The sequence below is a fragment of the Streptomyces spinosus genome (assembly GCF_020400655.1).
Taxonomy (GTDB): domain Bacteria; phylum Actinomycetota; class Actinomycetes; order Streptomycetales; family Streptomycetaceae; genus Streptomyces; species Streptomyces argyrophylli.
This window is the reverse complement of the sequence record NZ_JAINRC010000001.1, coordinates 514,468-571,649: the sequence shown is the minus strand read 5'-3', so window position 1 is coordinate 571,649 and position 57,182 is coordinate 514,468. Positions and strand designations below refer to the sequence as shown.

The window sequence follows — 57,182 nt, the reverse complement described above, 5'->3', positions numbered from 1 at the left end:
GGCTCGACGCGCCCAGCGAGGGCCGGATCAGCGGCCGGCCGCGCACGGCGTACGTGCCGGAGCGGTTCCCGTCGGCCCTGCCCTTCACGGCCGCCGGCTGTCTGACCCACCTCGGCACCGTCCACGGCCTCGGCCGGGAGGCCGCCGCACGCGCCGCGGACACCTGGCTGGAGCGCCTCGGGGCGGGCGCGTACGCCGGTACGCCGATGGCGCGGCTGTCCAAGGGCAGCAGCCAGAAGGTCACCGTCGCGCAGGCCCTGCTGGCCGACCCGGAGCTGCTGGTGCTGGACGAGGCCTGGACCGGCCTCGACGCGGCGGCGCGGACCGAACTGGAGCGGGCGGTGGCCGAGCGGACGGCCGCCGGGGGTGCGGTGGTCTTCGTGGACCACGACCCGTGCCGCCTCGCCGGTACGCCGGACGCGGTCTACACGGTGACCGACGGGGGCCTGCGACGCCGTACCGACCCGCCGGGTGCGCCGTCCGGACCGGTCACGGTCGTGACCGTACGGGCCGCGCCGGGCGGCCGGCTGCCGCCGGACGCGGTGCGGATCGCGGTGTCCGCCGAGGAGACCGCCCCCGGCCGGCGCCGGCTCGCCGTACCCGCCTCCCACTCCGACACCGTGCTGCGCGCCCTGCTCACGGCCCGTCCGCCCTGGCACGTGGTCAGCGTCGAGCCACCGTCCCACGACCCCCAGCACCCCGACCCCGGAAGCCGCCCATGACCGCGCCCCTTCGCTACCAGGCCGACCTGCTGCTGCGCTCCCAGCGCTGGCTGCCCCCGGTGATCCTGTACGCCGCGTTCCTGGGCGTCGGCGTGCAGAGCGGCCAGCCGGTGCTGGGCTCGCTCGGCTACACGGCCGCCGGTCTGCTGCCGGTGGCCGCCTGGCTGGTGCGGATCTGTGTCACCGCGGAGCCGCCCGCGGCCCGGGCCTGCGTCGCCGCCGCCCGCGGCCCCGCCCGGGCACACCTCGCCTGCCTGCTCACCGCGCTGCTCGTGGCCGTGCTGCTCGGGCTGGTGGCCACCGTGGTGGTGACGCTGATCAGCGACCCGATGAGCGACGGCCACCGGGTCCCGGTGCCCCGGCTCCGCGCCGCCGCCGCGGGACTGCCGGCCGCCCTCGTCTGCGCCCTGCTCGGCACGGCCGTCGGCGCGCTCACCAGCCGGCCGGTGCTGCGGTCCAGGGGGCGTGCGGTCCCGGCGCTGCTGCTCGGCGCGCTGCTGGCGGTGGTGTCGGCCGGTTCCCCGGCGCAGGCCGCGGTCAGCGCTCTGGTCACCGGATCGCGGACCGGCCGGGCACCGGTGCCGCTGCTGCCGCCGGCGGGGGCGGTCCTGCTCACGGCGGCCGCCTTCGCCGCGGCCGGCCGGCTCGTCGCGCGCCGCTCACCCTGAGCAGGCGGTGCGCTGCGCCTCCTGCCACTCGCAGACGGGGCACAGCGTGAGGCCCTTGTACGACTCCGGGTACTCCGTCGGCTCCCGGCACAGCACGCACTCCGCGTACGGCGGTCCGTCGGCCTTCGCCGGCTTCACCGTCTCGGCGATCGTGCAGTAGTCCTCGTCGCTCATGCCTTCAGCGTAGGACGTCAGCGGCCGTTGCCCGCCTGACCGATCAGCTCGGAGACCTTCACGAACCGGTAGCCGCGCTCGCGCAGCTCCGGCACGACCGTGCGGACGACCCGCTCGGTCGTCGGCGCCGCGCTGCGGGTGCAGTGCATGACGACCACGGAGCCCGGCTTCACCCCGTCGAGCACCTGCTTGACCACCGCGTCGGCGTCCGTGGCGAACGCGTCGCCGCTGACCACGTCCCACTGCACCGCGGTCACCCCGAGCCCGCTCAGCGCGCGCAGCGCCCGCTGGTCGTAGCAGCCGCCGGGGAAGCGGAAGTACGGCATCGCGTGGGGCACGCCGGCCGCGCGCAGGGATTCGTACGCGCGCTGCACGTCCGCCCGCATTCCGTCGGCGTCGACGGTCGGCAGTCCGTAGCAGTCGGCGGTGAAGGCGTAGTGGCTCCAGGAGTGGTTGGCCACCTCGAACTGCGGGTCGTGGCCCAGGGCGCTGGCCTCGGCCGGGTACTCGTCGGCCCAGCGGCCGGTCATGAAGACGGTCGCCGGCACCTTCAGCGTGCGCAGGGCGGCGATCAGGCCCGGGTTGTCGAAGTGTTCGCCGGAGGCCGCGCGGGGTCCCTCGTCGGCGGTCATGTCGGCGTCGAAGGTGAGCGCGACGGTCTTGCCCCGGGTGCGCGGGCCGTGTTCGAAGACCGGGGTCAGCCCGCCGGGGCCGGGCGCGAGCACGGGCGGACGGGCGGGGGAGGGGGGCGCGGAGACACGGGAGGCGGCCGGGGCGGGCCGCTCACCGCCCGCGGCGCCGCAGGCGGTGAGCGCCGCGCCCAGGAGGCAGACGGCGAGGAGATGACGTGCTCGTGGGATCACCGTACGAACGTAGGACTGATGGTGCGTTTGTATGGTGATATGTTCCGCGGCGCGGCGGAACCGTCACCCGCGCGGCGGTGACTGCTCGCCGCCACGCCCGGTCGGGGACCGGTCCAGCTCCCGTCGTTCCAGCGGTTCGACCGCCGGTCCCTGCAGTACCGTGCCGTCGACGGCGAAGCGCGAGCCGTGGCAGGGGCACTCCCAGGTGCGCTCGGCGCGGTTGAACGCGACCAGGCAGCCGAGGTGGGTGCAGCGCGCCGACACGGCGTGCAGGGCGCCCTCCTCGTCGCGGTGGACCGCCAGCCGTTCGGCGCCGGACCGGACCAGCGCGCCGTCCCCGGGCTCCAGGTCGTCCACCGCGACCGTCGGTTTGAGCCGGTCGCCGACGAAGTGCCGGGCCACCTCGGCCTGGGTCTTCAGCAGCGACGGGGCCTGACGCACCACCGACTTCAGCCGGCGCGGGTCGTACAGCTCCTGCCAGGCGCTGTCCCGGCCGGTGACCAGCGCGCTCAGCAGCAGCCCGGCCATGATGCCGCCGCTCAGGCCCCAGCCGCCGAAGCCGGTGGCGACGTAGGTGTGCCGGGCGCCGGGATGCAGGGGGCCGACCAGCGGGACGGTGTCGGTGGACTCGTTGTCCTGCGTGGCCCAGGCGTGGTCCAGCCTCACCCCGGGGAAGTGCACCTCGGCCCAGCCGGCGAGCCGTTCGAAGCCCGCCCGCGGATCACCGGTGCCGGGCGTGAAGTGCTCACCGGTGACGACCAGCAGCCGCTGCCCGTCCGGGCCGTACGGCGCCGTGCGCACCGAGCGGGTGTTCTCGTCCGGCGTGATGTACATGCCGTGGGGGTCCGGCCCGTCGCCCAGCGGCCCGGCGACGACCAGTTCCCGGCGCGGGGAGAGCCGGGTGAACAGCAGGGCGCGGTCGAACACCGGGTAGTGCGTGGCGACCACGACGTCCCGTGCCGTCACCGTGGCGCCCGCCTGAGTCGTCAGCCGGCACGGCTCGCCCTCCGTCAGCCCGGTGACCCGCGTTTGCTCGTACACCTCGCCACCGCGCGCGAGCAGATCGGCGGTGAGCGCCCGCAGGTACTTGACCGGGTGGAACTGCGCCTGCCCGGTCACCCGGACCGCGCCCGCCACCGGGAAGGGCAGCCCGGTCTCCGTGGTGAACACCGCCGGCAGACCCGCCTCCCGGGCGGCGTCCGCCTCCGCGCGCACCTCGGCCACCCGGGACCGGTCCCGGACGTAGGTGTAGGCGTCCCGGGTCTCCCACTCGCAGTCGATGCCCAGCTCCGCCGCCAGCGCCGCCGCGTGCTCGATCGCCTCCGACTGCGACCGGGCGTACAGCCGCGCCCCTTCCACCCCCCGGGTGCGCCGGAGCCGGTCGTAGACCAGGGTGTGCTGGGCGGTCAGCTTGGCGGTGGTGAAGCCGGTGACGCCGGCCGCGACCCGCCCGGCCTCCAGCACCGCCACCCGCCGCCCGGCCCGGACCAGCTCGTAGGCGGTGCTCAGCCCGGCGATGCCCGCGCCGACGACGGCCACGTCCACGTCGAGATCCCCGTCCAGGGCGGGGTGGGACGGCCCCGGGGCGGTCCGCAGCCAGTACGAATCGGTGACCTTCCGCTGCTCGTGCATGCCCGCCGGGTACCCCGCCCGCCCCGACACACGTCCGCGTCACCCGCCCGGGCGCCCCCGGCACCGGCCGTCGGCCCGGCTGACACCCGCCGGTACCGGCCCGCGTCGTGCCGGACGGCCGAGTCCGTCACCGACGGTCGTGGGCGAGCGGCCGGGGGTCCTGAGGCGGCCGCCACCGGCTGGGCAGCCCGTCACCGCTCACGTCGGCTTCCGCAGCCCGGCCCGGCCCGGCCCGGCCCGGCTCGCCCTGCCGTGCGCCCGCGCCGGTCTTGAACCCGGACGGCTTGGGCCGACGCCGGAACCAGGCCCGGCCGACCTGCCGGGGTCGGAACCTCACCCGGCGGACATCCACGTCCGCCTGGCGCCGCCGTGCGCCCACGCCGGAGTCGGTTCACGTCGACGCAGCCCGGCCCGGCCCGGCTCGCGCTGCCGTGCGCCCGCGCCGGTCTTGAACCCGGCCGACCTGGGCCCACGCCGCAGTCGGTTCATGTCGACGCCGCCCGGCTCGCCCTGCCGTGCGCCCGAGTCGGGCCCGGCTGACTTCGGCGCATGCCTGCACCGGGCCCGGCTGACATCGTCCAGGGCCGGAACCACGCCCCGGCTCACGTCCGCCTTCGCCTCCGCCGTCGCCCCCGCCTCGCGCCGCCGTGCGCCCTCCGCCCGGGCTCCGGCCCGGCTGACATCAGCCCCGCTTGAACCGGGCCTCGGTGCTCGTCCGCCCCCGCCGCCGCGACCGCCCAGGCGCCCCCGCCACCGCCAGGCGGCCCCACCGCCTGCGTAAAGATCCGGCCCGACTGACACCGGCCCACGCTGGAGCCCGCCCCGCCTGGTGGTCCGTCCACGCCGCAACCCTCCCCGGCCGGGCATCCGTTCGCGCCGTGATCTCGCCCCGCCGGGCATGCGTCCGCATCGCGGTCCCGCCCCGCCGGGCATCCGTTCGCGTCGGTACCGCCTTCGCTCACGTCTCCTTCAGCAGTCGTTCCCGGCAGTCCGCCACGTCGAAGTCCGCCTCCGGGTAGCGCGGGTCCAGCTCCCGCAGCCGTTCCAGCAGGAGCCGGCTGATGGCCCAGTTGCGGTACCACCTGCGGTCGGCCGGGACCAGGTACCACGGCGCGTACGGCGCCGCGCAGCGCTCCAGGGCCAGCTCGTACGCCTTCTGGTAGTCGGGCCACAGGGCGCGTTCGTCGATGTCGCCGGGGGTGAACTTCCACCGCTTGTCGGGGCGGTCCAGCCGGCGCAGCAGACGGCGCCGCTGCTCGTCGTAGGAGAGGTGCAGGAAGCACTTGACGAGGGTGACGCCGTCCTCGGCGAGGGAGCGCTCGAAGTCGTTGATCAGGCCGTAGCGGCTGCCGATCTCGGCCGGCCGGGCGAGGTGCCGGACCCGGGCGATGAGCACGTCCTCGTAGTGCGAGCGGTCGAAGATGCCGATCTCGCCCGGCTCCGGCAGCGCCCGCCGCACCCGCCACAGGAAGTCGTGCCCCCGCTCCTCCTCGCTCGGCGCCTTGAACGCCGTGATCCGGCACCCCGACGGGTTCAGCTGGCCGATCACGTGCTTGACCGTGCCGCCCTTGCCACTGGTGTCCATGCCCTGGAGGACCAGCAGCACCCGGCGGTGGTCGCCCGCGGTGGCCGCCGCCCACAGCCGCTCCTGGAGCCGGGCCAGCTGTCTGCCCATGCGGTCCGCTTCCGCCTCCGCCGCCCGCCTGCCGTCCGGGGCGCCGGGGGTGGCCCGGGCGTCGTACCGGGACAAATCCACTCGCTCGCCCGGTGGCAGCCGCAGCAGTTCCGGGAGCTTCCTGGCCGGCGTGTTCCGCACACGTGCTCCTTCCGTCCGGTTCGCGTGTCGCAGGCGCCCGTCAGCCGGGAGGCGGTCCGCCGTCGGTGTGCGCCGCGGGCTCCCGGTCCTGGCCCTCCTGCCCCGGCAGGGAGGACTGGGCACCCCGCTCCAGGAAGTGCAGCAGCTCCACCGGGATGGGCAGCACCAGCGTCGAGTTCTTCTCGGCCGACACCGCCATCACCGTCTGCAGCAGCCGCAGCTGGAGCGCGGCCGGTGTCCCCGCCATCTGCTGGGCGGCCTCGGCGAGCTTCCTGGAGGCCTGGAGTTCGGCGTCGGCGTTGATGATCCGGGCCCGGCGCTCGCGGTCCGCCTCGGCCTGGCGGGCCATCGACCGCTTCATCGTGTCCGGCAGGGACACGTCCTTGATCTCGACCCGGTCGACCTGGATGCCCCAGCCCACCGCCGGACTGTCGATCATCAGCTCCAGGCCCTGGTTGAGCTTCTCGCGGTTGGACAGCAGGTCGTCCAGGTCGCTCTTGCCGATGATCGACCGCAGGGACGTCTGCGCCATCTGCGACACCGCGAACTTGTAGTCCTCGACCTTGATCAGGGCGCTCGTCGCGTCGACCACCCGGAAGTAGACCACCGCGTCCACCCGGACGGTGACGTTGTCGCGTGTGATGCCCTCCTGGGCCGGGATCGGCAGGGTCACGATCTGCATGTTGACCTTCTGCAGCCGGTCCACGAAGGGGATGATCAGGGTCAGGCCCGGCGGCCGTACGTCCCCCGCCACCCGGCCGAGCCGGAACAGCACACCGCGCTCGTACTGCTTGACCACCCGCGCCGCGGTCGCCAGGTACACCACACCGGCGGAGCCCACCGCCGCCAGGGTCACCAGAAGGTCCTCGACCATGGTGACCTCCTCATCCAGAGGCCGGTTTGTCTGCTGTTGCCACGATAGGCCCGTGGGGCCGGGATGCCGAGTGGCCCCGGCTCCCCGGCCCCACGGGCGGGCCGTCAGGCGGCCGTGAGCAGCTGCACCGGCTCCGTGCCCGCCGCGCTGTGCCGCGCGGCCCAGTTCTCCAGGGCCGTACGGCAGGCGTGGTCCAGGTGGTGCAGCCCGGACAGGTCGAGCCGGACCGGGCGGTCCTGGGGGAGCGACTCCAGGCTGTCGAGGATCTTCGGCAGCCGCAGGAAGGTCGCGTTCCCGGACAGGTGCGCCTCGACCGGTCCCGCGCCCTTGTCCACGATCTCCAGCCTGACGTGCGAGGCCTCCCAGGCGGTCTTCACCACCGCCAGCGCCAGGCCGATGAGCACGCCCTCGAACATGCTGACCGCCACGATGGAGACGGCCGTGACGGCGAGGACCAGCGCCTCCCCGCGGTGCTCGCGCCACAGCACGGTCAGGGACCGCAGCGGGACCAGCTTGGCGCCCGCGTGGATCAGGATGCCCGCGAGGGCCGGGACCGGGATGTACGCCAGCACGCCGGGCAGCAGCGCCGCGAACAGCAGCAGCCAGACGCCGTGCATGACCCGGGAGGCCTTCGTGCGGGCACCGGCCTGCACGTTGGCCGCGCTGCGCACGATCACCGCGGTCATCGGCAGCGCGCCGAGCACCCCGCACACCATGTTGCCCGCGCCCTGGGCGACGAGCTCCTTGTTGTACTGGGTGCGCGGACCGGAGTGCAGCCGGTCCACGGCCGCCGCGCTGAACAGCGACTCGGCGGAGGCGATCAGGGTGAAGGCGACGACCGTGCCCAGCAGCCCGACGCCGGCCAGCTCGCCGAAGGCGCTCAGCGGCGGGGGCTGGACCGAGCCGAGCAGTCCCCGCACCTCCACGGTGGCCACCGGCAGGTCCAGCGCGAACGCGGCCAGTGTGGCGAGCCCGACCGCGGCGAGCGGGCCGGGCACCGCCCGCACCCTGGCCGGGGTGTGCTTCCACAGCAGCAGCACCGCGATCGTGCCCGCGGCCACCGCGAGAGAGGCCAGGGCGCCGGTGTCGCCGAGGGCGTCCAGGAACGCGCCGGGCACCCCGGCGATCTTGCCCAGGCCGGAGTCGGGGGCCTTCGCCGCCAGCGCCGGGTACAGCTGCCCGGCGATGATCACCAGGCCGATTCCGGCCAGCATCCCCTCGACGACGGAGACGGAGATGGCGCGGAAGTAGCGGCCCAGCCGCAGCAGGCCCATGGCCACCTGGAGGGCGCCGGCCACGAGCACGATCACGCCGAGCACCGGCAGCCCGAACTCCTTGACCGCCTCGAAGACGAGCACGGTCATGCCGGCCGCCGGTCCCGACACCTGGAGGCTGCTGCCGCGCATCAGCCCGGTGAGGATGCCGCCCACGATGCCGGTGACCAGGCCGAGTTCGGCCGGCACCCCGGAGGCGACGGCCACGCCCACGCACAGCGGCAGCGCGACCAGGAAGACCACCAGCGAGGCGGCGAAGTCCTGCCTGAGGTGGGGGAAGCGGGATATGAGGGTGCGGTTGTCGGTCATCGGCGCGCTCACAGGGCCTCGAAGGTGTCGGTCTGCGGGCGGTGCGTCCGTACGGCGCCGGTGTGCACCTCGTAGTACCAGGCGTGCAGGGCCAGCTGACCCTCCTTCAGCCTGCGCTCGACGCAGGGGTACGAGCGCAGTCGCAGGAGCTGCGTCAGGACGTGGCTCTGCACGCCCTCGGCGACCTCCGGGTCCTCGGCCGCGCCGGCCGGGCGCGGGGTGGCGGAGGCCAGCCAGTCGCGCACGGCCGGTACGGCGGTCAGGTCGTCACCGCGCACCAGCGCGCCGACGGCGCCGCAGTGCGAGTGGCCGCAGACCACGATGTCGCGGACGCCGAGCACCTCCACGGCGTACTCGATGGTGGCCGCCTCGCTGGTGGGGTGCTCGGAGGCGTGGGGCGGGACGATGTTGCCCGCGGTGCGCAGCTCGAACAGCTCGCCGGGGCGGGCGCCCGTGATCAGGGCCGGGACGACCCGGGAGTCGGAGCAGGTGATGAACAGCACCTGCGGGGACTGGCCTTCGGCGAGTTTGGCGAACTCCTCAGGGCGCTGTCCGAAGGTGCGGGCGTTGTCGATGAGGGGCTGCATGTGTGTGGGTTCCTCCTGGCGCGCCTGCCCGGCGCGTCGGATGTGCACGACGGTTGTGGGGGGGAGAGAGCTGCCCGTCCGTCAGCAGCGGAAGACCTGGAGCGCCGCCGGGGTGTGGGCTCTGGAGGCTCTCGGGGTGGGGTGGTGCGGTCCGCCGGAGGACTCCGACGGGCCCGTTTCGGCCAGTCGGCCGGATATGAGGGCGCGCTCCTGCGCGCAGCCGGAGGCCGGGCCGCGCTGCCGGTCGCGGACATGCGGGATGCCCACGGGGTCACCTGGGCAGCCGGGGGCGCGGACCTTGTCCGTGGCCCCTTCGCGCGCCGGCAGTGCGGAGGGGGTGGTTCCGGTCTCGGCCTTGGCCAGCGCCTGACCGAATGTGTGCGCGGGTGCGAAGGATCCCGCGGGAGTGAAGAGCTGGAAGGCGAGGAGCGTCACGCCGAGGAGGGTGAGCAGCGTCCGGACGGTCGTACCTCGGAACATGAGCCCCCCTCCGCCGCGTTCGCGTTTCGTGTCCAGACCAAGGGTTGGTCAATGGATGGTCAAGAAACACGGTAGCCCTGCGAAGTCCTTTGCAGGGTTAACTACGCGTTAAGCGCGCAAGAGAGCGTGAAAAGTGCGGGTCGGGTGGCGTGAACCCGCCCTTGACCCGCAGAGCTTGATCGACTATTGGACGACCGGAGCGGCCCTAGGCGCCGACCAGGCCCTTCGCGTCCCGTGCCAGCGCGGTGAGCCGGGATATCGCGCGGAAGTACTTCTTGCGGTAGCCGCCGTTCAGCATCTCCTCGCTGAACAGCCGGTCGAACGGCAGCCCCGAGGCCAGCACCGGGACCTCGCGGTCGTAGAGCCGGTCCGCGAGCACCACCAGGCGCAGCGCCGTCGACTGGTCCGGCACCGGCTTCACACCGGTCAGGCACACCGCCCGGAGCCCGTCGGTCAGGGCGCCGTACCGGCTCGGGTGCACCTTCGCCAGGTGCTCCAGCAGATGCCCGAAGTCGTCCAGGGAGGCACCCTCGGTGGCGAACGCCGTCTTCATGACCTCCTCGTCCGAGAAGGGAGCCGGGGCCTCGGGCAGGCCGCGGTGCCGGTAGTCCTCGCCGTCGATGCGCAGGGTACGGAAGTGTGCCGACAGGCCCTGGATCTCCCGCAGGAAGTCGGCGGCGGCGAACCGGCCCTCGCCCAGCTTGCCGGGCAGCGTGTTGGAGGTGGCGGCGAGCGCCACACCCGCCTCGACCAGCTTGCCGAGCAGCGTCGAGACCAGGACCGTGTCGCCGGGGTCGTCCAGCTCGAACTCGTCGATGCACAGCAGCCGGTGCTCGGAGAGCGTCCGCACCGTCTGCTGGAAGCCGAGCGCGCCGACCAGGTTGGTCAGCTCCACGAAGGTGCCGAACGCCTTGCGGGACGGCTCGGCCGGGGTGGCGTGCCACAGGGAGGCGAGCAGGTGGGTCTTGCCGACGCCGTATCCGCCGTCCAGGTACACCCCGCGCGGGCCGGCCGGGGCCTTGGGCGCCTTGGCCCGGCCGAAGCCGAAGAGGCCGCGCCGGCCGGCGCCGGAGGCGTGCGCCCCGCCGAGTCCGGCCGCGAAGTCCTCCAGGACCCGGACGGCCTCGCTCTGGCTGGGCTGGTTCGGGTCCGGGATGTACGTGGCGAAGCGGACCGAGTCGAAGCGCGGCGGCGGCACCATCTCGGCGACCAGCCGCTCCGCGGGCACGTGCGGCTCGCGGGCGCACAGGGACAGGGGGCCGGCTTCCGGCAGCGGGCTGGAACCGGGGGCGGCGGTGGAGGACGACACAGTTGTCCATGCTAAGCGCCGTGTCACACTGCACGGCATGCGACGCCTGTTCCCTGTGACCGAAGAAACAGCAGCCCAGGCCCCCGCAGGGGGTGCCCGCACCTCCGGGCGCGGTCCGGAGGGGGAGGTGAGCCCGGCGGGCCGGGACGGTTCGGCCGTGGACCGGGAGTGGAGCCTCGCCGAGCTGGCCGCCGCGTACGCCTACCCGGAGCCCTCGCCGGGTGCCCCGCGGCCGTGGCTGCGGGCCAACATGGTCTCCTCGCTCGACGGCGCCGCCCAGCACGAGGGCCGCTCGCAGCCCATCTCCAGCGCCACCGACATGCGGATCTTCGGCACGCTGCGGGCGCTCGCGGACGTCGTCGTGGTCGGTGCGGAGACGGTGCGGCAGGAGGGGTACCGGCCCACCCGTGTCCGGGACGAGTTCGCCGCGGCCCGCGCGGCCGCCGGGCAGACCCCGGTCCCGGCGATCGCGATCGTCACCGCGAGCGTGGAGCTGGACTTCACGCTGCCGCTGTTCACCTCGCCCCTGGTGCCCACGCTGGTCCTCACCGGCGCCGCGGCCGCCCCCGACCGGATCGCCGCCGCCGAGCGGGCCGGCGCCCAGGTGGTGATCGCCGGCGAGGGCATGGGGGTGGAGCCCGCCCGCGCGGTCCAGGTCCTGGCCGGCCTCGGCCACACCCGGCTGCTCACCGAGGGCGGACCCCGGCTGCTCGGCCAGCTGATCGCCGCGGACGTACTGGACGAGCTGTGCCTGACCGTCTCGCCGACGCTCACCGCGGGGAACGCGCAGCGGATCGCCGGGGGACCGTCGGTGGCCGTACCGCACCGGTTCGAACTCGCGTCCCTGCTGGAGCAGGACGGATTTCTGTTCGGTCGTTACTGTCGGACCTGACGTCACCGTTGGTGCTGACGTCACTGTCGGTCCCGATGCCGGCGGAATCGGCCGTCACGGTCCGCTTCCGGCGAGCAGCCTGGTCCGGCAGTACCCGTGCGATCACGGGGAAGGATGGTTTCCGCACGGGCCCTGCCGGGCCCTCCGAGGAGAGAGGCGCCTGGTGTTCACAAGCGTTCTGATGATCGAGAAGGCCCTGACGGCCGCCGACGTGGAGTTCGTCACCACCCTGCACGGGGACGAGCCCGTCTCGTTCCACGTGCTGCTCCAGCCGCGCGGTGAGCAGGCGGACCGGCTGCTGCGGGCCATCGACGACATCGCGCTCGGCGAACTCGACGAGGCGGTGCGGGAAGGCGAGACCCCGGAGGGGCAGGAGGCCCGGAGCGTGGGGCAGCAGGCCCTCGGCGTGTCGCTCCAGGCGCTGCGCGCCGCGGGGAGCCGGGCGGAGGGGCGGCTGGTCGAGGAGCACCCGTTGGACGCGCTGAAGTCGCTGGTCGCCGAGGTCGGCGCCGACGAGGTGATCGTGCTGACGGACCCGCACTACGTGGAGGAGTTCTTCCACCGGGACTGGGCCTCCCGGGCCCGGCACAAGGTGGGGGTGCCGGTGCTGAAGCTGTTCTCGCACAGCAAGGCCTAGGGTCTTGCGTTCGGATCAGCCCGGCAGGATCCGAACAAAAGACCTTGGGTGTGCCGTCCCCGGTCGCCGTCCGGGCCGCGGCGCGGCGGCGGGGCGGGTGCGTGCGAGGCGCCCGGTGCCCGAGCGCATAGGCTAGGCCCGCTCCAGCTCGTACCGTCTCAGGGGAGAAACGCATGGCACCCGGCCTTCCTGACGCCATGGACCGACCGCACTTCATCGGCATCGGCGGCGCCGGGATGTCGGGGATCGCCAAGATCCTCGCCCAGCGCGGGGCCGAGGTCGCCGGCAGCGACGCCAAGGAGTCGGCGACCGCCGAGGCGCTGCGGGCGCTGGGCGCGACCGTGCACATCGGGCACGCCGCCGAGCACCTGGCCGACGACGCCAGCTGCGTCGTCGTGTCGTCGGCGATCCGGCAGGACAACCCCGAGCTGGCCCGCGCCGCCGAGCTGGGCATTCCGGTGGTGCACCGCTCCGACGCGCTGGCCGCCCTGATGGAGGGGCTGCGGCCGATCGCCGTGGCCGGTACCCACGGCAAGACCACCACCACCTCCATGCTCGCGGTCTCGCTCACCGAGCTGGGCCTGGAGCCGTCGTACGCCATCGGCGGCGACCTGGACGCGCCGGGCTCCAACGCGCTGCACGGCGACGGCGACATCTTCGTCGCCGAGGCCGACGAGTCGGACCGCAGCTTCCACAAGTACGCGCCCGAGGTCGCCATCGTCCTCAACGTCGAGCTGGACCACCACGCCAACTACGCCTCGATCGACGAGATCCACGAGTCCTTCGAGGCGTTCGTGGACCGGATCACCGCGGGCGGCACCCTGGTCGTCTCCGCCGACCACGACGGCGCCCGCGAGCTGACCCGGCGCGTGCGGGACCGTGACGTGCGGATCGTGACCTACGGCGAGGCCGCCGACGCGGACGTACGCGTGCTGTCGATCGTCCCGCAGGGGCTGAAGAGCCAGGTCACCGTGGTGCTGGACGGGCAGGAGCTGACCTTCGGCGTGTCCGTGCCGGGCCGGCACTACGCCCTGAACGCGGTCGCCGCGCTCGCCGCCGGCGCCGCCCTCGGCATCCCGGCCGCCCGGCTCGCGCCCGCGCTCGCCGCCTACACCGGCGTCAAGCGGCGCCTCCAGCTCAAGGGCGAGGCGGCCGGCGTCCAGGTGATCGACTCCTACGCCCACCACCCGACCGAGATGACCGCCGACCTGGAGGCCATGCGCGCCGCCGCCGGTGACGCCCGCATCCTCGTCGTCTTCCAGCCGCACCTCTTCTCCCGCACCCAGGAGCTGGGCAAGGAGATGGGGCAGGCGCTGGCCCTCGCCGACGCCTCGCTGGTCCTCGACATCTACCCGGCCCGCGAGGACCCGATCCCCGGCGTCACCAGCGAGCTGATCATCGAGGCCGCCCGCGCGGCCGGCGCCGACGTCACCGCCGTGTCCGGCAAGGCGGAGATCCCCGAGGTGGTCGCGGGAATGGCGAAGCCCGGTGATCTCGTTCTCACCATGGGCGCGGGAGACGTGACAGACCTGGGCCCGCTGATCCTGGACCGCCTGTCGCAGTAAAGGGGCTGAGAACTGATGTCGTACGACGTCGAGAAGCCGGACGAGCAGTGGCGCGCGGAGCTGACTCCCGCCGAATACGCCGTACTGCGCCAGGCCGCCACCGAGCCGGCCTTCACCGGTGAGTACACGGACACCAAGACCAAGGGCGTCTACTCCTGTCGGGCCTGTGGCGCCGAGCTGTTCACCTCCGGCACCAAGTTCGAGTCGCACTGCGGCTGGCCGTCCTTCTACGACCCGAAGGACACCGACGCCGTGGAGCTGATCGAGGACCGCTCGCACGGCATGGTCCGCACCGAGGTGCGGTGTGCCCGCTGCGGCTCCCACCTCGGACACGTCTTCGAGGGCGAGGGGTACCCGACCCCCACCGACCAGCGGTACTGCATCAACTCCATCTCGCTGCGGCTGGAGCCCCAGGAGGGCTGAGGCCCCCGAGCGGGACCGCCGGGGCCGGCGCCCCGGCCGCCCCGGCGCGGTATCCCGTGCGGGTGCCGGGCGCGGCGCGGTGGATCCGTTCGCGATCCGTTCGCGTCACCGGGGCCACCGTCCCCGGTGGCCCCTGTGAACGCTCTCCCGCCAAAGTTCCGAAACACCGGCGGTCTAGACTCTCCCCGCATCAGCCCAGGACCGGTCGCCCGAAGGGTACGCGGCGTTTTGATACGGATAGATTCAGTCACGAAGCGGTATCCCGACGGCACGGTCGCAGTCGACCGGTTGTCGCTGGACATACCGGACCGCGCCATCACCGTCCTCGTCGGGCCCTCCGGCTGCGGCAAGACGACGACCCTGCGCATGATCAACCGGATGGTGGAGCCCAGCGAGGGCAGCATCCTCCTCGATGGCCGGGACATCCGGCAGCAGCCGGTCAACACCCTGCGCCGGTCGATGGGTTACGTCATCCAGAACGCCGGGCTCTTCCAGCACCGCACCATCCTCGACAACATCGCCACCGTGCCCCGGCTGCTCGGCTGGACCAAGCAGCGGGCCCGGGCCCGGGCCGCCGAGCTGATGGAGCGGGTGGGGCTCGACTCCGCGCTGGCCAAGCGGTACCCGTACCAGCTCTCCGGCGGCCAGCAGCAGCGCGTCGGCGTGGCCCGCGCCCTCGCCGCCGACCCGCCGGTGCTGCTGATGGACGAGCCGTTCTCCGCCGTCGACCCCGTCGTGCGCAAGGGGCTCCAGGACGAACTCCTGCGCATCCAGGACGAGCTGGGCAAGACCATCGTCTTCGTCACGCACGACATCGACGAGGCGATCAAACTGGGCACGAAGGTCGCCGTGCTGCGCACCGGTGGCCGGCTCGCCCAGTTCGCCCCGCCCGCCGAACTGCTCAGCGCGCCCGCCGACCCCTTCGTGGAGGACTTCCTCGGCGCCGACCGCGGCATCCGCCGGCTCTCCTTCTTCCCCTCCACCGGGCTGGAGTTGCAGACCGCGCCCGTCGTCCCCATCGACGCCGACGCCGGCAAGCTCGCCGCCCGGGCGGCCACGGCACCGTACCTCCTCGTCACCGACCTCGACGGCAGGCCGCTCGGCTGGAGCGAACCGGACCGGCTCACCGCCGGCGCCATCGACCGGGAGCGACTCCTCGACCACGGGCGGCCGTTCGTGCCCGGCACCGACTCGCTGCGCACCGCGCTCGACGGGGCCGTGCTCTCGCCGACCGGCTGGGCCGTCGCGGTGGACGGCGAGGGACGCGCGGTCGGTGTCGTCTCCCAGCAGGTCATCGGCGAGGCGATCCGCGCCGCCCACAGCCGGGTCGCGGAGCACGCCGACGCGAAGGCCGGGCGATGAGCGGCTTCTTCGACCTCCCGAGCGACCTCCAGCACAGCTACCTCGGCCTCATCGGGCTGCATCTGCGCGAGGCCCTCCTGCCGGTGCTCGCCGGACTGCTCGTCTCGCTGCCGATCGCCCAGCTGTGCGTGCGGTTCCGCTGGATCTACCCGCCCGTCCTCGGCATCACCACCGTCCTGTACGCCATCCCCTCGCTCGCCTTCTTCGTCGTCCTCATCGACTACTTCGGGCAGAGCGAGACGACGGTGATGATCCCGCTCGCGCTCTACAGCCTGGTGGTGCTCGTCCCGGCGATCGTGGACGGCGTCCGCTCGGTGCCGCCGGAGACACTGGCCGCCGCCCAGGCCATGGGCCTCGGCCCCGTACGCCGGTACTTCCAGGTCCAGTTGCCCATCGCCGTACCCGCGATCATCGCCGGGCTGCGGGTGGCCACCGTCTCCAGCATCTCCCTGGTCAGCGTCGGCATGCTCATCGGCAACCAGGGCGCCCTCGGCAACATGCTCTACGACGCCCAGACCTACCACCGGCCCGCACTGGCCGTGAACTCCGTCCTGACCATCGCGGTGCTGGGCATCCTCGCCGACGCCGTCCTGGTCCTCGTCCGCCTCCTGCTCACCCCCTGGATGCCGCGGAAGGGTGCCACCCGGTGAACATCCTGAACTTCGCGCACGCCTTCTTCGGCGACAGCGCCCACTGGCACGGCTACGACGGCATCCCCACCCGGTTCGCCGAGCACATCAAGTACTCCCTGGAAGCCCTGCTGATCGCCACCGCGATCGGGCTGCCCGTCGGCCTGCTCACCGGCCACACCGGGCGCGGCGGCAACGCCCTCGCGCTGATCGCCACCGCCGGCCGCGCGCTGCCCAGCTTCGGCCTGCTGGTGCTGATGTTCATCTGGATCGGCTTCGGGCTGCTGCCGGTGATGATCCCGCTGGTCGTGCTCGCCGTACCGCCCATCCTGGTGACCACCTACGAGGCGGTCCGCTCCGTCGACCCCTCCCCGGTGGACGCGGCCCGGGGCATGGGCATGCCCGAGGCCCGCGTGCTGTTCCAGGTGGAGGTGCCGGTCGCGCTGCCGCTGATCCTCAGCGGCCTGCGCACGGCGGCCATCCAGATCGTCTCCACCGCCACCATCGCCGCCTACGTCAGCCTCGGCGGCCTCGGCCGCTACATCATCGACGGCCTCTACCAGAAGAACTACGAGAAGGTCGTCGGCGGTGCCACGCTCGTCGCCGGCCTCGCCCTCGCGACCCTCGCCGTGTTCTGGGCGGCGTCCCGGCTCACGGTGTCGCCGGGGGTACGCCGCGGCGTCTGACGGTCACCGCTCGGTGCGGGCCAGCGCGAGTTCGAGTACGACGAGCAGCGCGTCCCGCACCGAGCCCCGCTCTCGGGCGTCGAACACCACGACCGGCACGCCCTGGGAGACGTCCAGCGCCCAGCGGACGTCCTCCAGCGCGTGCTCCACCCGGCCGTCGAAGGCGTTCACCGCGACGGCGAACGGGATGCCCTTGTGCTCGAAGTAGTCCACCGCCGCGTAGCAGTCGTCCAGCCGGCGGGTGTCGACGATGACGAGCCCGCCGACCGCGCCCTCCACGATGTCGTCCCACATGAACCCGAACCGCTCCTGCCCGGGCGTGCCGAACAGGTACAGCTTCAGCGTCGGGTCGATGGTGATGCAGCCGAAGTCCATCGCGACGGTCGTCGTGGTCTTGCGCGGGGTGTGCGTCAGGTCGTCCACGCCGGCCGCGACCTCGGTGATCGACGCCTCCGTGGTCAGCGGCTCGATCTCCGAGATCGCGCCGACGGCCGTGGTCTTGCCCACGCCGAAACCGCCCGCGATCACCATCTTCACCGGCAGCGGCGGCCGTACCGCGGCAGGCGCGGCCGGGCCCCGGGCCAGGAGCGGTTCAGTCGGTGTCACTCGGTACCCCTCGGGAGTCGGGGATGGCCCGCAGGCCATCGATAACCCTGCGCAGGACGGACGCGTCGTGGGTGGCCTCGGCGTCCGGCACGTACACCGCCAACTGGCCCGCCTCGCGCAGGTCCTCGGCCAGGACGCGCACCACGTTGAGGTGCAGCCGCAGCCGGGCCGCGAGTTCCGCGAGGGACTGCGGCAGCCGGCAGGCGGCGACGATGTCGTGCTGCTCGAAGGAGAGCCGGCCGAGCGCGTCGAGACCGTCGGCGGTGGACACCACCTGGGTCTCCACGGGCAGCGCCCGGCCGGAGGCGGCGTCCGCGACCCGGCCGGCGGTGACCAGGTACGGCCGTACGGCGGGGACGGGGCCGACCGGGTCCGGGCCCGGGGGCGCCATGCCGTCCGCCATGCCGTCCGCCATGGAAACCTTCTCCTCCTCAGCGGGCCGCCGCCGCGCCCACGCTGTTCTTCAGCTCCAGCACGAGCTGCGGACTCAGCGCGGCACCGGCGCGGTTGGCGAACAGCGTCATCTCGTAGGCGATGTTGCCGAGTTTCGCCTCCTTGTCGGTGACGACGCCGAGCACGGCGCCGCTGCCGATCGCGGAGACGATGACGTGACCGCCCTCCAGATCGATGATGACCTTGTTCAGACCGCCGAGGCCGTAGTTGCCGGAGGCGCCCGCGGCCAGGCTGGTGATGCCGGACACGATCGCCGCGAGCCGCTCGGAGTCGGCGTGCTCACGCAGCTGTGACACCGCGATCAGCAGGCCGTCGGAGGACACGGCGATGGCGTCCACGACGCCGGCGGTCTCGGTCGCGAAGCGGCTCAGCAGCCAGGTGAAGTCGGCCGCGGCTGCCTGCAGGTCGGTCGGCGTGGTGCCGCCCGTCGGGCTGTCACCTGTCGACGTGCTCACTGCTCGGCTCCTTCCGGAAGGTGGTTCGGGTCGTGCGGCGGGGTGGTCGGTGGTGTGGGGGCGGGATGCGGTGGGGGGTCGGTGGCGAGGGTGCCGTCCGGGCGCGGGGCCTGTGCGGCGGCCGGGGTGGCGTCCGGGTGGGACGGGGGTGTGGCTTCGGCGGCGCCGTCCGGGCGGGGCCGGCGCGGTGCCGTCGTCGCGCCGTCCTGGTGCGTCGCCGGGGCCCTGGCGCTGGTCACCGGGCGGGCGGGGCCGACCGTGTCGCTGTCCCGTCGGGCGCGTTCCACGGCGTCCTCGAACTCCTCCAGCGCGTCGCGTACGGCCTCGGCGTCCAGCGGTCGTACGGTCTCCGGCACGGTCGGCGCGGTGCCGGCGGTGGTGTGCAGCGTGGCTCCGCGCACCCGGCGGCGCAGCGGGCGCGCGCCGTGTCCGGCCGTGCCGGGCCCTTCCTGCTCCGAAGGGGCCGGCGCGTCGGTGCCGCGCGGTGCCTGGCGGGGGATCCGGCGGGGGAGCGGGCCGCCGTGTTCGGCGCGGGCGGGCTCGTCCGGGGCGGTGCCGGCGGCCGGTGCCTTCTCGTGGGCGGTGTCCGGCGGCAGCGTGCCCCGCGCGGGTACCGGGCCGGACACCGCGGCCACCGGTGCGGGCGCCGCGGCCGCAACGGCCTGCGCCCCCGCGCCCGGGGCGAGCAGCAGCGAGGCCGGCAGCGTCACCTCGGCCGTCACACCGCCGCCCGGCGTGCGGGTCAGTTCGACCGCGATCTCCCAGCGGCGGGCCAGCGCGCCCACCACGAACAGGCCCAGCACCTTGGTCGGCACCAGGTCCAGCCGTTCGCGGCGGATCAGCCGGGCGTTCTCCTCGGCGAGCCGCTCGGCGCTCATGCCGAGGCCGTGGTCGGTGATCACGACGTGCGTGCCCTCGGCACCGGAGCGGACGGTGACCTCGACGGGGCTGCCCTCGGGCGAGAACGACACCGCGTTCTCCAGGAGTTCGGCCACCATCAGCGTGAGGTCACCGATGACGTCCGGCTCGACCAGGGCGTCCGACGCCGCGTACAGCCGTACCCGCTGGTAGCCCTCGATCTGCCCGAGCGCGGCCCGTACGACGGTGGACAGCGCGGTGGGACCCGCGTCCAGCACCGTCTCGCGGATGCCGGCCAGCAGCATCAGGCTGTCGGCGTTGCGGCGCAGCCGTACGGCGATGTGGTCGATCGAGTACAGCCGTTCCAGCAGCGCCGGGTCGGTCTCCCCCCGTTCCACGGCGTCGATCAGGGCCAGTTGCCGGGTGGTGAGGTTGCTGACCCGGCGGCCCACGTTGCCGAACATCTCCGCGGTGTTGCGCCGGCTGAGCACCTGGCGCTCCAGCAGCGCGGCGGCGGTGGTCTGCACGCGGTTGAACGCCTCCGCCAGGTCACCGATCTCGTCGCGGGCCGTGACCGGCATGCCCCGCAGCCGGGGCGGTCCGTCGTCCTCGGCGTCGTCGTCGGCCACCCGGGCCAGCTCCCGCCCGGCGACCTCGGCGACCTCCCGCGCGGCCCCGGTGAGGGCCTGCACGGGCCGGACCACCGAGCGGCGCACCAGGACCGCGAAGGCGATCCACAGCGCGAAGGCGATCAGCGCGCCGCTCAGCAGCAGGCCGGCCCGCCACCGGGCGCCGTCGGCGGCGCCGTCGGCCCGGTCGGCGATCTGCCCGATCAGCGCGGTGGTGATCTTCAGCCGGGCGGCGGCCTGTTCGGGGTAGGCGGGGTAGTCGGTCAGTGCGTCCCGCACCGCCCGCCGCAGCAGCACCTTGTCGTTCGTCTCCAGCCGGCCGACACCGACCTGGAGTTCGGCGTACGCCTCGGTGATCTCGCGTTCCGCCCGCGTGTGCTCGATGCCGGCGAACCGCTCGGCCTGCGCCTCGGTGGCGAACCGGGCGAAGCGCTCGGCCTGGTGGGTGTACAGCGCGTAGGCGCCGACCGCGCTGGTGAACTCGATCTGCGCGTTGGTGTCGCCCGTGGTGGCGGCGAACACGTTGGTCTCGAAGGCGCCGTGGGCGGCGTCCGCGCGCAGCAGGGAGTCCAGCAGGCTGCCGGTGAACGTATCGGCGAGGTCGGCGTCGCGGTCGAGGCCGAGGCCGTCGATCAGGCTCTGGGCGGCGCCCGCGTAGGCCGGGTCGATGTTGTCGGCGGGCAGGTACGACTGCTCCACCGAGGTGCGCAGGCTGGTGAGGCCCTCGACCCCGCGCAGTGCCTGCGCCTCGCCCTCCGGCAGCCGGTCCCCGAACGCCTCGCGTACCTTCGTCACCTGGGAGTCGACCGCGTGCTGCGCCGCACGGTAGGCGGACGTCGACGGTTTCGCGTCCCCGGACTCGTAGCGCGTGGAGAGCAGGATGGCCTGCTGGTGCTCGGCCTCGACCCGGTCCACCAGCCGCGCCAGCTGGGCGCTGTCGCGCACCAGCCGGGCCGCCGAGGCGGCGCTCGACGACTGCCGCACCAGATCGGTGAAGAGGTACGCGAGCAGGACCGCGATGACCGCGAGGGGTATGCCGACGAGCAGATTGAGTTTGCGCCGGAAGGGCCAGCGGTCGGCGAATCCCCGTACTCCGCCCCGCGTGGGGGCGTGCCGGGCGGGCGCGTCCACCTGGTTCGTGGACACCGGGCCTCCTTCATGGGTGTCTTGTCCGGGGGAGCCGTCACTCCCGGACCTGAGGGCTGTCGCCCCCGGAACGCCTGCGTCACGACACCGAAGCGGGCCCCGCGCACCGCTGTGGTCGATACCAACTCGGGTGAGACTACAGGCCTCTTGAGGTGTCGATCAGCTCACCTTTCATCAAGAATCCGTTACAAAGAGAATGCTCTGTGTGCACGAGTGACCGCAGATCGAGGCCAATCGGTGATCTGATGCCCTTGACTGACCGAGAACTGGCTGGATTGGATCAGTGGGTGACTTCCACGACCCACATCAGCAGGTCCATCCGGAGGAACCGAGGCGCGGCGGCGGTCGCCCTCACGGCGGCTACGGCTCTGCTGGCGGGCTGTTCCTCCGACGACGGCAAGTCCGACAACCCTCTGTCGGACAACAGCAAGGCCAGCGGCGACACCGTTGTCGTCGGATCCAACAACTTCCCCGAGAGCACCCTGCTCGCCGACATCTACGGCGAAGCACTCAAGGCCAAGGGGATCAAGGTCACGTACAAGCCGAACATCGGCAGCCGCGAGACGACCTACGGGCTGATCAAGAACGGCTCCATTTCCGTCCTGCCCGAGTACAACGGCGCCCTGCTGGCCTACCTCGACCCGAAGGCAGCCCCGAAGACCCTCGCCGAGACCACGCACGCCATCGAGGCCAAGCTGGACTCCAAGCTCACGCTGCTCGACCCGGCGCCGGCGCAGGACAAGGACTCGATCACGGTCAACGCGGCCACCGCGAAGAAGTACCAGCTCACCGAGAAGTCCTCCATCGCCGACCTGAAGGACGTCGCCAAGGACCTGGTCATCGGCGCCTCGCCGGAGTTCCAGACCCGGCAGCAGGGCCTGGTGGGCCTGAAGTCCGTCTACGGCCTGGAGTTCAAGTCCTTCAAGGCGCTGGACGCGGGCGGCCCCCTGACGCTGGCGGCGCTGAAGAAGGACGCCGTGCAGGCGGCGGACATCTTCACCACGGACCCGAACATCTCCAAGGAGAAGTTCGTCGTCCTCCAGGACCCGAAGAACCTGTTCGGCTTCGAGAACGTCCAGCCGCTCACCTACAAGGGCGCGCTGTCCAAGGAGGGCGTCGCCGCGCTCAACGCCGTCTCCGCCAAGCTCGACACCGCGACCCTGCTGGACCTGGACACCCAGGTGCAGGCCCAGAACAAGGACCCGCTGGACGTGGCCGAGGCGTGGCTGAAGTCGGCGGGGCTGGGCTGAGCCCGGCGGGCTCGGCCGACCGGAACGACCAGAAGAAGTAGAACAACCAGAACAACCAGAACAACCAGAACAACTAGAACGACCAGAAGAACCAGAACGACCAGGAACTGTCAGGAACCACCGTGGACGTGCCCACGCGGGTGCCCCCGCAGCCAGGGGACACCCGCGTCCCGCTCGACGGCGGCGGCCTCACCCTCCCCGCCCTGATCCGGCTCGCGGACGGCACGGCCGTACCCGCCGTCGACCCCGGTGCCCTGGAGCGGGTCGGCTGTGCCCACGAGACGGCCGACCGGCTCGCCGCCACGGGCCGCTGGTACGGCCGTGGCACCGGTGTCGGCGCGCACCGCTCGGTCGCCGTCGACCCGGCCGAGGAGACCGCGCACGGCCTGCGCCTGCTGCGCAGCCACGCGGGCGGGGCCGGTCCGCTGCTGCCGGCCCGCACGGTTCGGGCGATGCTGGCGATCCGCGCCAACCAGCTCCTGGCCGGCGGCTCCGGCATCCACCCGTCCTTCGTCACCGCCCTCGCCGACGCCCTGCGCCTCGGCGTGCACCCGGCGGTCAACGAGTACGGCGGCGTGGGCACCGGCGACCTGACGGCCCTGGCCCAGACGGGCCTGACCCTCCTCGGCGAACGCCCGTGGCTGACACCCGAGGACGCGCCGAGCTCACCGGCCGAGCTGCCGGCCGGGGGTGCGCTCGGTGAGGAACGGCCGCCCGCCGGTGCCGGGGCCCTCGGCGCCGTCGGTGTGGGTGCCGTCGGCGCCGGTGCGGAGCAAGTGACCCTGGCGGCGGACCTGACCGGGACGGTCGACGGTGTGCACGTCGGCGAGGCGCGCCCCCTTGGCGTTAGAGCGGGCGCCGGCGACGGGGACCGGACTGCCGGGGGACTGCCCGCTCCGGTCACGCTGCGGGCCGGGGACGCCCTGGCGCTGCTCAGCAGCAACGCGCTCGCCCTCGCGCAGGCCGCCCTGGCCGGGCACGGCACCGAGCTGCTGCTGCGGGCCACGCACGTGGTCGCGGCGCTGTCCCTCGCCGCCGTGTCGGGCTCGCCGGAGGCGTACGCGGCGCCGGTGCACGCCCTGCGGCCCTACCCCGGCCCGGCCCGTGCCGCCGCCGAGGTACGGCGTCTGCTCGGCCTGCCCGACGACCCGGCGACGGATGCGGCGAACGGGCCTCGCGCGACGGACCGGCGGATCCAGGACCCGTACGGATTCCGTGCGTTCCCGCAGGTGCACGGGGCCGCACTCGACGCCTCGGCCGCGCTGCGCCGGATCGTCGAGACCGAGATCAACTGTCCCTCGGAGAACCCCGTCCTCAGCCCCGAGGGCCACCTCTACCACCACGGCGGCTTCTTCGCCGCTCCCCTCGCGCTGGCGCTGGACGGCCTGAACCTCGCGCTGTTGAAGACCGCGCAGCTCTCCGCCGCCCGGCTCTCCGCGCTGAGCCGCCCCGACCTCACCGGCCTGCCCGCCTTCCTCGCCACAGGCCCGGCCGGCAGCTCCGGCACGATGATCCTGGAGTACACCGCCAACTCGGCGCTCGCCGAGCTGCGTGCCGGCGCCGCCGCGCCCGCCTCGGCCGGGCACGCCGTCCTCTCCCACGGCCTGGAGGAGGCCGCCGGCTTCGCCGGGCAGGCGGCCCGCCAGACGGAACGGGCCCGCGCCGCCTACGCCACCGTCCTCGCCTGCGAACTGGTGTCCGCCGTCAGGGCCCTGCGTCTCCACCCGGAACCGCCGGCCCTTTCCGCCCTCACGCTCGCCGCCGCGGTGCTCCCCACCGGCCTGGAGGACCGCCCGCTGACCGGGGACATCGAGACGGCCACCGAACTGCTGCCCCGCCTCGCGGAGTTGTGAGCGCCGGCCCGGTGCGGGAGCGGCGGGCGCCGCGGTTGCCGTTACCGCGGTCGCCGTCACCGCAGTGCCCGGGTGCGGGAGCGGTGGGCTGCGTTCGGCACGGGCGTGGACGAGGGCACGGCACGTCCGAGGTCGTCGCACGTGCCCCCGTCCACGCGCCCTGCCCAGGGCTCAGAGGTCGAACTCGTGCGGCGGCAGGTCCAGCGCGTAGCACGCCTCACGCACCACGGCCTGCTCGTCCTTGTCGAAGTCGCCGTCCGCGCCACCGATGACGATGCCGATCTGGATGACGGCCCGCGCCTCGGCGGGCTTCTTCTTCGCCTTGGCGATCTCCTGCAGCACGCTCACCTTGCCGAAGGCGAAGTCCGCCGTCAGCTTGTTCAGGTTCTCCTCGAAGCGCCGGCGCAGGTCGTCCGCCGGGAAGTTCTGCAACACCTCGTTGGTGGCGATGAGCTGAGCGACCCGCTGCCGCTCCGACGGGTCCACGGTGCCGTCGGCGGCGGCCACCAACGCGCACATCGCCATGCTCGCATCGCGGAACGCGCCGCTCTTCAGGTCGTTCTTCTTCGCCACCAACTGCGTCTGCATCTGCGACGCCGACTCCTTGATGCGGTCCCACAGGGCCATGCGTACTCCTCGTATCGTCCGCCGGGTGCTTCCGGCATCCCGACGGTCTCTTCTACAGCAACGTAGAAACTAATGGCGCGGCCGGGAAGTTCCGCAGATCTACACTGTGTCCCCGAACACGGCCGACACAGCCGGACCACAGCGACGCACCGACGACGAGCCCGTGACGAACCGATGACGATCCCAGCGGAGGAAGGCGACAGTGGCGACAGCGCGCGGCACCGGCCACCAGGACCCCTCCGCCGAGGTGCTCGCGGAGGCGGCCGCCGCCTTCGGACTGCTCGCCTCGCCCGCCCGGCTGCACATCGTGTGGGCGTTGACCCAGGGCGAGAGTGACGTGACCGGCCTCGCCGAGCGGGTCGGCGGTGCCCTGCCCGCCGTCAGCCAGCATCTGACCAAGCTCAAACTCGCCGGCCTCGTCCGCTCCCGCCGAGAGGGCCGCCGCCAGGTGTACTTCGTCGACACCGCCGGACAGGCCGCCGTGGTCGACGTCGTCCACCGTGTCGTCGGCCGGCTCGCCGAGCGGCAGGCGCCTGCCGCCGTCCCGGCCCGCCGGCTCTGACCCAGGGACGGCGCCGTCCTCCCGCCGTAGCCGCGACGCCCGGGCACCGGCCCACGCGGGCCCGCCGCCGAGCCCGCCGCCCTTGCCCTCGCCCGGCGGCCGGTCCGCCGAGCGGCACGGCCCGGCCCCTCCCACCGCCCAGCACCGTCCCCGCTCCTCCCCCTCCTCCTGCCCCTGGGGCCTCTCGCTTGGATCACGCCGGGCTCGCGGGCCCTGATCCGGCCCGGTCCCGACGAAAGACCGGCCTAGCCTTCGTCGCCTTCTTCCTCTTCTCCCTCGAAGAAGTCCCCGATCTCGTCCACGGCCTCCGCTGCCACCATGCCGCCCACGACACCCACGGCGAGGCCCGCCGCGCCTGCGGCCACGGCCGTGCCCAGGCCCGGGCCGGAGTGGTGGGCGTCGGGGGAGTGGTGACCGGGCAGGTGCGCGACGCCGTGTCCGTACGACGCGTGGCTGTCGTAGGCGTCACGGTGCTCGGTCACCTGGCGGATCCACCCGTCCACCTCTCTGTGCCAGTCGAGGGTCGCCGCGTCCTCGTGGCGCACGGTGAAACGGGTCAGGGCGTCGTGCCCCGACGACCACAGTCCGCCGCGCTTGTCCGCCTCCAGGACCACCTCCACGCCGAGGGGGGAGGCGAGGAAGGTCAGCTCGACCTCGTTCACCGCGTGCGCGTACTGCGGGGCAGGCGTCAGCTCGATCTCCTGGTAGAACGGCAACTGCTGCCCCGTACCACCGATGCGGCCGTACTCCAGGTCGGCCGAGCGGAAGCCGAAGCCCAGTGCGCCGAGGGCCTCCAGGACGGCTTCCTGCACGGGCAGGGGACGGACGGCGAGCGGATCCAGGTCGCCCTTGTCCCGGGCGCCGGCCACCGCGACCTCGGTGCGCACGCCCAGCACGATGCCGAGCGGCTGCCCGTGCAGTTCGGTCACCGGGGTCTCCCAGGGGAGCGGGACACTGAACGGCAGCTCACGCTCCTCCTGCTCACCGAGTCGGAAGCCACCGCCGACGGTGAACCGCTCGAAGGCGACGGTGCCCTCGCTCTCGCCCTCGGCGTGCTCCGCCTCCACACGGGCGATCAGCTCCAGGCCGATGTGTTCGACCTCCACGGTCGTCGCGCCGCCCCGCAGCAGCACCCGGCCGGTCAGGGTGCCGCCGGGCAGCGCCGCGCCGCCGTCCAGCACCGTGTCCACGGAGGGGCCGCCGACCCCGATCGCGCCCAGCAGCCTCTTGAACACCATGCCGTAACTCCTTCGTTCATCGCGTCACGGACGGCGCTCCACCGCCGTCCGACTGCCCGATGAACTCCGGGCATGGGCAAAGAAGTTCCCAAGTCACCTGTTCGGGTGACCCCGGCGGATGATCCGGCCTGGTCCGGCCGCGTCCGCTCCGGGGACCACCCGAGCGGGCGGTCCGGTCCACGCCGCCGAGGGCCGGCCCGCCTCCGCCTCCGCCCCGAGCCGCCGACTCCCGGCGCGCCCGGGCCCCCGCGCCGGCGAGGGTCCGGCGCGCCCAGGCGCCTGCGGTACGGAGGCGCCGGCGACGACAGGACGTGGGCACGCCCAGGCCCCGGCTCAGGCCGTGCCCGCTCCCTCCGACGTCAGGGCGTGGGCCTCGGCCCGTTCCCGCTTGCGCCGTTCGCGGCGGCTGACGCGCGGCTCCTGGTCCGGGAGCCAGCCGAAGGCGAGGCAGCTGCCGACCGCGCCGAGGAGCAGGCCGACGAAGAAACCGCCCAGGTTGGAGGTGAGCCAGCTGCCCAGGGAGAGCAGGATGCCGGTGATGGAGTAGAAGAGCCGCTGGGAGGGGTTGAAGAGGATCAGCAGGCCCAGCAGCACCATGAGGGTCGGCAGCAGATAGCCCGCCAGGCCCTGCATGCCGATGTGCAGCACGACCTTCAGGGAGGCCTTCTCGGTGAGCAGGATCTCGCCGCCGCCGAGGGCGAGCAGCAGTCCGCCCCAGAACGGCCGGCGGGCCCGCCATCCGCGGAAGGCGAGCCTCGCTCCCAGACGTGGACGGTCCGGCACGGCGATCAGCAACCCGAGTCGCTGAAGCGCAGCTTGAGACCCGGCAGCTTGAACACGCCGGCGGTCGTCGCGTAGTTGGTCTGCCGCAGATGGGCGATCCGCACGGTGTCGGCCTGCTGGCTGAAGACGCCGATCGGGCCCTTCACGCCCGCCTTGGTCAGCGTGCTGGCGTCGTTGCCGATCTCGATGTTGTCGAACGCCGCGTCACCCGACAGCTCGGTGGAGTCGGTGGTCAGGTCGGTGGCGCTGACCTTCTCAGCCCCGCCGCCCGCGGTGATCAGCAGGTTGGTGCCGCCCAGGTCGACGCTCTGGCACAGCTTGGTGAGGGTGGCGTGCTTGATCGCGGAGGTGACGACGAGCACCTGACCGCCGGTGTCACCGGCGTTGGGGCTGCCGTCCGCCATGTTGTCGAGCGAGCCGAACTGCTCGAATCCGGTGCCGTTGAGTTCCGTGGCGGTGACCGTGAACGGCATGCCGGAGATGGCGAACTGCACACCCAGGGCTCCCTGCGCGGTGAGGACCGCGAGGCCGGCGGCGACCAGGGTGGCGGGCACCGCCATCACGGCGGCCCGGCGGGCGCGGACACGGCCGCGTCTGTCGCCGGCGGTGGCCCCGGCGGCGTTCCGGGCTTCGGGCGGTGTGTCGCTTCCCGGTGTGTCGCTTCCCGGGATGTCGGGGGTGTTGCCGGCGGACGGGACGTCCGGGGACGAGGCCATGTCTGCTCCCATGGGCGCGGGTCAGTGCGGGCTGGGCTTCAGTGGCGCGGTGTCCTGGCGCGGACAGCGGATGCCGCGCACGCCTCCTCGCAACTCCCGGCGGGCGCAAGGGCTTTCTCGTTACGCGGCAGTAGCCTCCGAGGAAGTTACCGCCGGTTACATTCAGGGGTCAAGGGAGATGTGAAAAAAGGGTGTCGGATGTGCGCGGACCGGAACCGGCCTGGGTCAACTGCCTTTCAACCACTTGACCCTGACGGTTGCTCAGGTCTACAACTGCCCCTGTTTCCGCGGATCCGTGGCGCCGGATCCAGCAAGCGGCACCCGTCGCGTCAAGGCGTGGCACCCACCGCGTCCCTCATGCGGCACCGGCCGCGTTCCCGGCCCTGTCACGGCAACCGCTCCACCTCGCAGCGCGGCTCCGGCACGGTCTCTCGCCTCCTTCTCTCCGTGCCGGGCCGCCCCTGTGCCCGGCCCGGCCGGAGGTCTTCCCCGGAAGCCTCCGACCGGTGCCCGGCGTGCCGCCGTCGCGGGTCCGCCGCGTACGGAGAAGGCGTGACGGCCCCGCGCCGGCGGCATCCGCACCGATCTCCACCCCCCACCTCACCTCATCTGTCCCCCCACCCCAGGAAGAGAGGCACCCGCATGCGTACGCGCTCCCTCCTCGCCCTCGCCGGCACCGCCACGGCGCTCGCCCTCACATGGGCCACCCCGGCCTCCGCGGCCGGCACGGTCCTCACCACCGGCAGCACCGGCGGCACCGCGGTCGCCGTCGGCGACACCCTCACCGCGCCGCTGGCCTCCGGCACCTCCGCCACCTTCTACTCCAGTGCGACCGGCACCAGCGGGGTCAAGTGCACCGGCTCGCAGTTCACCGCCAAGGTCACCGGCAACCCGACCGCACCCGGCACGGCCACCGAGTCCGTCACCGCGCACACCTTCGACAGCAGCACCTGCACCAGCAACGTCACCGGTGTCCTCGGCGTCAACGGCATCACCATCAACAACCTGCCCTACTCCGCGACGATCACCTCGAGCGGCACCCTCACCGTCTCGCCCGCCAGCGGCTCCGTCATCCAGGCCACCGTCCAGCTGCGCACCCTGCTGGGCAGCGTGACCTGCGTGTACCAGGCGCCCGGCCTGACCGGCAAGGCCGACAACGCCGACAGCAGCATCACCTTCACCAACCAGCAGTTCACCAAGACGTCCGGCTCGTCGCTGTGCTTCGCCAACGGCTACTTCACGGCGAAGTACGCACCCGTCACCGACGCGGGAGCCCGGGTCTACGTCAACTGACCGACCGGATCACCGCCTCAGCGTCGTCGTGGACGGCGCAGCCGCAGAGTGAGGGCGGCGCCCCCGGTGAGCACCAGCACCGCGGCGGCGCCGCCCGCCAGCAGTGGCGCGGAGGGGCCGGAACCGCCGGTCGTGGTCCGCGCGACCGGTGCCCCGTCGCCGACGGAGGCCCCGGCCTTCTCCTCGCCGTGGCCGGACCGCGCAGTCGAACCGGCCGCCGGTGAACCCGGTCCCGAGGGAGCCGCCGCGGCCGGGGACGCCGGTGCGGCCGGTGGATCCGCCGTCGGTGCGGGCCGGGTGGACCCCGCCGCCCCGGCGGCTTTCCCGCGCCGCGGGAAGACCACGTCGGAGCACGCGTAGTAGGTGTCCGGCGTGCTGCTGTTCTGCCAGACCGTGTAGAGGACCTGGCGCCCCGTCCGGTCCGCCGGGAGCGTCGCGTGCACGCGGTACGCCCCGTCCCGCAGCGGTGGGTCCGTGACCTCGGCGAAGGGGCGCGCGGGCAGGTCGGACCAGGTCAGCGGCCGCGAGGGGTCGTACCCCGGCTTGGTCAGGTACAGCCTGAACGTGCCCGTGTGCGCGATGGTCGACGCGTAGGTCAGCGTCAGGCGGCCGCCGGGCGCCAGCCGCGTCGCCGGCCAGTCCCGCCGGGGAAGGTCCAGCCCCCGGTACGCCGGCAGGTTCGCGCTGCACAGTCTGCCGTCCGGGATCACCAGCCGGTCACGGCCCGCCACCCCCGCCACCCGCAGGTTGTCCCAGGCGGTGAACGGACCGCCGTTCGCCGCGATCGCCGCCCGGCAGGCCGGAGTCCGGGCGGCGTCGCCCTCGGGGGAACAGGCGTAGACCCGGCTGACCGGGTCCGTGGGGGCTCCGTGCGCCCGGGCGGGCCCCGCCAGCCACGGCAGGAGCAGGAGCGGTGCCGTCGCGGCGGCGGCCCTGACGCTCAGGCGGGCGGTCGTCCGGGTCGTCCGAGTCATCCGGGGGTCTCCTCGGCGGGCGGGGGAACGGGTCTGCCCCGTCCCGTACGGCCCCGCCGGCCGCCGCGTTCAGCCGGTCCGGCGCGCCCGCGCGCGGGGGGCGCGAAAGCACCGACCGGTTCGGCTGTTTTGCGCCTGCTTCCACACCCCATTGAGGAGTCGGCCGTCCGCCTCGTATCGTGGCGATCATGGGGCGGCGCCCGTCGCCCCGGGGCTGCCGGACACCGGCCGGCGAGAAGGGGGACCATGAGGGCTCGCCCGTCGAAGAGGTGCGGAGCAGCCGTTCAGTGTCGAGCGGAGCGATGACGCGTGGCGCACCGCGCGCGTGGTCCGCCGGACTCCCGTTGCCGCTGGGTGAGTTATCGTATGCAACGCGTCAGAAACAAACCGCATGTCCTGTTCTTTTCGGTGCGAGGAGGGGATCCAGGATGCCGAGGCAGTTACGTGCCGAACAGACCCGGGCGACGATCATCACGGCCGCCGCCGATCTGATCGACCGGCACGGGTACGAGTCCACCAGCCTGAGCGACATCGTGGCACACGCGAAGGTCACCAAGGGCGCCCTGTACTTCCACTTCGCCGCCAAGGAGGATCTCGCCCACGCCATCCTGGAACTCCAGGCCAAGGCCGCGCGGCAGCTCGTGGCCGACGTCGAGAACCGCGGCTGCTCCTCGCTCGAGGCCCTGATGCGCACCACGTTCGGGATCGCCCGGCTCGCCGTGGAGGACCCCGTGCCGCGCGCCGGACTGCGCCTGGCCACCGCGGACATCGCCGTACGGCCGCCGCTGCGGCACCCGTTCACCGAGTGGCTCGACTTCGCGACCCGCAAGGTCACCGCGGCCGTCCGGGAAACCGACGTGCACGCAGATCTCGACGTCGGCGTCGTCGCCCACTCCCTCGTCTGCTTCTTCATCGGCACCAGGGTCGCGGGCCGCTCGCTGGAACCGGTCGGACGGCTGCCGCGCAGGGTCGCCGAGATGTGGCACCTCATGATCCGCGGACTCGTCCCGGTGCACCGCCGCCCCCGCTACGTCACCCTCGCCACACAGCTGGAGCGGGAGATCCGCACCGCCTGAGACCCGCGATACGGTGACGGACATGCCCGACATCCCCTTCGCACCCGTGATCCTCGGCGACGAACCCGGTTCGTTCCCGCACAGCGTGCTGGCCGAACGGCACCCCGCGATCATCCGGCAGGTACGGGACGCCTTCCCGTACGGCCCCGGGCAGCACAGGGCCCTGGACGAGCTGCTGAAGAGCTGCACCGAGGGGACCGTCGAACCGCTTCCCGCCGACGCCCCGGACCGGGACCGGTGGCAGGACTGGGGCCTCGCCGAGTACGCCGGGCGGTCCTGGTACGACGTGCCGTGGCTGTGGGCCGAGAGCTACTTCTACCGCCGGCTGCTGGACGCCGTCGGCTGGTTCGGGCCGGGCCCCTGGCAGGGGATCGACCCCTTCCGCCCCTTCAAACGCGCCGAACTCGACGCCCCGGAGACCGACGAGGAACTGGCCGCCCTGGACGGCCTGCGGGACCTGCCGCAGGACGAGCGGGCCCGCGCCCTGCTGCACGGCTCGCTGTGGGGCAACCGCGCCGACCTCGGCTTCCGGCTCTCCGCCGCGGCCGCACAGGCCGGGGAACCCGCCCCCGCGCTGGTCGCCGACGACAGCGAGACCCTGTGGTCGCTGGTGCCGCCCGCCGGAACCGGCACGCTCGTGCTCGTCGCGGACAACGCGGGCCGCGAACTGGTCCCCGATCTCCTGCTGATCGCGCACCTCCTCGCCGAGGGCCGGACCGCGCGGGCGGTGCTGCACGTCAAGCCGTACCCGTACTACGTCTCCGACGCCACCACCGCCGACGTCGTCGACGCGCTGCACCGGCTGCGCGCGGCCCACGGGACGGCCGCCGAGTACGGGCGCCTGCTCTGGTCGGCCATGGCCGACGGCCGGCTCACCGTGCGCGCCCACTCCTTCTCCTGCGCCCCGCTGCCGTACGCGGCGATGCCGGACGACCTGCGCGCCGAGTTCGCCGCGGCCACGCTGACCGTCGTCAAGGGCGACCTCAACTACCGCCGTCTGGTGGGCGACCGGCTCTGGCCGCCCACCACGCCCTTCCGGGAGACGACCGCGTACTTCCCCGGCCCGGTCGCCGCCCTGCGCACCCTCAAGTCCGACGTGATCACCGGCCTGTCCGCGACGACCGAGGCCGAACTGGTGGCGGCCGAGGGGCAGAGCTGGCGCACCAGTGGCACGCACGCGCTGATCCAGGCCGACCCGAAGGGCGGCGGGAAGAACACCTCAGGTCAAGCGCAGCGGCAGTGACTTGATGCCGTTGATGAAGTTCGACACCAGCCGCCCGGGCGGCCCGGCGAGACGCGGCGGCCCGGGCAGGACGCGCAACACCTCCTCGTGCAGCAGCCGCAGTTGCAGCCGGGCGAAGTGAGCGCCCAGGCACACGTGCGGACCGTCCCCGAAGGAGACGTGGGGATTGGGGGAGCGGGTGAGATCGAGCCGGTCGGGAGCGGTGAAGACGCGCTCGTCGCGGTTGGCCGAGGCGTGGAACACCACGACCTTGTCACCCGCCCGGATCACGCGCCCCGCCAGCTCGGTGTCCCGCACGGCCGTCCGGCGGAAGGTCAGCACGGGCGGATGCCAGCGCAGCAGCTCGTCGACGGCGGACGCCACCGCCACCTTCCCCGCGCGCAGCGGCCCGTACGCCTCCGGGTGGTCCGCCAGCGCCAGCAGCCCGCCCGGGGCCGCGGCGCGCACGGTGTCGTTGCCCGCCACGGTGAGCAGGAAGAAGAACATCTCCAGTTCGGCTCCGGCGAGTTCGGCGTCGTGGGCGAGCGTCGTCATGATGTCGTCCGCGGGATACCGCCTCTTGTACGCGGCCAGCTGTCCGGCGTAGGCGAACATGTCCGCCAGCATCGCCGGTGACCGCGGGTTCACCGGTCTGCCGTCCCCGTCCAGCACCGGCGCACCGGCCTCGTCCGGGTCCTGGTAGCCGATGACCCGCCGCGTCCAGCGCAGCAGCAGCCGCCGGTCGCTCTCCGGGACGCCCAGCAGGTCCGCCAGGTTCAGCAGCGCGAACTCGTCGGTGACGGCGGACACCAGGTCCACCGTGCCGTCCCCCGCCCGCGCCGCCTCCACGGCGCCCCCGAGCAGCGTGCGCGCCCGCTCCCGCGCGACCGCCGCGAACCGGTCCACGCGCCCCGGCGTGAAGGCGCGGCTCACCAGCCGCCGCAGCCGCCCGTGCCCCGGCGGATCCTGGTTGAGCATCATCCGCCGGACGAACGGCAGGTCCTCCGGGTCCGGGTCACGGATCTGGGTCGCGCCGGCGTACGACGAGTACGTCCCCGCGTCCTTCAGCACGCGCACGACGTCCGCGTGCCGGGTCACCGCCCAGAACCCGGGCCCGGCCGGCCAGCCCAGCACCTCCGGTTCCTCCTGCCAGGCCACCGGATGGTGGTCGCGCAGCACGCGGTAGTCGTCGTAGGGCACCCCGGCGGCGTACCGGCGCGGATCGAAGACGTCCGGGACCGGCGGCGCGTCCCGCACGCTCACGCCCCCTCGCCCGCCCCGGTGCCGTCCGGGCCGTCGGCCCGCAGGAAGTCCTCCACGGCACGGACCAGGTCCAGCGGGGTCTCGTCCATCGCGTAGTGACCGGCGCCCGGCAGCACGGCCAGCTCCGCGCGCGGGTACCAGGCCAGCCAGGTCCGCCGCATGACCTCCGGGGACAGCGCCGGGTCCAGCGCGCCGGCCACGGCCAGCGCCGGTACCTCGCTGCCCACGACGTCGGTGGTGAAGTCCTCGCCCGCCCACGAGTCCAGCCAGGCACGGAACGCCTTCGGGTCGCTGCGCTCCAGCGAGCGGGCGACCATCCGGTCCAGCCAGGCGGCGGGCCGCCGGCCACCGGTGGTGAAGTCGATGATCGCGCGCCGGTTCTCCGGCCGGTGCGCCGCGTCCCCGAACAGCGCCGCCTGCTCCCCGGCCAGCGGCATGCCGGACGCGGGCACGGGGGAGACCCCGGCGATCCGGCGCAGCCGGTGCGGGGCGACGGCGAGCAGCCGCTGCGCCACCGCGCCGCCCATCGAGTGGCCGACCACCGAGAACCGCTCCCAGCCGAGCCGGTCCGCCAGCTCCACCAGGTCCACGGCCGCCTCGGCCGTCGTGTACGAGCCCGTCGCGTCCCGGGCCTCGCCGTAACCGCGCAGGTCCACCAGCGCGTAGCTGAAGGACGTGCGGTCCAGGTCGGGCAGGACGGCCGCGTACGCGGACCGGTCGGCGAACCAGCCGTGCACGGCGAACACCTTGTGGGCGCCGTCGCCGTGCACCTCATGGGGCAGCACGAAGGAGGTCATGCGCCTACCGTGGCCCGCGCGCGCGGACACGGCAAGGGAGCCAACGCCACAACCGCCCACCGGAGTTCCTCGTTTCCCGAGTGGTTCACGCGATGGTGTGATCATGTGCCGCCGGGTGGATGGCCGTCCGGGGCCACGGGTAGGGCCCGGCCATGACGCAGCCGTTCGAACTCCCGCACTTCTACATGCCGTATCCCGCGCGGCTCAACCCGCACCTGGACGAGGCCCGGGCCCACTCCACCCGCTGGGCACGCGACATGGGCATGCTGGAAGGCTCCGGGATCTGGGAGCAGGCCGACCTGGAGGCGCACGACTACGGCCTGCTGTGCGCCTACACCCATCCCGACTGCGACGGACCCGCCCTCTCGCTGATCACCGACTGGTACGTGTGGGTGTTCTTCTTCGACGACCACTTCCTGGACATGTACAAGCGCACCCAGGACCGTGCCGCCGGGAAGGCCCACCTGGACCGCCTGCCGCTGTTCATGCCGCTCGACCCCGCCACCCCCGTGCCGGAGCCGGAGAACCCGGTGGAGGCCGGGCTGAAGGACCTGTGGGCGCGGACGGTGCCGGCGATGTCCGTGGACTGGCGCCGCCGCTTCTCCGTCGCCACCGAGCACCTGCTCAACGAGTCGATGTGGGAGCTGTCCAACATCAACGAGGGGCGCGTCGCCAACCCCGTCGAGTACATCGAGATGCGCCGCAAGGTCGGCGGCGCCCCCTGGTCGGCGGGGCTCGTCGAGTACGCGACCGCGGAGGTGCCCGCCGCCGTCGCCGGCACCCGGCCGCTGCGGGTCCTCATGGAGACCTTCGCCGACGCCGTCCACCTGCGCAACGACCTGTTCTCCTACCAGCGCGAGGTCGAGGACGAGGGCGAGAACAGCAACGGCGTGCTGGTCCTGGAGAAGTTCTTCGGCTGCACCACCCAGGAAGCCGCCGACACCGTCAACGACGTCCTCACCTCACGGCTGCACCAGTTCGAGCACACCGCGTTCACCGAGGTCCCCGCCGTCGCCCTGGAGAAGGGCCTCACGCCCGCCGAGGTCGCCGCCGTCGGCGCCTACACCAAGGGACTCCAGGACTGGCAGTCCGGCGGCCACGAGTGGCACATGCGCTCCAGCCGCTACATGAACAAGGGCGCGCGCCCCAGCTCGCCCTGGCAGGCGCCGAACGGCCCCGGCACCTCGGCCGCCGACGTGGGCGCGCTGCTCGCCTCGGCCGCGCAGGAACGGCTGCGCGCCTACTCCCACGTCCCCTACCAGAAGGTCGGCCCGTCCCGCATCCCCGACCTCTACATGCCCTTCGAGCTCCAGCTCAGCCCCCACCTGGACCGGGCCCGCGGCAACCTCGTCGACTGGTGTCACGGGACGGGCATCCTCCAGGAGGGCGTCTGGGACGAGGACAAGCTCGCCGCCTACGACCTCGCGCTGTGCTCCGCCGGCCTGGACCCGGACGCCACCCCGGAGGCCCTCGACCTCAGCGCACAGTGGCTCGCCTGGGGCACCTACGGCGACGACTACTACCCCCTGGTGTACGGCCACCGCCGGGACCTCGCCGCCGCCCGGCTGACCACGGCCCGCCTGTCGCGGTGCATGCCGGTGGAGGGCGCGCCGACGGTCGTTCCCGCCGACGCCATGGAACGCGCGCTGATCGACCTGTGGACGCGCACCACGGCCGGGATGACCGCCGACCAGCGGCGCACCCTCAAGTCGGCCGTGGACAAGATGACCGAGAGCTGGGTCTGGGAACTCTCCAACCAGATGCAGAACCGCATCCCCGACCCGGTCGACTACCTGGAGATGCGGCGCTGCACCTTCGGCTCGGACCTCACTCTGAGCCTGTGCCGGATGGGCAACGGTCCGGCGGTCCCCGCCGACGTCTACGCCAGCGGTCCGGTGCGCTCCCTGGAGAACGCCGCCATCGACTACGCCTGTCTCCTCAACGACGTCTTCTCGTACCAGAAGGAGATCGAGTACGAGGGCGAGATCCACAACTCGGTCCTGGTCGTGCAGAACTTCTTCGGCGTGGACTATCCGGCCGCGCTCGGCGTCGTCCACGATCTGATGACCCAGCGCATGCGGCAGTTCGAGCACGTCATCGCGGCCGAACTTCCGGTGCTGTACAACGACTTCGAGCTGTCGGCCGAGGCCCGGGCGCGCATGGACGCCTATGTGCAGGACCTGCGGAACTGGCTGGCCGGCATCCTCAACTGGCACCGGGAGGTCGACCGGTACAAGGCCGCATGGCTCGGCCGCCGCGCCCACGGCTTCCTGCCCGGCCGCGCTCCGGCCCTGTCGCTCGGCTGACGGTCGCCGAATCTCCGCGTACGGAACCGGGCATTCAGGGAACTTCGGTGCGTCCTCGGGAGTCTTGGGGAGTAAGGGGAACAACAGCGCCAGAACACACGGGGGTGTTCGACCTTGACCGAGACCATCGACAGGCCCGCCGAACGGATCACGGGCGAGCAGGCGCAGGCGGGACGCGAACTGACGCCGTACATGGCGCCGTTGACCGTTCCGCCGGTCCTGCGGCCCGCCGCGGACGACGTCCTGCGCGAGACCGAGATCGCTCTGCGCCCGGCCTGGGTGCGCCTGCACCCGCAACTGCCGCCGACCCTGATGTGGGGCTACGACGGACACGTGCCGGGCCCCACCATCGAGGTGCGCCGGGGACAGCGCGTCCGCATCGCCTGGACCAACCGCATCCCGAAGGACAGCGAGTACCCGGTCACCTCGGTGGAGGTGCCGCTGCGCACGGACGGCCGCCCGCAGGCCACCACCGAGCCCGGCCGCGAGGGCGCCGAGCCGGACAAGGACGTCGCCGCCCTGCCGGCCTGGTCGGTGACCCATCTGCACGGCGCGCAGACCGGCGGCGGCAACGACGGCTGGGCGGACAACGCCGTCGGCCACGGCGACGCCCAGCTGTCGGAGTACCCGAACGACCACCAGGCGGTGCAGTGGTGGTACCACGACCACGCCATGAACATCACCCGGTGGAACGTGATGGCGGGCCTGTACGGCACCTACCTCGTCCGGGACGACGAGGAGGACGCCCTCCACCTGCCGTCCGGCGAGCGGGAGATCCCGCTCGTCGTCGCCGACCGCAACCTCGACACCGACGAGGACGGCCGCCTCAACGGCCGGCTCCTGCACAAGACGGTGATCGTCCAGCAGCGCAACCCGGAGACGGGCAAGCCGGTCTCCCTGCCCTTCACCGGTCCGTACACCACGGTCAACGGCCGCATCTGGCCGTACGCCGACGTGGACCCGGCGTGGCACCGGTTCCGGCTGGTCAACGCCTCGAACGCGCGCATCTTCGAACTGGTCCTCATCGACGAGGACGACCAGCCGGTGCCGGGGATCGTCCACCAGATCGGCAGCGACGGCGGACTGCTGCCGCGCCCGGTGCCGGTCGACTTCGACGCGGAGCTGCCGGCCCTGACCGCCGCGCCGGCCGAGCGGTTCGACCTGCTGGTGGACTTCCGCGGACTCGAGGGCCGCACCCTGCGCCTGGTGAACAAGGGCCCCAACCAGCCGGCCGGGGTGCCCGACCCGGCCGGAGACGTGCCCTGTCCTGCCGTGCTGGAGTTCCGGGTCCGGGAGAGCTGCGCCGAGGACACCTTCGAACTGCCCGAGGTGCTCTCCGGTTCCTTCCGCCGCCTCACCCACGACACCCCGCACGGCCACCGGCTCGTGCTGCTGACCCCGCCCGCCACCAAAGGGGCCGGCGGGCACCCCGAGATCTGGGAGATGACCGAGGTCGAGGACCCGAGCGGCCTGACGTTCCCGGCCGAGGGCATCGTCCAGGTCACCGGAGCCGACGGCACCACGAAGACGTACCGGCGCACCGCGCGGACCTTCAACGACGGGCTCGGCTTCACGATCGGCGAGGGCAGCCACGAACAGTGGAGCTTCCTCAACCTCGCGCCCATCGTGCATCCCATGCACATCCACCTGGCCGACTTCCAGCTGCTGGGCCGCGACGCGTACGACGTCTCCGGCTTCGACCCGGCGGTGGGCGGCACCCGCACGCCGATCCGGTACGACGCCGGCCGGGAGATACCGCTCGCGCCCAACGAGCGGGGCCTCAAGGACGTCTTCCGGGTGCCGGGCGACCAGATGCTGCGGGTCATGGGCCGTTTCGACGGCGCGTACGGCCGGTTCATGTACCACTGCCACCTGCTGGAGCACGAGGACATGGGCATGATGCGGCCCTTCGTCGTCATGCCGCCCGAGGCCCTGAAGTTCGACCACGGCGGGGCGCACGGCGGCCACGGCGAGGGTCACACGGGCTGAGCGGACGGACCGGAAGGGTGTGCCGACCGCGCAGGCGTGACGGCTGGTACTACCCTGAGTCACCCTCCGGGCAGTCTCACTCTTTCGTGTCTCGTCACAGCCCACCGCCCCGGGTAGAGCATCACCCGGAGGCGAGCGAACCATGGAACAGACTGCGTTGCGTCCCAAGCCCGTGCCCGGTCAGGACCGGCGGGAGCACGACACCCCGGATCCCGGCCGTCACCCGCACGCCGCGCCCCGGCGCGGCCGGCGGCTGCGGACCCTGCTGTGCGGCCTGTGCGCCGGCACCGTGCTGGTGCTCTCCGGCGTGGGCATGGGCGCGGTCGGCGCCACGGTGATCGGTGTGAGCGGACTCGCCGGGCCGCGGCACCAGGCCCCGCCGCCCGCACCGGCCCCGGCCCGGGCCGCGCCCACGCCCGTCGCCGCCCCGCCCGGGGCCGCCCTGGGCGTGGAGGCCGTCGACGCGCGGGAGGCGGGCGCCCTGGTCGTGGGCGTGCACGTGCCCGGCCCCGGCTACGCGGCGGGCCTGGTCCGCGGGGACGTCGTGCTCCAGTGGGGCGAGGCCCGGGTGGACACCGCCGCCGATCTGGCCCGTGCCGTCCGACGGGCCCGCCCCGGCAAGGCGGTGCTCCTCACCGTGCGCCACGCGAGCGGCGGCTACCAGCAGTTGACGGTGACCCCGGGGGTGGTGATCTGACCCGGCCCGGACCCACCGCCGCCGCGGACTCCGGTCACTCCGGGAAACCCCTTGGTCACCATGCGTCCCCCACGTCATCATGGACCCATGCCCAGCGCCCTCTCGACGTACCGCGGGACCCCGGTCCACGGGACCGGCTCGCGCGGCTCCGTGCGGGCGGGCAGGATGCTGCACCAGACGCCAACGCCCCGTTTCCCCACCCGCGCCGGAGGCCCGGATGACCGGTAGTACGCCCGCGCCCTTCACCGCCGCCGACCACAGGGCCCGTATGGAGCGTGCCGTGCGCTCCGCCGCGGACGCCGGCCTCGCGGGGCTGCTCGTGGCGCCGGGACCGGACATGGTGTGGCTCACCGGCTACACGCCCACGGCGGTCACGGAGCGGCTGACCCTGCTGGTCCTCGCACCCGGCCGGGACCCCGTGCTCGTCGTGCCCACCCTGGAGGCCCCGGACGCCGAGCGGGCCGCCGGTGCCACCGCGCTGACCCTGCGCGACTGGACCGACGGCAAGGACCCCTACGCCGTCACCGCCGGTCTCCTCGACGACCGCGGCCGGTTCGGCATCAGCGACAACACCTGGGCGATGCACCTGCTGGGCCTCCAGCGGGCCCTGCCCGGCACGTCCTACGCCTCCCTCACCGACGCCCTGCCCATGCTGCGCGCCGTGAAGGACGCGGCCGAACTGGAACTGCTGGCGGCCGCGGGCGCCGCCGCCGACCTGGCGTTCGAGGAGATCCGCAAGGTCCCCTTCGCCGGCCGCCGCGAGTCCGACATCGGCCAGGACCTCGCCGGCCTGCTGCGCCGCTTCGGCCACTCCCAGGTCGACTTCACGATCGTCGGCTCCGGCCCGAACGGCGCCAACCCCCACCACGAGGTCGGCGACCGTGTCATCCGGCGCGGCGACATGGTCGTCCTCGACTTCGGCGGTCTGATGGACGGCTACGGCTCCGACACCACCCGTACCGTCCACGTCGGCGAGCCGACCGAGGAGGAGCGCCGGGTCCACGACGTCGTGCGCGCCGCCCAGGAGGCCGGCTTCCAGGCCGTACGCCCGGGCGCGGCCTGCCAGGAGGTCGACCGCGCCGCCCGCGCCGTGATCACGGACGCCGGGTACGGCGAGTACTTCATCCACCGCACCGGCCACGGCATCGGCGTCACCACGCACGAACCGCCGTACATGATCGAGGGCGAGGAACAGCCCCTCGTGCCCGGCATGTGCTTCTCCGTGGAGCCCGGCGTCTACCTGCCCGGCCGCTTCGGGGTGCGCATCGAGGACATCGTCGCGGTCACCGGTGACGGCGCGCGCCGCCTCAACAACACCACCCGTGAGATGGTCATAGTGGACTGAGAGACCCGAGGAGAGAACTTCCGACGACACCCGGAACGGCGACGCGCGACCCATGATCCAGGCACCGACACCCACCGCGGACACCGTCCGCAGGCTGGTCCGCTCGCTGCTCAAGGAGGGCGGCGACGGCACGGGGGGACCCGCCGTGCGGCCCGTGACGGAGGACCGCGAGCACACCTGGTGGGTCGGCGGCCGTCATGTGCTGCGCCTCGCGCCCGACCGCGAGTCCTCCGTCCGCCGCCGCCGGGAACTGCGCCTGCGCGAGCTGGTCCGCCCGCAGCTGCCCGTCGCCGTCCCGGCCAGCGTCGCGCACGGCGAATGGGCGCCCGGCCTCGCCTACACCCTCGACATCCGGCTGCCCGGCGGCACGGCCGACGAGCACGACGTCTCCGCCGTCGGGGAGGCCGACCTCGCCGGGCTGCTCGGCGGACTGCGCACGGTGCCGGCCCGCCAGGCCGAGGCGCTCGGCGTGCCGCGCCCCGCGCCGCGCTCGCTGGAGGCGCTGCGCCGGATGGCCGTCCACGCGGCCGAACGGCTCGCCGCCGCCGACGAGTTCGACGCGGCCCGGCTGCACCAGCTGACCCCGCCCGGCGCGGCCCAGCTCGCCGCGCAGCCCGGTTCCGCCGTCCTCACCCACCACGGGCTGACCGGCGCGCACGTGCTGGTCAGCGCCGACGGCCGGGTGCGCGGCATCCTGGACTGGACCGCCGCGTCCCTCGGCGACCCCGCCGAGGACATCGCCGGGCTCGCCCTCGCCGTCGGCTCCCCGCCGGCCGTGCGCGCCGCCACCCTCGCCGGTTACGGCGCCCGCCCCTGTCTGCGCGGCCTGTGGCTGGCCCGCTGCGACACCGTCATCCGCCTCACCGACCGTCTGCAAGGCCGTACGACCGGTTCCCTGCCCCTGCTGCGGACCCAGCTGCGGCGCGCCTGGGAGCCGATCCTGCTGGAGCGGGTGACCGACCTCCAGGAGGACGAGCCGGAGCCCTGACGGGACCGCGAGGGACCCTCAGGGCCGTGCCGGCACCGGCTCTCAGGGCTGGGTGAGCACCACGCACGACTCCCCGGGCACCTGCAGCAGCCCGTCCGGGCCCGGCGTCCCGACCGGGTCCCAGGCCGCGAGGACCTCCACCCGGCCGGTGCCCAGCGGGATCGCCACCGGCTCCTTGCCCAGGTTCACCGCCACCCGCAGGTCGCCGCGCCGGAAGGCCAGCCAGCGGGCGTCCTCGTCGTACGCGACCTTCGTGTCGGCGAGGTCCGGGTCGGTGAGGTCGGGCTGGGCGTGGCGCAGCGCGATCAGCTGCCGGTACCAGGCCAGCACGCGCGCGTGCGGCTCGCCTTCCGGCTCGGACCAGTCCAGGCAGGACCGCTCGCGCGTCGCCGGGTCCTGCGGGTCGGGCACGTCCTCCTCGGCCCACCCGTGCGCGGCGAACTCCCGCCGCCTGCCCCGCCGTACCGCCTCCGCCAGCTCGGGGTCGGTGTGGTCGGTGAAGAACTGCCAGGGCGTGCCGGCCGCCCACTCCTCGCCCATGAACAGCATCGGCGTGAACGGGGCGGTCAGGGTCAGCGCGGCCGCACAGGCCAGCAGACCGGGGGAGAGGTGCGCGGAGAGCCGGTCGCCCTGGGCGCGGTTGCCGACCTGGTCGTGGGTCTGGCTGTAGCCGAGCAGCCGGTGCCCGGCCACGCGCGCGCGGTCCAGCGGCCGGCCGTGACCGCGGCCCCGGAAGCTGGAGTAGGTGCCGTCGTGGAACCAGCCGCCCGTGAGCGTCTTGGCGAGCGCGGCGAACGGATCGCGCGCGAAGTCGGCGTAGTAGCCCTGCGACTCGCCGGTCAGCGCGGTGTGCAGGGCGTGGTGGAAGTCGTCGTTCCACTGCGCGTGCAGTCCGAGGCCGTTCTGCGCGCGCGGGGTGATGAAGCGCGGGTTGTTCATGTCCGACTCGGCGATCAGGAACAGCGGCCTGCCCACCTCCTCGGCGAGGCCGTCGACCGCCGCCGACAGCTCCTCCAGGAAGTGGCACGCGCGCGTGTCGTACAGCGCGTGCACCGCGTCCAGCCGCAGCCCGTCGATCCGGTAGTCCCGCAGCCAGGCCAGCGCGCTGCCCAGCAGGAAGGCGCGCACCTCGTCCGAGCCGGGCGCGTCCAGGTTCACCGCCGAACCCCACGGCGTGGTGTGCGTGTCCGTGAAGTACGGCCCGAACCGCGGCAGATGGTTCCCCGAGGGCCCCAAGTGGTTGTGCACGACGTCCAGGACGACGCCGAGACCCAGCTCGTGCGCCCGGTCCACGAAGCGTTTCAGTGCCTCGGGACCGCCGTACGGTTCGTGCACCGCCCACAGCGACACGCCCTCGTAGCCCCAGCCGTGCCGCCCCGGGAACGGGCACAGCGGCATCAACTCCACGTGTGTCACGCCCAGTTCCACCAGGTGGTCCAGGCGGGCGGCGGCGGCGTCCAGGGTGCCCTCCCGGGTGTACGTGCCCACGTGCAGCTCGTACAGCACCGCGCCCGGCAGTCCGCGCCCCGCCCACCGCGACTGCCACGCGTACCGCTCGTGGTCCACGACCGCGCTCAACCCGTCCGGGCCGTCCGGCTGGCGGCGCGAGCGCGGGTCGGGCAGCACGGGGCCGTCGTCCAGCGCGAACCCGTACCGCGCGCCGTCCCCGGCTTCCGCATCACCCGTCCACCACCCCTCGCGCGCGGGATCGCGCGTCAACGCGCGCGTGGCGCCCTCGCAATGGAGCGTCACTCGGTCTGCCTGCGGTGCCCACACCTCGAACTGCACGGACGGTTCCCCTTCGTCTGCTCACCGTGATGTCCCGCGTCTCCATCGTGCCGCCCCGGACGATCAATCCGCTCTCGAATCGGCCCTTTGCCGCGAGGTGTCGCGGAAGTACCCACGGAGCGGCACCGATTCCCCGAATTCTGGACACCCGGGGTTCACTGCCCGACAATCACCAGCGTGACGTCGTCCTTCGAGTTCTCCACCTATCCCGCGCGCCTGTCCGACGCGGAGCGCGACCAGGCGCTGCGGGTGCTGCGCGACGGCGTCGCCATGGGCCGGCTCTCGCACGACACGTTCGTGCGCCGCATGGAACTCGCGCTCGCCGCTCGCCACTCCGACGAACTCGCCGCCCTCGTCGCCGACCTGCCCCGGGAGAACCGCTTCTCCCGCGCCCTCCTCGGCACCGTGGAGGCCGTCTCCGGGTTCACGGTACGGCTGCGGCGGGCCTGGCAGGCCGAGCGGCTGCCCAAGCTGCAGCTGCCGCACCCGGCGCACACCCATCCGCTGCGCATCGGCCGCGACCCGGCGAACGGGCTGCGCCTGAACCACGAGACCGTCTCCCGTGTACACGCGGAACTCCGCCACCAGGGCGGCCTGTGGGTCCTCAGGGACCTGGGTTCGACCAACGGCACCACCGTCAACGGCCGCCGGGTGATCGGGGCGGTCGCCGTCCGCGAGGGCGACCAGGTCGCCTTCGGCAGGATGGTGTTCCGGCTCGCGGCGAGCTGAGCCCCCGCCCGGCCGGTCCAGTTCGAACGGACGCGCGGTCACGCGTGTGCGCGGTGCCGATCGGGTGAGCCGCACTGCGGAAGGGGAGCCGCCGTGCCGATGCAACGGGCATGACGTACATCACCAGAGCGGCAGCGGCGGCCGGCGCCCTGCTGACCGCGGCCGGCCTCCTCACCGCGGGCCCGGCCCAGGCGGCCTCCCGTGACGCCCTGCCGGGCAACTGGCTCTACCTCACGGTCTCCAAGGGCGGCGACCGGTCCGGCGACAGCCGCGGCACGCTGCTGCTGTGCGAGCCGCCCCAGGGACACGCGCGCGCGTCCGAGGCCTGCGCGGAACTGGCCGCCGCCGGCGGTGCCGTCGACCGCATCCCGGCCAGGCACGTCTTCTGCCCGATGATCTTCGCCCCGGTGACGGTCCACGCGCGCGGGCGGTGGGACGGGCGGCCTGTCGACTTCCAGGACACGTACACCAGCGCGTGTGTGATGCGGGCGCGGACGGGGTCGGTGTTCGCCCTGGACGGCTGAGGGGCGGGGCGATGAGCGGGGACGCGCGCCGGGGGGAGTGAACCGGCGCGTGGGTGGCGCTGGTGCGTTCGGCGCGCCGGCTGGGCGCACCTTCCCCGTGGGCCCGCTGGGCGCACCCGCGCCGCCCCCGGCTCACGCCGCCCGGTCGCGGGCCTGCTGTGCCGCCACCAGTACCGTCCGGGACTGGTGCTCCACCTGGTGCTCCAACGGCACCCAGCGGGCCCGGAACCGCTCGGCGAAGGCGTCGCACCAGGTCGCCACGAGCTGTTCCAGGCGTGGCGCCGCCCGGTCGTCCGCCTCCCGCAGCACCCGCAGCAGCATCGCCGCGGCCCGCAGCGGCAGCCGCCGTCCGAACGCGTCGACACTGCCGACGTACGCCATCGTCGTGCCCGCCGGGGACGTGTGGGTCCAGTCCTCCGCGAGGCCGGGGATCAGCTCCAGTGCCCACCGCGAGGCCCGCAGCAGCGGCCCGTCCACGCCCTCAAGGCGGGGCAGCGCCTCGGCGAGGATCCGTTCGACCTGCCGGGAGTCCCGCAGCAGCCGCGTGGCCAGGCGCCGCATGGCCGCGGCCGGTGCCGGGTGCGGCGCCGGGTCGTCCACCAGGTCGCTCGCCCACATCGGCACCTCCACCACGGCTGTCAGACCGCCGTACCGGTGCGCGTGGTACCAGGTGCTGTGCCGGGCGTCGTCCGGCAGGCTCGGGTAGGCCACGCCCGTCTCCGGGCCGGGCATCACATGCACCCCGGGACCGGAGGCCGGCCAGCCCGCCGCGTCCGAGGCCCCCGTCTCCACCGGGATGTGCAGCTCCGCCGCGGACTTGGCGAACGGCTCGGCGAGGCCCGGCACGTCCTTGGTCAACTGCACCCAGCTGCCGCCCAGATCGGTACCGTGCAAGGTCACCTGGAGATACGGGCGCAGTTCGTCTATGACCCCGGTCAGCGTCCGTGTCTCGGGCGGCAGCCGGTCCGGAGGCAGCACCGACGGGGACCACTCCGGCTGCTCCGCCCCCGTGGGCCGGTAGAAACCGAGGTGGTAGTCGAGCAGGCTGCGCGGCGCCGGGGTGACGTGCAGGCTCGCGCCGTCCGGGTCCGCGCACAGCAGGAAGTGCCAGGAGGTGTCCGTCCGCAACTCGCGTTCCGCCAGCACCCTTTCGGCCAGCACCCGCAGGGTGGAGCCGCCCGTCGGCTCGTTGGCGTGCGCGCCCGCCACCACGAGCACCGCACGGCGGGCGTGCCCCACCGACAGCAGGTGCAGGGGTCTGCCCGCGCGTGAGACGCCCACCTGGCGCAGCGCGCACAGCCCGGGTTCCTGCGCCGCCAGCGCCTGAGCGGCGGCGACCAGTTCGGGAACGCTGGGATAGCGCAGCTCCGGCAGAGGACTCACCCCCGACTTGTCCGCCCGGCTTCGCACCTCCCAGTCCCGCACGCGAAGGGTGAACTGTCAAGCATCGGGCGGGGGAGGCTCCCGGCAGCGCCCGGACGCGGAAGCCCGCCCCCGCCCGCGCCCCCGCGGTGCGCGGGCTCACTGCTGGTGCAGGCCGCGCCCCGCGAGCGTCAGGAACACCTCGCCCACCGCCTCCGACAGGGTGGGGTGCGCGTGCACGTGCCGGGCCACGTCGGAGGGTTCGGCGTCCCAGCCGACGATCAGCTGGCTCTCGGCGATCATCTCCGACACGTTCGGGCCGACCAGGTGGACGCCGAGCACCGGCCCGCCGCCGGCCTCCGCCACGACCTTCACCATGCCCCCCTGGCCGTGCACCATCCCCTTGGCGACGGCGGTCAGCGGCATCGTGTTGACGTCGACCTCGTGCCCACGCGCGCGTGCCTCGGCCTCGCCGAGCCCCACCGAGGCGGTCTGCGGCGAGGAGTACGTCACCCGGGGCACGGTCGCGTAGTCGACCGGCGGCGACTGAAGCCCGGCCACGGTCTCGGCCACCAGCAGACCTTCCGCGAACGAGGCGTGGGCGAGGCCGAGCGAGGGCGGCGGCAGCAGGTCGCCGACGACGTGGACGCCCGGCACGGCCGTCTCCAGCCGGCCCCAGTCCTGCGGTACGACGAATCCCCGCTCGTCCGTCGTCAGCCCTGCCGCGTCCAGGCCCAGGCCCTCGGTGACGGGGGCCCGGCCGACGGCCACCAGCAGCCGTTCCGCCGTCAGCGTCCGGGTCTCTCCCCGCGCGGTCCGCACGCGCGCGCGTACGCCGTTGTCCAGCAGCTCCGCGTCCAGCAGCCGCGCGCCCGTCTGCACGTCGATGCCGCGCCTCTTCAGACCGCGCGTGAGGTGGCGGCTGACGTCGGCGTCCTCCAGCGGCACGATCCGGTCGGCGGCCTCCACCAAGGTGACGTCCGCGCCCATGGACCGGTGGAAGGATGCGTATTCCACCCCGATCGCGCCCCCGCCGAGCACCAGGACCGAGGCCGGGAGCCCCGGCGCGAACAGGGCGTCGTCGCTCGTCACCACGCGCCGCCCGTCCGGATCGAGCCCCGGGAGCGTGCGCGGGCGGGAGCCGGTCGCGAGGACGAGCGCACGGCGCGCGGTGAGATCCCGCACGCCCGGCGCACCCTCCTGGCGCACGCCCGGCGTACCGTCCGTGCCCGTGCTCTCCACCCGTACCGTGCGGGGTCCGGTCAGCCGTGCGCTGCCCCGCACGACTCGCACGCCCGCCTGCGCGAGGTGTGCCTCGACCCCTTTGTGGTTGCGCGCCACGATGCCGTCCCGTGTGGCCACCAGCGCGCCCCAGTCGACGGAGTCCACGGTCGCCTTCACGCCCCAGCGCTCGCGGGCCTCGGCGATCCCGTCGACCAGTTCGGCGGCGTGCAGCATCGCCTTGCTGGGGACGCACCCCCGGTGCAGGCACGTTCCGCCGACCTTGTCGCGTTCGACGAGGATGACGTCGAGGCCCAGGCCGGCGGCGCGCAGGGCGGTGCTGTAACCGCCGGTGCCGCCGCCGACGACGATCACATCGGATGTAGGGACGCCTGTGTCGATGGTCATGGCATCCACCCTCCGTCCACCCCTTGCCATGAGTCCAAGGCAATGTTCTTGTGGACTCCATGCATGATCTTCATGGCAGGACGGAGAGGGATCCGGGAACGTGAGCCTGCGCCAGATGGAGTACTTCGTGACGGTCGTCCAGGAGGCGTCGTTCACCCGCGCGGCGGACGCCCTGCACGTCACCCAGCCCGCGCTCTCGCACCAGATCAAGGCGCTGGAGAAGTCGGTCGGCGGTGCCCTGCTGGAGCGCCTGCCCCGGGGCGTGCGCCTCACCCCGATGGGCCGCGCCTTCCTGCCGCACGCCGAACTCGCCGTCCGCAGCGCGGCCCAGGCCCGCCGCGCGGCCCGCGCCACCGTCGGCGCCGAGGGCGGCGAGTTGCACGTCGCGGCCCTGCACTCCATCGCGGTCGGCCTCCTGCCCGACGTCTTCGCCCGCTGGCGCGCGGCCCACCCCCAAGTCCTGCTGCGCCTGCACGAGTACGCCACCGCCGAGGCCCTGGAGGAGGCGGTGCAGCGCGGTACCGCCGACCTCGCCGTCGGCCCCGAGCCGTCCGGGCGGCCCGGCACCGTCGTGCCCGTGGGCGAGGAGGAGGTCGTTCTCGTCGTGCCCTTCGACGACCGGCTCGCGGGGCGCACGACGGTCACTCTCCCGGAACTCGCCGACCACGCCTGGATCCGCTGCGCCATGGAACCCGTCGTGCACGGCGAACGCTTCCTCGACCGGGCCTGCGCGGACGCCGGGTTCCGGCCCCGGACAGCGGTGTGGACCGAGCACACCTCGACGGCCGTCCGCATGGCCGCCGCCGGCGTCGGGGTGTGCGCCGCGCCCGCCCACATCGTGCGGGGGGCCGTCGGCGAGGACTGCGTGGTCCTCACGCCCGTTCCGCCCTGGAGACGCCCGCTGACCGTCTACGCGCGCGTGCCGCCCACGGGCGCCGCCGCGGCCTTCGTCGACCTCCTGCGCGCGGCCTGGCCACCCCTGGGCCCCCACGGCCCGGACGAGGCGTGCGAGCCGCCCGAGGCCTGACGGCGTGCGGGAAGCCGAGCGCCGCGCGGCGTTGTGCCGGGTGACCGGCCCGGGCGGCCGGGGTACGGAAGGCCGCGCGGCCCTCGGCTCGACGACCGCGCGTCCACCGTACGACCGCCTGCCGCGCGGCAGGCGGTCGTACGGCGGCGCGCCCCCGCCGCCCGCCGGTGCCGCCCCGGCGTCTCAGTCCTCCGCCACCCGTTCCAGCAGGGCCACCGGCAGCCGGTCCAGGAGCTGAGCCACGGACACCTCGCCGGTGAACTCGCGGCCCGGGGCGAGGACATCCGCCCAGCGGCCCGGCGGGAGCGGGAGACGGGTGTCCCGCCAGCCGCCCGCCTCCGCGAGCCGCAGGGACAGCCGGGTCACCACCGTGACCACCGATCCGGAGCGGGCGAACGCCAGGCAGTGGTCGGCAGCCGGGCCCCCGGCCGTCAGCGGCTCGTACGACGCGTCCGCGCCGAACACCTCCGGGCGGCGGGCGCGTAGCCGCAGCGCCGCCGCCGTCAGCGTGTCCTTCTCGCCGGGCGCCTCCGGCGGGAACGCCACCGGCCGCCGGTTGTCCGGGTCCACCAGCGCCCGGTACTCGCCCTCCGTGCCCTGGTACACGTCCGGCACCCCCGGCATCGTCAGGTGGACGAGCGCGGTGCCGAGCACGTTGGCCCGCACGTACGGCTCCAACCCCTTCCGGAACGCCGCCACGCGCTCGCCGGGCGGCCCGCACGGCCCGGCGGCGACGAAGGACGCCACCGCCTCCTCGTACGGCGGTTCCTGTTCCGTCCAGCTGGTGTACATGCCCGCCTCGCGCACGTGCTTCAGCAGCGCCTGCTGGACCCGCTCCTCCTCGGCCGGCCCCAGCCCGAAGACCGTCTGCCAGGCCGCCCAGGCCAGCTGCCCGTCCGGCGCGCCCTCCTCGGGCAGGGACACCTCGGCGAGCAGCTCCGCCCAGCGGTCCGGGCACTCGGTGAGCACGGCGAGCGCGGCGCGCACGTCCGCGCTGCGTTTGGTGTCGTGCGTGGAGACGACCGTGCCGGTGAGCGGCCAATCGCGCTGCACGCGCGCGCAGTAGGCGTGGAAGTCCTCCGGCGCCACCCCCGGACCGCCCGGATCGCCGCCCACCTCGGTCGCCGACAGCAGCGGCATGTAGCGGTAGAACGCCGTGTCCTCCACCGACTTGGCGCGCAGCGCCGACGCGGTCTGCGCGAACCGGGTGCGGAACTCCACCCGGTCGGCGTGGTCCGGCGCCGACGGGTCACCGGGCGGCTCGACCAGCAGCCGGCGCACGACGCCGACGGCCTCGGCCTCCTCGGGCACCACGAAGGCCAGCCGGGCCTCCTCGGCGGCCCCCTCGGTGATCACGGTGGACGCGTCACCGGAGGCGTACGGCCGGTAGACGCGCATCCGGACCAGCAGCTCCTCCACGGCCGTCCGCAGCGCCCAGGGCGCGCGGTCGCGCAGCGAGAGGTCAGGCGAGGCGGCGCACAGCCGGGCCGCCACCCGGGTCAGCCGGTCCGTCTCGGTGGCCAGCTCGTGCGTGAGCACCTTGTAGGCGGCCCGCCGCACCGTGGCCTCCCAGTTGCCGCCCCGGTCCGTCTGCGGTGCGGCGAAGGCCCGGTACCGGCCGAGCAGTTCGTACGCGCCGGTGCGGTCCGTGAACAGGCCGTCGACGTGCCGCAGGGCGTCGTAGCCCGTGGTGCCCGCGACGGGCCAGGAGCCCGGCAGGTGCTCATCGTCGGCCAGGATCTTCTCCACGACCGTCCAGCGCCCGCCGGTCGCCTCGTGCAGCCGCGCGAGGTAGCCGTCGGGGTCGGCGAGACCGTCGGGATGGTCGATGCGCAGCCCGTCGAACACGCCCTCCGACAGCAGCCGCAGGACCGTGGCGTGGGTGGCGTCGAACACCTCCGGATCCTCCACCCGCACCCCGATCAGCTCCGAGATGCTGAAGAAGCGCCGGTAGTTCAGCTCCGTGCGGGCCAGCCGCCACCACACCGGGCGGTACCACTGGGCGTCCAGCAGCTGGGGCAGCGGCAGGTGCTCGGTGCCGGGGCGGAGCGGGAAGACGTGGTCGTGGTAGCGCAGGACGCCACCGTCGGCCACCAGGTGCGCCAGTTCCGTGCCGATCGGGCCGCCGAGCACCGGCAGCAGCACCCGGCCGCCCTGCGCCTCCCAGTCGATGTCGAAAAAGCGCGCGTACGGCGATCCGGGCCCCTCGCGCAGCACCTCCCAGAGGGCGGGGTTGTGCCGGGGGGACATCGCCATGTGGTTGGGCACGATGTCCACCACCAGGCCGAGGCCGTGCTCGTGCGCCGTGCGCGCCAGCGCGCGCAGCCCCTCCTCGCCGCCCAGCTCGGCGCGCACGCGCGTGTGGTCGACGACGTCGTAACCGTGCACGGAGCCCGGGACGGCCTCCAGGACGGGGGACAGGTGCAGGTGCGAGACGCCGAGCGACGCCAGGTAGGGTACGGCCGCTTCGGCGGCGGCGAACGGGAACGCGGGCTGGAGCTGCAGCCGGTAGGTGGCCGTGGGCACCCCCGGTCCGGGTCGCGCAGAAGTCATGGGAACCTACGTACCCCGCTCGCCGTCTTTCGTGTCATCGACCTCGGACCGGATCACGCCCGCGTGTCCGGTTCCGAGCGCCGGGAGGCCGGGGAAGCGGGGGCGGCGGGGGGCGGTGTCCCCGCTTCCCCGTCTCCCGTCCGCCGGCGTGTCCGCCGTGGCCCGCTCGCCACCGGCCCGCCCACCGGGCGTCCGGCACCCTTCCCGGCCCTCCTGAGGGCCGCCGCGGGCACCACCGTGGCTCGTCGAGCTACGCCGGATGGCCGAGCATCCCCGCCAGACCGGCGAGTGCCAGGCCGACGAGTGCCAGGCCGACGACTGGCGGACGGACGACTGCCAGGCCGACGAGTGCCGGACCGGCGACTGCCGGACCGGCGACTCGCGGACCGACGGGTGCGGGCCGAGGGGTGCGCGCGCCGTCCGCCACCGCGCGCGCAGGCCACCGAACGGCCCGCACGCGCGCGTAGGCGACGGCGACACCCCCTGCGCGCGCGTCGGACGGCCTCCCGCGGTGCGCGACCCCGGCGGCCGCTAGGCCGGCCGTTGCAGCACCGTCAGGCTGCGGTCCGGCAGGGTGATGCGGTCGCCGGCCGCCACCTTCGCGCCCGCTCCCGGCGGCACCCCTTCCGGGCGGGCCGTGTCGACGACCACCTGCCACTGGCGTCCGTGGTCGACCGGCACCAGGAAGTCCAGCGGCTCGGAGGAGGCATTGAACATCAGCAGGAAGGAGTCGTCGGTGATGCGCTCCCCGCGGGGGCCGGGCTCGGAGATGGCGTTGCCGTTCAGGAACACGGTCAGCGCCGACGCCTGCGCCGAGTCCCAGTCCTGCTGGGTCATCTCGCCGCCCTCGGGGGTGAACCAGGCGATGTCGGACAGCTCGTCGTGGGTGCCCTCCACCGGGCGTCCGTGGAAGAAGCGGCGCCGGCGCAGGACGGGATGGTCGCGGCGCAGCCACACCATCGCCCGCGTGAACTCCAGCAGGTCGCTCTCCAGGGACTCCGGCCAGTCCAGCCAGGACAGCTCGTTGTCCTGGCAGTAGGCGTTGTTGTTGCCGCGCTGGGTGCGCGCGAACTCGTCGCCGTGGCTGATCATCGGCACGCCCTGGGACAGCATCAGCGTGGCGATGAAGTTCCGCATCTGCCGTGCGCGCAGCCGCAGCACCTCCGGGTCGTCGGTGTCGCCCTCCGCCCCGCAGTTCCACGACCGGTTGTGGCTCTCGCCGTCCCGGTTGTCCTCGCCGTTGGCGTCGTTGTGCTTCTCGTTGTACGAGACCAGGTCGTGCAGCGTGAAGCCGTCGTGGCAGGTGACGAAGTTGATCGAGGCCAGCGGACGGCGCCCGTCGTCCTGGTAGAGGTCGGAGGAACCGGTCAGCCGGGAGGCGAACTCGGCGAGCGTGCGCGGTTCGCCCCGCCACAGGTCCCGGACCGTGTCCCGGTACTTGCCGTTCCACTCGGTCCACAGCGGCGGGAAGTTGCCCACCTGGTAGCCGCCCTCGCCGACGTCCCACGGCTCGGCGATCAGCTTCACCTGGGAGACCACGGGGTCCTGCTGCACCAGGTCGAAGAACGACGACAGCCGGTCCACCTCGTGGAACTGCCGGGCCAGGGTCGCCGCGAGGTCGAAGCGGAAGCCGTCGACGTGCATGTCGGTGACCCAGTACCGCAGCGAGTCCATGATCAGCTGGAGCACGTGCGGGGACCGCATGAGCAGCGAGTTCCCGGTGCCCGTGGTGTCCATGTAGTAGCGCGGGTCCTCCGTCAGCCGGTAGTACGACGGATTGTCGATGCCCTTGAAGGACAGCGTCGGACCCAGGTGGTTGCCCTCGGCGGTGTGGTTGTAGACCACGTCCAGGATGACCTCGATCCCGGCCTCGTGCAGCGCCCGGACCGCCGACTTGAACTCCAGCACCTGCTGGCCGCGGTCGCCCCAGGAGGCGTACGCGTTGTGCGGGGCGAAGAAGCCGATGGTGTTGTAACCCCAGTAGTTGTTCAGGCCCATGTCGACCAGCCGGTGGTCGTTCACGAACTGGTGCACGGGCATCAGCTCGATCGCCGTCACCCCGAGCTTGGTCAGGTGCTCGATGATCGCCGGGTGGGCCAGGCCCGCGTAGGTGCCGCGCAGCTCCTCCGGCAGCCCGGGGTGACGCATGGTCAGGCCCTTGACGTGGGCCTCGTAGATCACCGTGTGGTGGTACTCGGTGCGCGGCGGGCGGTCGTCACCCCAGTCGAAGTAGGGGTTGATCACCACCGAGGTCATGGTGTGCGGCGCCGAGTCCAGGTCGTTGCGCCTCTCGGGCGCGCCGAAGTGGTAGCCGTACACCTCCTCGCCCCACCGGACCGACCCGCTGATCGCCTTCGCGTACGGGTCGAGCAGCAGTTTCGCGGAGTTGCAGCGCAGCCCCCGTCCGGGGTCGTACGGCCCGTGCACCCGGAACCCGTACCGCTGTCCGGGCATCACGCCCGGCACGTACGCGTGCCGCACGAACGCGTCGCTTTCGCGCAGTTCCACCGCCGTCTCCGAGCCGTCGTCGTGCAGCAGACACAGCTCTACTCGGTCAGCGGCCTCCGTGAAGACCGCGAAGTTGGTTCCGGCGCCGTCATAGGTGGCGCCGAGCGGATACGCCTCGCCAGGCCAGACCTGCATGGATACGACTCTCCCAGGTGTGCCGTCCGCCGGGGGCCGCGTCGGCCCCGAGTCTCGTCCGAAAGTGAGGCAACCTCCCGTGGCTCGCGTGCCCTCTTATCAAGTGACCAGTGCACTCGGCGGTTCTGGTACCCGCCGAGAGCCGAACCAGCGGGGCAGATACGTACTCCCGGGGACCAGGGGGGAGTAGGGGGATAATGTGCGTGAGACAGTCCACCGCCATCTGGGCAAAGTACTGACCGGTGCGGCCCTGGCGGCGGCGGGGACCGCCGCCATGGTGGCGGTCACCCTGCCGGGCACGGCGGGAGCGGACGACTCCGGAGGGGCCGGCGGCGGCACGCGGGCCGCACGGCAGGCCGGGCAGGACCCGGACGCCGCACCGCCCGGTGTCGTGGAGCCGGCACCGGCCGAGGGGAAGCAGGGCACGGGCCGTGACCCGCTCACCGACGACGAGCTGCGGCGGGTCGAGAGGATCGCCGCGGCGGGACGGCTCTCGGCCACGGCCCGGGACGTCGACGGCGACCGCGGACCGCAGCGGCTGAGCGTCGACCTCGCCGAGCCGGAGGCCGCCGAGGCGGACGACCCGGACGCGCCACGGCGCGCCGACGTGACCTTCTACGACTACCGGAACGACACCCTCGTCACCAGGACCGTCGACCTGAGCACCGGGAAGGTCGTGCGGACCGGCACCCAGCAGGGCGTCCAGCCGCCGCCGAGCCGCGCCGAGAATGCCGAGGCGGCCCGGATCCTGATCGCCGGCCCGCTGGGCGCGGGCCTCAAGGCCGACTACAAGGACGCCACCGGCAAGGACCTCACCTCCCCCGACCAGCTGGAGCTCAGCGGCGGGATCTACGAGGCCTCGCCGGGCGCCCAGCCCGCGGTGCTCGACCAGTGCGGCGTCCACCGGTGCGTGCGGCTGTTCTCCAAGGTCCGCAACGGGCCGTGGATCGACACCAGGGACCTGGTCATCGACCTGAGCGCCCGCAAGACCGCCGCCCTCGACCGCGGCTGACCGGCCGCCACCCGACCTTCACACCCGTACCTTGAGGTAAGGGAGTCACCCCTTCATGCCCGAGAAGCACCCGTCCGGCGCGGTCCGGCCGCGAGTCACCGGCCGCGCCGCCCGCACGACCGCCGCCGTCGGCGTGTCCCTGGCCGCTCTGGCCGCCGCCGCGACGCTCGCCGGCCCCGCCGCGGCCCGGCCGCAGACCGCGCCCGCCGCGGCGGTCCCCGGCTGCAGCGCCGCCTACACCATCGAACAGAAGCTGACCACCGGCACGACCTGGCGGATGTGCTGGCGCTACGACAGCAAGGCCGGCCTCGTCCTGGAGAACATCTCCTACCAGCCCAAGGGCGAAGCCAAGCCGATCAAGGTCCTCAACAGCGCCAGACTCGCCCAGATCCACGTCCCCTACGACGACGGCAAGCACGAGTACTACGACCTCACGGGCCAGGACTTCGCCCAGGAGCTGATGGAGCTGTCGCCCGGCGAGTGCCCCGGCGGCACCATCAAGACGGTCAAGGTCCCGGACGGCGACCCGCGCCACCCGAACGTCAAGGGCCTGTGCACGACCACCCGTTCGCGTGGCCACGCCTACCGGATGCACGACCTCTTCCAGTCGGGCAAGACCTACCAGCAGCAGGGCAAGGACCTGCTGGTCTACACGGTCAACCAGGTCGGCTGGTACGAGTACATCACCGAGTGGCGCTTCCAGGACGACGGCACGATCAGCATGAACGCCGGCGCGACCGGCAGCCTCTCCTTCGAGGACTACAACGCCCAGGACGGACGCGGCTGGCCCATCGGCAAGGGCGCCCGGGACTACGCCACCAGCCACAGCCACAACGTCTTCTGGCGGCTCGACTTCGGCCTCGACGGCTCGTCGAAGACGAAGGTCGAGCAGTACGACTCCGCCGTCACCGCCCCCGCCGGGCGGGAGGGCCCGACCACCAGGACCACCCGCACCAAGGTCGGCAGGGAACTCGCGGGCGACTACAAGACCTACCGCTGGTGGCGGGTGGTCAGTGCCACCGGCAAGAACAAGGACGGCCACGCCCGCTCGTACGAACTGGTGCCCGGACCGACCACCAGATACCCGGGCCGCAGCTTCACCAAGCACGACATGTACGTCACCGAGTACGACAAGTGCGAGCTGTTCGCCAGCGACAACCCGACGTGCGCGACCGGCCACCCGAAGTCCGTGGACAAGTGGGTGGGCGGCCAGACCCTCACGCACCCCGTGGTCTGGGTGAACGTCGGTTTCCACCACATCGCCCGGGACGAGGACCAGCAGCCCATGCCGGTGCACTGGCAGGGCTTCTCCATCGCCCCGCGGGACGTCACGGCTATGAATCCGCTCACCCCCAAGGAGCTGGCATGGCAGAACGGACACTGGGAATGGCGTAGTTGAGTACAGCGGACGGGAAACCGACCTGTCCATCCGGCTGCACCGCCGACCGCTCGCGGAGTACCCTTCCTTGATCGTTGAGACGGGAAAGGCCCGGGGGAGCGGAAGGCGGTGCACGGGTGGGCTCGGGAGGGCTGGAGCTGCCTCCTGGTGACGAGGGTCACGAGGGAAACTCCACAGACGTCCCGCCCGGCGCGGTGTCCCTGGCCCGGCCGATGGACGCGGGTTCCATCGGTCCGGAGCTGGACTGGGACGCCGACGCCTGGCGCGAGGTGCGCACCCGCGCCCAGCGGGCCGGCCGGGCCTACATCTGGCTGAACCTCGTCGAACAGCGGCTGCGCGCGGTCGTGGCGGCCGTGCTGCGGCCGATCTACGAACCGGTCCACGGCGACGAGTGGGTGGTGGCCGCGGCCGGCCCGGCCGGGCAGGAGTGGGTGCAGCGCGCGGTCGCCGTCCGCGAAGTCAGCCGCCGCAAGGGCTACTTGCTCGAC

General features: G+C 73.4%; 52 protein-coding genes (2 of these 52 only partly in view). 27 read left to right on the top strand and 25 right to left on the bottom strand.

The annotated features are described in order from the left end of the window. Both LG395_RS02445 and LG395_RS02440 read left to right on the top strand, forming a co-directional pair. Positions 1-722, top strand: the 3' portion of a protein-coding gene (locus tag LG395_RS02445) for an ABC transporter ATP-binding protein (RefSeq protein WP_225808254.1). Its footprint begins 160 nt before the window's first position; only the last 722 of its 882 coding nucleotides appear in the window; its start codon lies off the left edge, out of view; its stop codon occupies positions 720-722. Then, positions 719-1,390: an ABC transporter gene (locus tag LG395_RS02440; RefSeq protein ID WP_225808253.1), complete on the top strand. Its 672-nt coding sequence runs from the start codon at positions 719-721 to the stop codon at positions 1,388-1,390. The genes LG395_RS02445 and LG395_RS02440 overlap by 4 nt, the downstream gene beginning before the upstream one ends. Here the strand turns inward: LG395_RS02440 and LG395_RS02435 are convergent. The 9 genes from LG395_RS02435 to zapE all read right to left on the bottom strand — a co-directional run bounded on the left by LG395_RS02435 (position 1,382) and on the right by zapE (position 10,708). Next, positions 1,382-1,564, bottom strand: coding sequence for a hypothetical protein (locus tag LG395_RS02435; RefSeq protein ID WP_171151831.1), 183 nt, complete (start codon positions 1,562-1,564; stop codon positions 1,382-1,384). The two genes, LG395_RS02440 and LG395_RS02435, sit on opposite strands and share 9 nt — an antisense overlap. A gap of 17 nt (positions 1,565-1,581) precedes the next feature. Beyond that, positions 1,582-2,427 (bottom strand): polysaccharide deacetylase family protein, encoded by an 846-nt coding sequence (locus tag LG395_RS02430; protein ID WP_225808252.1) that lies wholly within the window; start codon positions 2,425-2,427, stop codon positions 1,582-1,584. Positions 2,428-2,490: 63 nt separating this feature from the next. Beyond that, entirely contained in the window at positions 2,491-4,059 is a 1,569-nt protein-coding gene (locus LG395_RS02425) for an FAD-dependent oxidoreductase (RefSeq protein WP_225808251.1), read from the bottom strand. 958 nt (positions 4,060-5,017) lie between these two features. Further along, entirely contained in the window at positions 5,018-5,875 is an 858-nt protein-coding gene (locus LG395_RS02420) for a PPK2 family polyphosphate kinase (RefSeq protein ID WP_225808250.1), read from the bottom strand. A 40-nt stretch (positions 5,876-5,915) separates the two neighbouring features. After that, the gene (locus LG395_RS02415; protein WP_171151823.1) at positions 5,916-6,749 is read right to left on the bottom strand and encodes a slipin family protein; all 834 of its coding nucleotides are present in this window, start codon (positions 6,747-6,749) and stop codon (positions 5,916-5,918) included. Between the two features lie 104 nt (positions 6,750-6,853). Continuing rightward, on the bottom strand, positions 6,854-8,332 hold the full coding sequence (locus LG395_RS02410) for a SulP family inorganic anion transporter (protein ID WP_171151821.1): 1,479 nt from the start codon (positions 8,330-8,332) through the stop codon (positions 6,854-6,856). Positions 8,333-8,340: 8 nt separating this feature from the next. Further along, positions 8,341-8,919, bottom strand: coding sequence for a carbonic anhydrase (locus tag LG395_RS02405; RefSeq protein WP_171151818.1), 579 nt, complete (start codon positions 8,917-8,919; stop codon positions 8,341-8,343). An 81-nt stretch (positions 8,920-9,000) separates the two neighbouring features. After that, positions 9,001-9,399 carry a hypothetical protein gene (locus tag LG395_RS02400; protein ID WP_171151815.1) on the bottom strand — a complete coding sequence of 133 codons (399 nt, stop codon included), beginning with the start codon at positions 9,397-9,399 and terminating at the stop codon, positions 9,001-9,003. A gap of 205 nt (positions 9,400-9,604) precedes the next feature. Beyond that, entirely contained in the window at positions 9,605-10,708 is a 1,104-nt protein-coding gene (gene zapE, locus LG395_RS02395; protein WP_225808249.1) for a cell division protein ZapE, read from the bottom strand. Between the two features lie 37 nt (positions 10,709-10,745). Here zapE and LG395_RS02390 point away from each other — a divergent pair, with 37 nt between their 5' ends. The 7 genes from LG395_RS02390 to LG395_RS02360 all read left to right on the top strand — a co-directional run bounded on the left by LG395_RS02390 (position 10,746) and on the right by LG395_RS02360 (position 16,902). Beyond that, a complete protein-coding gene (locus tag LG395_RS02390) occupies positions 10,746-11,600 on the top strand; it encodes a pyrimidine reductase family protein (protein WP_225808248.1) in 855 nt (284 codons plus the stop codon). A 163-nt stretch (positions 11,601-11,763) separates the two neighbouring features. Continuing rightward, positions 11,764-12,237 (top strand): indole-3-glycerol phosphate synthase, encoded by a 474-nt coding sequence (locus LG395_RS02385; protein WP_171151807.1) that lies wholly within the window; start codon positions 11,764-11,766, stop codon positions 12,235-12,237. A 173-nt stretch (positions 12,238-12,410) separates the two neighbouring features. Beyond that, a complete protein-coding gene (gene murC, locus LG395_RS02380; protein ID WP_225808247.1) occupies positions 12,411-13,802 on the top strand; it encodes a UDP-N-acetylmuramate--L-alanine ligase in 1,392 nt (463 codons plus the stop codon). Between the two features lie 15 nt (positions 13,803-13,817). Next, positions 13,818-14,225, top strand: coding sequence for a peptide-methionine (R)-S-oxide reductase MsrB (gene msrB / locus LG395_RS02375; protein ID WP_171151804.1), 408 nt, complete (start codon positions 13,818-13,820; stop codon positions 14,223-14,225). Between the two features lie 228 nt (positions 14,226-14,453). Further along, entirely contained in the window at positions 14,454-15,587 is a 1,134-nt protein-coding gene (locus LG395_RS02370; protein WP_171151802.1) for an ABC transporter ATP-binding protein, read from the top strand. Beyond that, complete coding sequence (locus LG395_RS02365) at positions 15,584-16,237, top strand: ABC transporter permease (protein ID WP_171151800.1); 654 nt, start codon at positions 15,584-15,586, stop codon at positions 16,235-16,237. Before LG395_RS02370 ends, LG395_RS02365 begins: the two co-directional genes overlap by 4 nt. After that, complete coding sequence (locus LG395_RS02360; RefSeq protein WP_171151798.1) at positions 16,234-16,902, top strand: ABC transporter permease; 669 nt, start codon at positions 16,234-16,236, stop codon at positions 16,900-16,902. Before LG395_RS02365 ends, LG395_RS02360 begins: the two co-directional genes overlap by 4 nt. A 3-nt stretch (positions 16,903-16,905) precedes the next feature. On the opposite strand, the gene LG395_RS02355 is transcribed toward LG395_RS02360, so the two are convergent. The 4 genes from LG395_RS02355 to LG395_RS02340 are packed head-to-tail and all read right to left on the bottom strand — an operon-like array spanning position 16,906 to position 21,049. Further along, positions 16,906-17,508, bottom strand: a complete 603-nt coding sequence (locus LG395_RS02355) for a GTP-binding protein (protein ID WP_225808246.1) — start codon at positions 17,506-17,508, stop codon at positions 16,906-16,908. Continuing rightward, a complete protein-coding gene (locus tag LG395_RS02350) occupies positions 17,495-17,911 on the bottom strand; it encodes a DUF742 domain-containing protein (RefSeq protein ID WP_171159605.1) in 417 nt (138 codons plus the stop codon). Before LG395_RS02350 ends, LG395_RS02355 begins: the two co-directional genes overlap by 14 nt. A 28-nt stretch (positions 17,912-17,939) precedes the next feature. Beyond that, a complete protein-coding gene (locus LG395_RS02345; RefSeq protein ID WP_171151794.1) occupies positions 17,940-18,416 on the bottom strand; it encodes a roadblock/LC7 domain-containing protein in 477 nt (158 codons plus the stop codon). Beyond that, a complete protein-coding gene (locus tag LG395_RS02340) occupies positions 18,413-21,049 on the bottom strand; it encodes an ATP-binding protein (protein ID WP_225808245.1) in 2,637 nt (878 codons plus the stop codon). Before LG395_RS02340 ends, LG395_RS02345 begins: the two co-directional genes overlap by 4 nt. Positions 21,050-21,336: 287 nt before the next feature. On the opposite strand from LG395_RS02340, the gene LG395_RS02335 reads away from it, so the two are divergent. Next, positions 21,337-22,299, top strand: coding sequence for an ABC transporter substrate-binding protein (locus LG395_RS02335; protein ID WP_225808244.1), 963 nt, complete (start codon positions 21,337-21,339; stop codon positions 22,297-22,299). Positions 22,300-22,421: 122 nt separating this feature from the next. Beyond that, a complete protein-coding gene (locus tag LG395_RS02330; protein WP_225808243.1) occupies positions 22,422-24,152 on the top strand; it encodes an aromatic amino acid lyase in 1,731 nt (576 codons plus the stop codon). Positions 24,153-24,323: 171 nt separating this feature from the next. Here the strand turns inward: LG395_RS02330 and LG395_RS02325 are convergent, their stop codons facing one another. Beyond that, the gene (locus LG395_RS02325) at positions 24,324-24,779 is read right to left on the bottom strand and encodes a tellurite resistance TerB family protein (protein ID WP_171151786.1); all 456 of its coding nucleotides are present in this window, start codon (positions 24,777-24,779) and stop codon (positions 24,324-24,326) included. Positions 24,780-24,981: 202 nt separating this feature from the next. Here LG395_RS02325 and LG395_RS02320 point away from each other — a divergent pair, with 202 nt between their 5' ends. Next, positions 24,982-25,341 carry an ArsR/SmtB family transcription factor gene (locus LG395_RS02320; protein ID WP_225808242.1) on the top strand — a complete coding sequence of 120 codons (360 nt, stop codon included), beginning with the start codon at positions 24,982-24,984 and terminating at the stop codon, positions 25,339-25,341. Positions 25,342-25,586: 245 nt separating this feature from the next. Here the strand turns inward: LG395_RS02320 and LG395_RS02315 are convergent, their stop codons facing one another. From LG395_RS02315 to LG395_RS02305, 3 genes are all read right to left on the bottom strand, one after another. Then, positions 25,587-26,579: a sporulation protein gene (locus tag LG395_RS02315; protein WP_225808241.1), complete on the bottom strand. Its 993-nt coding sequence runs from the start codon at positions 26,577-26,579 to the stop codon at positions 25,587-25,589. Positions 26,580-26,912: 333 nt separating this feature from the next. Beyond that, positions 26,913-27,362: a DUF6114 domain-containing protein gene (locus LG395_RS02310; RefSeq protein ID WP_225808240.1), complete on the bottom strand. Its 450-nt coding sequence runs from the start codon at positions 27,360-27,362 to the stop codon at positions 26,913-26,915. A 5-nt stretch (positions 27,363-27,367) separates the two neighbouring features. Then, the gene (locus LG395_RS02305; protein WP_171151778.1) at positions 27,368-28,078 is read right to left on the bottom strand and encodes a DUF6230 family protein; all 711 of its coding nucleotides are present in this window, start codon (positions 28,076-28,078) and stop codon (positions 27,368-27,370) included. Positions 28,079-28,720: 642 nt separating this feature from the next. Here LG395_RS02305 and LG395_RS02300 point away from each other — a divergent pair. After that, positions 28,721-29,371, top strand: coding sequence for a Tat pathway signal sequence domain protein (locus LG395_RS02300; protein WP_171151776.1), 651 nt, complete (start codon positions 28,721-28,723; stop codon positions 29,369-29,371). Between the two features lie 17 nt (positions 29,372-29,388). Here the strand turns inward: LG395_RS02300 and LG395_RS02295 are convergent, their stop codons facing one another. After that, positions 29,389-30,345, bottom strand: a complete 957-nt coding sequence (locus LG395_RS02295; protein WP_225808239.1) for a lytic polysaccharide monooxygenase — start codon at positions 30,343-30,345, stop codon at positions 29,389-29,391. 428 nt (positions 30,346-30,773) lie between these two features. On the opposite strand from LG395_RS02295, the gene LG395_RS02290 reads away from it, so the two are divergent. Both LG395_RS02290 and LG395_RS02285 read left to right on the top strand, forming a co-directional pair. Beyond that, positions 30,774-31,421, top strand: coding sequence for a ScbR family autoregulator-binding transcription factor (locus tag LG395_RS02290; RefSeq protein WP_225808238.1), 648 nt, complete (start codon positions 30,774-30,776; stop codon positions 31,419-31,421). Positions 31,422-31,443: 22 nt separating this feature from the next. Next, positions 31,444-32,664, top strand: coding sequence for a damage-control phosphatase ARMT1 family protein (locus tag LG395_RS02285; protein WP_225808237.1), 1,221 nt, complete (start codon positions 31,444-31,446; stop codon positions 32,662-32,664). On the opposite strand, the gene LG395_RS02280 is transcribed toward LG395_RS02285, so the two are convergent. After that, a complete protein-coding gene (locus LG395_RS02280) occupies positions 32,641-33,906 on the bottom strand; it encodes a cytochrome P450 (RefSeq protein WP_225808236.1) in 1,266 nt (421 codons plus the stop codon). The genes LG395_RS02285 and LG395_RS02280 overlap by 24 nt on opposite strands. After that, the gene (locus LG395_RS02275; RefSeq protein ID WP_171151765.1) at positions 33,903-34,703 is read right to left on the bottom strand and encodes an alpha/beta fold hydrolase; all 801 of its coding nucleotides are present in this window, start codon (positions 34,701-34,703) and stop codon (positions 33,903-33,905) included. Before LG395_RS02275 ends, LG395_RS02280 begins: the two co-directional genes overlap by 4 nt. Before the next feature lie 152 nt (positions 34,704-34,855). Between LG395_RS02275 and cyc2 the strand changes: the two genes are divergently transcribed. The 5 genes from cyc2 (at position 34,856) to LG395_RS02250 (ending at position 42,028) form a co-directional block, all read left to right on the top strand. Beyond that, a complete protein-coding gene (gene cyc2, locus LG395_RS02270; protein ID WP_225808235.1) occupies positions 34,856-37,009 on the top strand; it encodes a germacradienol/geosmin synthase Cyc2 in 2,154 nt (717 codons plus the stop codon). 114 nt (positions 37,010-37,123) lie between these two features. Then, positions 37,124-38,998 (top strand): O-aminophenol oxidase PhsA, encoded by a 1,875-nt coding sequence (gene phsA, locus LG395_RS02265; RefSeq protein ID WP_225808234.1) that lies wholly within the window; start codon positions 37,124-37,126, stop codon positions 38,996-38,998. Positions 38,999-39,140: 142 nt separating this feature from the next. Beyond that, positions 39,141-39,695 carry a PDZ domain-containing protein gene (locus tag LG395_RS02260; RefSeq protein WP_225808233.1) on the top strand — a complete coding sequence of 185 codons (555 nt, stop codon included), beginning with the start codon at positions 39,141-39,143 and terminating at the stop codon, positions 39,693-39,695. Between the two features lie 217 nt (positions 39,696-39,912). Then, positions 39,913-41,040, top strand: coding sequence for an aminopeptidase P family protein (locus tag LG395_RS02255; RefSeq protein WP_225808232.1), 1,128 nt, complete (start codon positions 39,913-39,915; stop codon positions 41,038-41,040). 52 nt (positions 41,041-41,092) lie between these two features. Continuing rightward, positions 41,093-42,028, top strand: coding sequence for an aminoglycoside phosphotransferase family protein (locus LG395_RS02250; protein WP_225808231.1), 936 nt, complete (start codon positions 41,093-41,095; stop codon positions 42,026-42,028). A 42-nt stretch (positions 42,029-42,070) separates the two neighbouring features. Here LG395_RS02250 and treZ read toward each other — a convergent pair whose 3' ends face one another. Further along, positions 42,071-43,816 (bottom strand): malto-oligosyltrehalose trehalohydrolase, encoded by a 1,746-nt coding sequence (gene treZ / locus LG395_RS02245; protein WP_225808230.1) that lies wholly within the window; start codon positions 43,814-43,816, stop codon positions 42,071-42,073. Positions 43,817-43,993: 177 nt separating this feature from the next. Between treZ and LG395_RS02240 the strand changes: the two genes are divergently transcribed. Together LG395_RS02240 and LG395_RS02235 are read left to right on the top strand one after the other, a co-directional pair. Next, the gene (locus tag LG395_RS02240) at positions 43,994-44,545 is read left to right on the top strand and encodes an FHA domain-containing protein (RefSeq protein WP_225808229.1); all 552 of its coding nucleotides are present in this window, start codon (positions 43,994-43,996) and stop codon (positions 44,543-44,545) included. Between the two features lie 110 nt (positions 44,546-44,655). Then, complete coding sequence (locus tag LG395_RS02235; protein ID WP_225808228.1) at positions 44,656-45,069, top strand: SSI family serine proteinase inhibitor; 414 nt, start codon at positions 44,656-44,658, stop codon at positions 45,067-45,069. A gap of 132 nt (positions 45,070-45,201) precedes the next feature. Here the strand turns inward: LG395_RS02235 and LG395_RS02230 are convergent, their stop codons facing one another. Further along, on the bottom strand, positions 45,202-46,452 hold the full coding sequence (locus LG395_RS02230) for a M14 family zinc carboxypeptidase (protein ID WP_225808227.1): 1,251 nt from the start codon (positions 46,450-46,452) through the stop codon (positions 45,202-45,204). A 138-nt stretch (positions 46,453-46,590) separates the two neighbouring features. Next, positions 46,591-48,060, bottom strand: coding sequence for a dihydrolipoyl dehydrogenase (lpdA, locus tag LG395_RS02225; RefSeq protein ID WP_225808226.1), 1,470 nt, complete (start codon positions 48,058-48,060; stop codon positions 46,591-46,593). Between the two features lie 100 nt (positions 48,061-48,160). Between lpdA and LG395_RS02220 the strand changes: the two genes are divergently transcribed. Next, the gene (locus tag LG395_RS02220) at positions 48,161-49,087 is read left to right on the top strand and encodes a LysR family transcriptional regulator (protein ID WP_225808225.1); all 927 of its coding nucleotides are present in this window, start codon (positions 48,161-48,163) and stop codon (positions 49,085-49,087) included. 183 nt (positions 49,088-49,270) lie between these two features. On the opposite strand, the gene treY is transcribed toward LG395_RS02220, so the two are convergent. Continuing rightward, positions 49,271-51,640: a malto-oligosyltrehalose synthase gene (gene treY / locus LG395_RS02215; protein WP_225808224.1), complete on the bottom strand. Its 2,370-nt coding sequence runs from the start codon at positions 51,638-51,640 to the stop codon at positions 49,271-49,273. A gap of 259 nt (positions 51,641-51,899) precedes the next feature. On the opposite strand from treY, the gene LG395_RS02210 reads away from it, so the two are divergent. Then, positions 51,900-52,175 (top strand): hypothetical protein, encoded by a 276-nt coding sequence (locus LG395_RS02210; protein WP_225808223.1) that lies wholly within the window; start codon positions 51,900-51,902, stop codon positions 52,173-52,175. On the opposite strand, the gene glgX is transcribed toward LG395_RS02210, so the two are convergent. Continuing rightward, positions 52,172-54,283, bottom strand: a complete 2,112-nt coding sequence (gene glgX, locus LG395_RS02205) for a glycogen debranching protein GlgX (RefSeq protein WP_171151740.1) — start codon at positions 54,281-54,283, stop codon at positions 52,172-52,174. The genes LG395_RS02210 and glgX overlap by 4 nt on opposite strands. A 199-nt stretch (positions 54,284-54,482) precedes the next feature. On the opposite strand from glgX, the gene LG395_RS02200 reads away from it, so the two are divergent. The 3 genes from LG395_RS02200 to LG395_RS02190 all read left to right on the top strand — a co-directional run. Continuing rightward, the gene (locus tag LG395_RS02200) at positions 54,483-55,295 is read left to right on the top strand and encodes a Tat pathway signal sequence domain protein (RefSeq protein ID WP_225808222.1); all 813 of its coding nucleotides are present in this window, start codon (positions 54,483-54,485) and stop codon (positions 55,293-55,295) included. A gap of 55 nt (positions 55,296-55,350) precedes the next feature. After that, positions 55,351-56,694 (top strand): copper amine oxidase, encoded by a 1,344-nt coding sequence (locus tag LG395_RS02195; protein ID WP_171151736.1) that lies wholly within the window; start codon positions 55,351-55,353, stop codon positions 56,692-56,694. A 116-nt stretch (positions 56,695-56,810) separates the two neighbouring features. Next, on the top strand, positions 56,811-57,182 hold the start of the coding sequence (locus LG395_RS02190) for a DUF5919 domain-containing protein (protein ID WP_171151734.1). Its footprint extends 867 nt past the window's final position; 372 of the gene's 1,239 nt are visible here — the first part of the coding sequence; the start codon lies at positions 56,811-56,813; its stop codon lies beyond the right edge, outside the window.

Coding starts and splice junctions, on each gene's coding strand:
- LG395_RS02440 (WP_225808253.1), top strand. CDS start 719: ATGACCGCGCCCCTTCGCTACCAGGCCGACCTGCTGCTGCGCTCCCAG.
- LG395_RS02435 (WP_171151831.1), bottom strand. CDS start 1,564: ATGAGCGACGAGGACTACTGCACGATCGCCGAGACGGTGAAGCCGGCG.
- LG395_RS02425 (WP_225808251.1), bottom strand. CDS start 4,059: ATGCACGAGCAGCGGAAGGTCACCGATTCGTACTGGCTGCGGACCGCC.
- LG395_RS02415 (WP_171151823.1), bottom strand. CDS start 6,749: ATGGTCGAGGACCTTCTGGTGACCCTGGCGGCGGTGGGCTCCGCCGGT.
- LG395_RS02410 (WP_171151821.1), bottom strand. CDS start 8,332: ATGACCGACAACCGCACCCTCATATCCCGCTTCCCCCACCTCAGGCAG.
- LG395_RS02405 (WP_171151818.1), bottom strand. CDS start 8,919: ATGCAGCCCCTCATCGACAACGCCCGCACCTTCGGACAGCGCCCTGAG.
- LG395_RS02400 (WP_171151815.1), bottom strand. CDS start 9,399: ATGTTCCGAGGTACGACCGTCCGGACGCTGCTCACCCTCCTCGGCGTG.
- LG395_RS02390 (WP_225808248.1), top strand. CDS start 10,746: ATGCGACGCCTGTTCCCTGTGACCGAAGAAACAGCAGCCCAGGCCCCC.
- murC (WP_225808247.1), top strand. CDS start 12,411: ATGGCACCCGGCCTTCCTGACGCCATGGACCGACCGCACTTCATCGGC.
- msrB (WP_171151804.1), top strand. CDS start 13,818: ATGTCGTACGACGTCGAGAAGCCGGACGAGCAGTGGCGCGCGGAGCTG.
- LG395_RS02365 (WP_171151800.1), top strand. CDS start 15,584: ATGAGCGGCTTCTTCGACCTCCCGAGCGACCTCCAGCACAGCTACCTC.
- LG395_RS02350 (WP_171159605.1), bottom strand. CDS start 17,911: ATGGCGGACGGCATGGCGCCCCCGGGCCCGGACCCGGTCGGCCCCGTC.
- LG395_RS02325 (WP_171151786.1), bottom strand. CDS start 24,779: ATGGCCCTGTGGGACCGCATCAAGGAGTCGGCGTCGCAGATGCAGACG.
- LG395_RS02315 (WP_225808241.1), bottom strand. CDS start 26,579: ATGGTGTTCAAGAGGCTGCTGGGCGCGATCGGGGTCGGCGGCCCCTCC.
- LG395_RS02305 (WP_171151778.1), bottom strand. CDS start 28,078: ATGGCCTCGTCCCCGGACGTCCCGTCCGCCGGCAACACCCCCGACATC.
- LG395_RS02300 (WP_171151776.1), top strand. CDS start 28,721: ATGCGTACGCGCTCCCTCCTCGCCCTCGCCGGCACCGCCACGGCGCTC.
- LG395_RS02295 (WP_225808239.1), bottom strand. CDS start 30,345: ATGACTCGGACGACCCGGACGACCGCCCGCCTGAGCGTCAGGGCCGCC.
- LG395_RS02290 (WP_225808238.1), top strand. CDS start 30,774: ATGCCGAGGCAGTTACGTGCCGAACAGACCCGGGCGACGATCATCACG.
- LG395_RS02285 (WP_225808237.1), top strand. CDS start 31,444: ATGCCCGACATCCCCTTCGCACCCGTGATCCTCGGCGACGAACCCGGT.
- LG395_RS02275 (WP_171151765.1), bottom strand. CDS start 34,703: ATGACCTCCTTCGTGCTGCCCCATGAGGTGCACGGCGACGGCGCCCAC.
- cyc2 (WP_225808235.1), top strand. CDS start 34,856: ATGACGCAGCCGTTCGAACTCCCGCACTTCTACATGCCGTATCCCGCG.
- LG395_RS02260 (WP_225808233.1), top strand. CDS start 39,141: ATGGAACAGACTGCGTTGCGTCCCAAGCCCGTGCCCGGTCAGGACCGG.
- LG395_RS02255 (WP_225808232.1), top strand. CDS start 39,913: ATGACCGGTAGTACGCCCGCGCCCTTCACCGCCGCCGACCACAGGGCC.
- LG395_RS02250 (WP_225808231.1), top strand. CDS start 41,093: ATGATCCAGGCACCGACACCCACCGCGGACACCGTCCGCAGGCTGGTC.
- LG395_RS02235 (WP_225808228.1), top strand. CDS start 44,656: ATGACGTACATCACCAGAGCGGCAGCGGCGGCCGGCGCCCTGCTGACC.
- lpdA (WP_225808226.1), bottom strand. CDS start 48,060: ATGACCATCGACACAGGCGTCCCTACATCCGATGTGATCGTCGTCGGC.
- treY (WP_225808224.1), bottom strand. CDS start 51,640: ATGACTTCTGCGCGACCCGGACCGGGGGTGCCCACGGCCACCTACCGG.
- LG395_RS02210 (WP_225808223.1), top strand. CDS start 51,900: ATGGCCGAGCATCCCCGCCAGACCGGCGAGTGCCAGGCCGACGAGTGC.
- glgX (WP_171151740.1), bottom strand. CDS start 54,283: ATGCAGGTCTGGCCTGGCGAGGCGTATCCGCTCGGCGCCACCTATGAC.
- LG395_RS02195 (WP_171151736.1), top strand. CDS start 55,351: ATGCCCGAGAAGCACCCGTCCGGCGCGGTCCGGCCGCGAGTCACCGGC.